Annotated in this window: 50 protein-coding genes, 1 tRNA gene and 2 pseudogenes (1 of these 53 only partly in view); 30 read left to right on the top strand and 23 right to left on the bottom strand. The window is 69.8% G+C overall.

Annotated elements, in window-relative coordinates:
- Together ASG52_RS06655 and ASG52_RS27630 are read left to right on the top strand one after the other, a co-directional pair.
- Positions 1 to 1,416, top strand: partial view of a cation:proton antiporter gene (locus tag ASG52_RS06655; protein ID WP_056240737.1) — the 3' portion only. Its footprint begins 150 nt before the window's first position; only the last 1,416 of its 1,566 coding nucleotides appear in the window; its start codon lies beyond the left edge, outside the window; the stop codon is at positions 1,414 to 1,416.
- 628 nt (positions 1,417 to 2,044) lie between these two features.
- Positions 2,045 to 2,197, top strand: coding sequence for a hypothetical protein (locus ASG52_RS27630; RefSeq protein WP_162249976.1), 153 nt, complete (start codon positions 2,045 to 2,047; stop codon positions 2,195 to 2,197).
- Here ASG52_RS27630 and gshB read toward each other — a convergent pair.
- Together gshB and ASG52_RS06665 are read right to left on the bottom strand one after the other, a co-directional pair.
- On the bottom strand, positions 2,194 to 3,147 hold the full coding sequence (gene gshB / locus ASG52_RS06660) for a glutathione synthase (RefSeq protein WP_056240740.1): 954 nt from the start codon (positions 3,145 to 3,147) through the stop codon (positions 2,194 to 2,196). The genes ASG52_RS27630 and gshB overlap by 4 nt on opposite strands.
- A 68-nt stretch (positions 3,148 to 3,215) precedes the next feature.
- The gene (locus tag ASG52_RS06665) at positions 3,216 to 3,545 is read right to left on the bottom strand and encodes a hypothetical protein (RefSeq protein WP_056240743.1); all 330 of its coding nucleotides are present in this window, start codon (positions 3,543 to 3,545) and stop codon (positions 3,216 to 3,218) included.
- Between the two features lie 558 nt (positions 3,546 to 4,103).
- On the opposite strand from ASG52_RS06665, the gene ASG52_RS06670 reads away from it, so the two are divergent.
- Genes ASG52_RS06670 through ASG52_RS06685 form a run of 4 tightly spaced genes read left to right on the top strand, consistent with a single transcriptional unit; the run spans position 4,104 to position 6,466 of the window.
- Positions 4,104 to 4,337 (top strand): hypothetical protein, encoded by a 234-nt coding sequence (locus tag ASG52_RS06670; protein ID WP_056240746.1) that lies wholly within the window; start codon positions 4,104 to 4,106, stop codon positions 4,335 to 4,337.
- Positions 4,338 to 4,381: 44 nt separating this feature from the next.
- A complete protein-coding gene (locus ASG52_RS06675; protein ID WP_286158964.1) occupies positions 4,382 to 5,131 on the top strand; it encodes a hypothetical protein in 750 nt (249 codons plus the stop codon).
- A gap of 31 nt (positions 5,132 to 5,162) precedes the next feature.
- The gene (gene rnhA, locus ASG52_RS06680) at positions 5,163 to 5,876 is read left to right on the top strand and encodes a ribonuclease HI (RefSeq protein ID WP_056240749.1); all 714 of its coding nucleotides are present in this window, start codon (positions 5,163 to 5,165) and stop codon (positions 5,874 to 5,876) included.
- Positions 5,877 to 5,887: 11 nt separating this feature from the next.
- Positions 5,888 to 6,466 (top strand): DNA-3-methyladenine glycosylase, encoded by a 579-nt coding sequence (locus ASG52_RS06685; protein WP_056240751.1) that lies wholly within the window; start codon positions 5,888 to 5,890, stop codon positions 6,464 to 6,466.
- Positions 6,467 to 6,600: 134 nt separating this feature from the next.
- Here the strand turns inward: ASG52_RS06685 and zapE are convergent, their stop codons facing one another.
- Positions 6,601 to 7,818 (bottom strand): cell division protein ZapE, encoded by a 1,218-nt coding sequence (zapE, locus tag ASG52_RS06690; protein ID WP_056240754.1) that lies wholly within the window; start codon positions 7,816 to 7,818, stop codon positions 6,601 to 6,603.
- A gap of 244 nt (positions 7,819 to 8,062) precedes the next feature.
- On the opposite strand from zapE, the gene ASG52_RS06695 reads away from it, so the two are divergent.
- Positions 8,063 to 8,671 carry a GNAT family N-acetyltransferase gene (locus ASG52_RS06695; protein ID WP_082552399.1) on the top strand — a complete coding sequence of 203 codons (609 nt, stop codon included), beginning with the start codon at positions 8,063 to 8,065 and terminating at the stop codon, positions 8,669 to 8,671.
- Positions 8,672 to 8,677: 6 nt separating this feature from the next.
- Here the strand turns inward: ASG52_RS06695 and ASG52_RS06700 are convergent, their stop codons facing one another.
- Complete coding sequence (locus ASG52_RS06700; protein WP_056240757.1) at positions 8,678 to 9,142, bottom strand: YcgN family cysteine cluster protein; 465 nt, start codon at positions 9,140 to 9,142, stop codon at positions 8,678 to 8,680.
- Between the two features lie 500 nt (positions 9,143 to 9,642).
- On the opposite strand from ASG52_RS06700, the gene ASG52_RS06705 reads away from it, so the two are divergent.
- From ASG52_RS06705 to ASG52_RS06725, 5 genes are all read left to right on the top strand, one after another.
- The gene (locus ASG52_RS06705; RefSeq protein ID WP_056240760.1) at positions 9,643 to 11,907 is read left to right on the top strand and encodes a transglycosylase domain-containing protein; all 2,265 of its coding nucleotides are present in this window, start codon (positions 9,643 to 9,645) and stop codon (positions 11,905 to 11,907) included.
- An 11-nt stretch (positions 11,908 to 11,918) separates the two neighbouring features.
- Positions 11,919 to 12,608 (top strand): DUF1214 domain-containing protein, encoded by a 690-nt coding sequence (locus ASG52_RS06710; RefSeq protein ID WP_082552400.1) that lies wholly within the window; start codon positions 11,919 to 11,921, stop codon positions 12,606 to 12,608.
- Entirely contained in the window at positions 12,605 to 13,201 is a 597-nt protein-coding gene (locus tag ASG52_RS06715; RefSeq protein WP_056240761.1) for a DUF1254 domain-containing protein, read from the top strand. The genes ASG52_RS06710 and ASG52_RS06715 overlap by 4 nt, the downstream gene beginning before the upstream one ends.
- Positions 13,202 to 13,284: 83 nt before the next feature.
- Positions 13,285 to 14,577, top strand: coding sequence for an HlyC/CorC family transporter (locus ASG52_RS06720; protein WP_056240764.1), 1,293 nt, complete (start codon positions 13,285 to 13,287; stop codon positions 14,575 to 14,577).
- A gap of 315 nt (positions 14,578 to 14,892) precedes the next feature.
- Positions 14,893 to 15,363, top strand: a complete 471-nt coding sequence (locus ASG52_RS06725; protein WP_056240767.1) for a MarR family winged helix-turn-helix transcriptional regulator — start codon at positions 14,893 to 14,895, stop codon at positions 15,361 to 15,363.
- Between the two features lie 122 nt (positions 15,364 to 15,485).
- Here ASG52_RS06725 and ASG52_RS06730 read toward each other — a convergent pair whose 3' ends face one another.
- Both ASG52_RS06730 and ASG52_RS06735 read right to left on the bottom strand, forming a co-directional pair.
- Positions 15,486 to 15,848: a c-type cytochrome gene (locus tag ASG52_RS06730; RefSeq protein WP_056240771.1), complete on the bottom strand. Its 363-nt coding sequence runs from the start codon at positions 15,846 to 15,848 to the stop codon at positions 15,486 to 15,488.
- Between the two features lie 180 nt (positions 15,849 to 16,028).
- Positions 16,029 to 16,391, bottom strand: coding sequence for a c-type cytochrome (locus ASG52_RS06735; protein WP_056240773.1), 363 nt, complete (start codon positions 16,389 to 16,391; stop codon positions 16,029 to 16,031).
- 317 nt (positions 16,392 to 16,708) lie between these two features.
- Here ASG52_RS06735 and ASG52_RS06740 point away from each other — a divergent pair, with 317 nt between their 5' ends.
- Positions 16,709 to 18,142 (top strand): FAD-linked oxidase C-terminal domain-containing protein, encoded by a 1,434-nt coding sequence (locus ASG52_RS06740; RefSeq protein WP_056240775.1) that lies wholly within the window; start codon positions 16,709 to 16,711, stop codon positions 18,140 to 18,142.
- Between the two features lie 10 nt (positions 18,143 to 18,152).
- Positions 18,153 to 18,410 (top strand): DUF6894 family protein, encoded by a 258-nt coding sequence (locus tag ASG52_RS06745; protein WP_056240778.1) that lies wholly within the window; start codon positions 18,153 to 18,155, stop codon positions 18,408 to 18,410.
- Between the two features lie 8 nt (positions 18,411 to 18,418).
- Here ASG52_RS06745 and ASG52_RS06750 read toward each other — a convergent pair whose 3' ends face one another.
- The 4 genes from ASG52_RS06750 to ASG52_RS06765 all read right to left on the bottom strand — a co-directional run bounded on the left by ASG52_RS06750 (position 18,419) and on the right by ASG52_RS06765 (position 21,776).
- Entirely contained in the window at positions 18,419 to 19,225 is an 807-nt protein-coding gene (locus tag ASG52_RS06750) for a 23S rRNA (adenine(2030)-N(6))-methyltransferase RlmJ (protein ID WP_082552401.1), read from the bottom strand.
- Positions 19,226 to 19,433: 208 nt separating this feature from the next.
- Positions 19,434 to 20,108: a ribonuclease T2 family protein gene (locus ASG52_RS06755; protein WP_056240872.1), complete on the bottom strand. Its 675-nt coding sequence runs from the start codon at positions 20,106 to 20,108 to the stop codon at positions 19,434 to 19,436.
- Positions 20,109 to 20,201: 93 nt separating this feature from the next.
- Complete coding sequence (locus tag ASG52_RS06760) at positions 20,202 to 20,669, bottom strand: hypothetical protein (RefSeq protein ID WP_056240783.1); 468 nt, start codon at positions 20,667 to 20,669, stop codon at positions 20,202 to 20,204.
- 135 nt (positions 20,670 to 20,804) lie between these two features.
- The gene (locus ASG52_RS06765) at positions 20,805 to 21,776 is read right to left on the bottom strand and encodes an extensin-like domain-containing protein (RefSeq protein ID WP_056240786.1); all 972 of its coding nucleotides are present in this window, start codon (positions 21,774 to 21,776) and stop codon (positions 20,805 to 20,807) included.
- A gap of 133 nt (positions 21,777 to 21,909) precedes the next feature.
- Here ASG52_RS06765 and ASG52_RS06770 point away from each other — a divergent pair, with 133 nt between their 5' ends.
- Complete coding sequence (locus ASG52_RS06770) at positions 21,910 to 23,142, top strand: amidase family protein (RefSeq protein WP_056240789.1); 1,233 nt, start codon at positions 21,910 to 21,912, stop codon at positions 23,140 to 23,142.
- Positions 23,143 to 23,147: 5 nt separating this feature from the next.
- Positions 23,148 to 24,533 (top strand): chromate efflux transporter, encoded by a 1,386-nt coding sequence (gene chrA / locus ASG52_RS06775; RefSeq protein WP_056240791.1) that lies wholly within the window; start codon positions 23,148 to 23,150, stop codon positions 24,531 to 24,533.
- Between the two features lie 26 nt (positions 24,534 to 24,559).
- Here chrA and tsaD read toward each other — a convergent pair whose 3' ends face one another.
- Complete coding sequence (gene tsaD / locus ASG52_RS06780) at positions 24,560 to 25,594, bottom strand: tRNA (adenosine(37)-N6)-threonylcarbamoyltransferase complex transferase subunit TsaD (RefSeq protein WP_056240793.1); 1,035 nt, start codon at positions 25,592 to 25,594, stop codon at positions 24,560 to 24,562.
- A gap of 194 nt (positions 25,595 to 25,788) precedes the next feature.
- Here tsaD and ASG52_RS06785 point away from each other — a divergent pair, with 194 nt between their 5' ends.
- Positions 25,789 to 26,520 carry a uroporphyrinogen-III synthase gene (locus tag ASG52_RS06785; RefSeq protein WP_056240795.1) on the top strand — a complete coding sequence of 244 codons (732 nt, stop codon included), beginning with the start codon at positions 25,789 to 25,791 and terminating at the stop codon, positions 26,518 to 26,520.
- 72 nt (positions 26,521 to 26,592) lie between these two features.
- On the opposite strand, the gene ASG52_RS28225 is transcribed toward ASG52_RS06785, so the two are convergent.
- Positions 26,593 to 27,372 carry a hypothetical protein gene (locus ASG52_RS28225; protein WP_162249977.1) on the bottom strand — a complete coding sequence of 260 codons (780 nt, stop codon included), beginning with the start codon at positions 27,370 to 27,372 and terminating at the stop codon, positions 26,593 to 26,595.
- On the opposite strand from ASG52_RS28225, the gene ASG52_RS06790 reads away from it, so the two are divergent.
- The 5 genes from ASG52_RS06790 to ASG52_RS06810 all read left to right on the top strand — a co-directional run bounded on the left by ASG52_RS06790 (position 27,350) and on the right by ASG52_RS06810 (position 32,367).
- Positions 27,350 to 28,900 (top strand): COG4223 family protein, encoded by a 1,551-nt coding sequence (locus ASG52_RS06790; RefSeq protein ID WP_286158965.1) that lies wholly within the window; start codon positions 27,350 to 27,352, stop codon positions 28,898 to 28,900. The genes ASG52_RS28225 and ASG52_RS06790 overlap by 23 nt on opposite strands.
- 122 nt (positions 28,901 to 29,022) lie before the next feature.
- The gene (locus ASG52_RS06795; protein WP_056240801.1) at positions 29,023 to 30,615 is read left to right on the top strand and encodes a heme biosynthesis protein HemY; all 1,593 of its coding nucleotides are present in this window, start codon (positions 29,023 to 29,025) and stop codon (positions 30,613 to 30,615) included.
- 161 nt (positions 30,616 to 30,776) lie between these two features.
- Positions 30,777 to 30,866, top strand: a tRNA-Ser gene (locus ASG52_RS06800).
- Positions 30,867 to 31,196: 330 nt separating this feature from the next.
- Positions 31,197 to 31,379: a DUF3606 domain-containing protein gene (locus ASG52_RS06805; protein WP_003600567.1), complete on the top strand. Its 183-nt coding sequence runs from the start codon at positions 31,197 to 31,199 to the stop codon at positions 31,377 to 31,379.
- A gap of 112 nt (positions 31,380 to 31,491) precedes the next feature.
- Positions 31,492 to 32,367 (top strand): ImmA/IrrE family metallo-endopeptidase, encoded by an 876-nt coding sequence (locus ASG52_RS06810; protein ID WP_286158966.1) that lies wholly within the window; start codon positions 31,492 to 31,494, stop codon positions 32,365 to 32,367.
- Positions 32,368 to 32,615: 248 nt separating this feature from the next.
- Here ASG52_RS06810 and ASG52_RS06815 read toward each other — a convergent pair whose 3' ends face one another.
- The 5 genes from ASG52_RS06815 to ASG52_RS06835 form a co-directional block, all read right to left on the bottom strand.
- Complete coding sequence (locus tag ASG52_RS06815; RefSeq protein WP_056240806.1) at positions 32,616 to 33,290, bottom strand: calcium-binding protein; 675 nt, start codon at positions 33,288 to 33,290, stop codon at positions 32,616 to 32,618.
- Between the two features lie 63 nt (positions 33,291 to 33,353).
- A complete protein-coding gene (locus ASG52_RS06820) occupies positions 33,354 to 33,632 on the bottom strand; it encodes a hypothetical protein (RefSeq protein WP_156383820.1) in 279 nt (92 codons plus the stop codon).
- 57 nt (positions 33,633 to 33,689) lie between these two features.
- Entirely contained in the window at positions 33,690 to 34,523 is an 834-nt protein-coding gene (locus ASG52_RS06825) for an IS5 family transposase (protein WP_056240811.1), read from the bottom strand.
- 41 nt (positions 34,524 to 34,564) lie between these two features.
- Entirely contained in the window at positions 34,565 to 34,834 is a 270-nt protein-coding gene (locus ASG52_RS06830) for a hypothetical protein (RefSeq protein WP_056240814.1), read from the bottom strand.
- Positions 34,835 to 35,003: 169 nt separating this feature from the next.
- Complete coding sequence (locus ASG52_RS06835) at positions 35,004 to 36,584, bottom strand: GMC oxidoreductase (RefSeq protein ID WP_056240818.1); 1,581 nt, start codon at positions 36,582 to 36,584, stop codon at positions 35,004 to 35,006.
- 145 nt (positions 36,585 to 36,729) lie between these two features.
- On the opposite strand from ASG52_RS06835, the gene ASG52_RS06840 reads away from it, so the two are divergent.
- The 5 genes and pseudogenes from ASG52_RS06840 to ASG52_RS26960 all read left to right on the top strand — a co-directional run.
- A complete protein-coding gene (locus ASG52_RS06840) occupies positions 36,730 to 37,212 on the top strand; it encodes a DoxX family membrane protein (protein WP_056240822.1) in 483 nt (160 codons plus the stop codon).
- Complete coding sequence (locus ASG52_RS06845; protein ID WP_056240823.1) at positions 37,209 to 37,661, top strand: cupin domain-containing protein; 453 nt, start codon at positions 37,209 to 37,211, stop codon at positions 37,659 to 37,661. Before ASG52_RS06840 ends, ASG52_RS06845 begins: the two co-directional genes overlap by 4 nt.
- A 4-nt stretch (positions 37,662 to 37,665) precedes the next feature.
- Positions 37,666 to 38,580, top strand: coding sequence for an SMP-30/gluconolactonase/LRE family protein (locus ASG52_RS06850; protein WP_056240826.1), 915 nt, complete (start codon positions 37,666 to 37,668; stop codon positions 38,578 to 38,580).
- Positions 38,577 to 39,215, top strand: a complete 639-nt coding sequence (locus tag ASG52_RS06855) for a VOC family protein (RefSeq protein ID WP_056240829.1) — start codon at positions 38,577 to 38,579, stop codon at positions 39,213 to 39,215. Before ASG52_RS06850 ends, ASG52_RS06855 begins: the two co-directional genes overlap by 4 nt.
- A 451-nt stretch (positions 39,216 to 39,666) precedes the next feature.
- Positions 39,667 to 39,822 (top strand): annotated as a pseudogene (locus ASG52_RS26960) (IS5-like element ISMpo5 family transposase); the annotation flags it as partial.
- On the opposite strand, the pseudogene ASG52_RS06860 reads toward ASG52_RS26960, so the two are convergent.
- From ASG52_RS06860 to ASG52_RS06880, 5 genes and pseudogenes are all read right to left on the bottom strand, one after another.
- Positions 39,816 to 40,381: pseudogene (locus ASG52_RS06860) on the bottom strand (phosphopyruvate hydratase family protein); the annotation flags it as partial. The pseudogenes ASG52_RS26960 and ASG52_RS06860 overlap by 7 nt on opposite strands.
- A gap of 74 nt (positions 40,382 to 40,455) precedes the next feature.
- Entirely contained in the window at positions 40,456 to 41,868 is a 1,413-nt protein-coding gene (gene pyk, locus ASG52_RS06865; protein WP_056240831.1) for a pyruvate kinase, read from the bottom strand.
- A gap of 60 nt (positions 41,869 to 41,928) precedes the next feature.
- Entirely contained in the window at positions 41,929 to 43,188 is a 1,260-nt protein-coding gene (locus ASG52_RS06870) for a glycerate kinase type-2 family protein (RefSeq protein ID WP_056240834.1), read from the bottom strand.
- A 10-nt stretch (positions 43,189 to 43,198) separates the two neighbouring features.
- Positions 43,199 to 44,275: a tartrate dehydrogenase gene (locus ASG52_RS06875; protein WP_056240837.1), complete on the bottom strand. Its 1,077-nt coding sequence runs from the start codon at positions 44,273 to 44,275 to the stop codon at positions 43,199 to 43,201.
- Between the two features lie 40 nt (positions 44,276 to 44,315).
- Positions 44,316 to 45,614 (bottom strand): MFS transporter, encoded by a 1,299-nt coding sequence (locus ASG52_RS06880; protein ID WP_056240840.1) that lies wholly within the window; start codon positions 45,612 to 45,614, stop codon positions 44,316 to 44,318.
- Between the two features lie 154 nt (positions 45,615 to 45,768).
- Here ASG52_RS06880 and ASG52_RS06885 point away from each other — a divergent pair, with 154 nt between their 5' ends.
- Positions 45,769 to 46,479 (top strand): GntR family transcriptional regulator, encoded by a 711-nt coding sequence (locus ASG52_RS06885; protein ID WP_286158967.1) that lies wholly within the window; start codon positions 45,769 to 45,771, stop codon positions 46,477 to 46,479.
- A 59-nt stretch (positions 46,480 to 46,538) separates the two neighbouring features.
- A complete protein-coding gene (locus ASG52_RS06890; RefSeq protein ID WP_056240845.1) occupies positions 46,539 to 47,318 on the top strand; it encodes a 2-keto-4-pentenoate hydratase in 780 nt (259 codons plus the stop codon).
- Positions 47,319 to 47,673: 355 nt separating this feature from the next.
- Here the strand turns inward: ASG52_RS06890 and ASG52_RS06895 are convergent, their stop codons facing one another.
- A complete protein-coding gene (locus ASG52_RS06895) occupies positions 47,674 to 47,880 on the bottom strand; it encodes a hypothetical protein (protein WP_056240847.1) in 207 nt (68 codons plus the stop codon).
- A 269-nt stretch (positions 47,881 to 48,149) separates the two neighbouring features.
- Here ASG52_RS06895 and ASG52_RS28615 point away from each other — a divergent pair, with 269 nt between their 5' ends.
- A complete protein-coding gene (locus ASG52_RS28615; protein ID WP_082552403.1) occupies positions 48,150 to 48,428 on the top strand; it encodes a YjiS-like domain-containing protein in 279 nt (92 codons plus the stop codon).
- The last annotated feature ends 152 nt before the right edge of the window (positions 48,429 to 48,580 follow it).

Here is a 48,580-nt window from a genome sequence, read left to right on the forward strand (position 1 = left end):
GATCCCGACCTCGCGCTCGCCCTGTTCCTCGCCCCCGTCCTGATGGATGCGGGCTACGACACCTCGCTGCGCGATCTGAGGCGCGACTGGCGCCCCATCGCCGGGCTCGCCGTCGGCGCCGTGCTGGTCACCACGGCGGTGGTCGCCGGCGTGACGAAGTGGCTCGTGCCCGACATGCCGCTCTCGGCGGCGATCGTGCTCGGCGCGGTGGTGGCCCCGCCCGACGCCGTGGCCGCCCTCTCGGTGCTCGCCCACGTGCCGCTGCCGCACCGCCTCGCCACGATCCTGCGCGGCGAGAGCCTGCTCAACGATGCGGGCTCGCTCCTGATCTACCGCCTCGGCGTCGCCGCGGCGATGACCGGGCATTTCTCGGTGACCGAGGTGGCGCCGGCCTTCCTGATCGGCGTCGTCGGCAGCTTGGTCGTCGGGCCGCTCGTGGCGCTCGCCTATCTGCGGCTGCTGCGCCGCTTCGAGGACGTGTCGATCGCCATCGTACTCCAGTTCGTCGTCACCTTCGGCCTCTGGGTCGCCGCCGAGGCGGTCGAGCTGTCGGGGGTGCTCACCGTGGTCAGCTTCGCCATCACCGTGGCGCGGTACGCGGCGGACCAGACCGCACCGCGCCAGCGGGTGATCTCGAACGCGGTGTGGGAGACGGTGATCTTCGTGCTCAACGTGCTGGCCTTCGTGCTGATCGGCAACCAGCTCGGGCCGATCCTGGCGCGGCTGACCGAGGCGCAGGCGATGTCCTACGCGGTCGTCGCCGGTGCGATCGTCGCCACCGTGATCGTGGTGCGCATCGCCTGGGTGCTGCCCGCGAGCGGCATCCGCCGGATGCGGTTCGGCGAGCCGCGCGAGGGCGAGCCGCGGGCCGATCTCGGGGTGGGGGCGGGCTTCGCCGTCTCCTGGGCCGGAATGCGCGGCCTCGTCACCATCGCCGCCGCGCTCGCCCTGCCGGAGGGCGGGCCGGACGGCAGCGGCTTCCCCTATCGCGACCTGATCGTGCTGACCGCCTTCTGCGTCGTGATCGGCACCCTGGTGATCCAGGGATTGAGCCTGCGCCCGCTGCTGGCGCGGCTCGGCCTGGAGGATGCCGACCCGGTCGGGCGCGAGGTCGGCCGGGCGCGCGCCGAGGCCTACGGCGCCGCGGTCGAGACCCTGAAGGGTGACACCTCGGAGGCCGCCGACACCCTGCGCCGGGAGTTCCACGCGGTGCTGGCCCAGGCCGAGGCGCACGAGGAGGGGCTCGCCCCCGAGAGCCTGCCCACCGACGCGCCCCGCCGCCGCGCCTTGCGCGCCGCCCGCGATCGCATCCTGACGCTCCGCCGCACCGGCCGCATCGGCGACGACGCCTTCTTCGTGCTGGAGGAGGAGTTGGATTGGGCCGAGCTCAACGCCACGCCGCGGGCCGAGGCGTGAGAGGTCTTTTTTAGGTCGGTGTCGGCGGGTCGGACGCTCTTCTCCGCCTTATGAGGGAAAGCCCGTCCGACGCTGCGCTGACGGGCAGCCGGCCCACACCGTCATTGCGAAGCGGAGCCGAAGCAATCCAGGGCGCGACCTGTTCGGAGAAGGCGAGGACGTGCCGACGAAACGTTCACTCGCGTGAACGATCCGATGAATGCAGAGCCCTGGATTGCTTCGGCTCCGCCTCGCAATGACGAATTTGGATTTTATGCGACGCGAATAATCGTAGATCTTCTTTAGATTTGGTTCGATCCATCAACATTTGGGCTGGGGCTAGCGGACGAATGCAATTTTGAGCCCCCGTGAGAGCCGAGTTTGATGAAAATTCAATTCGTAAATCGCCGTAACAATCCCAAGTTGCCCCAAATCTCACATCCCCATCATTCGCAATTCGGTCAAAAAGATTTGGTTGATCCGCAAAACCCAATGTCCATAACGGCAAAAATTGCCTGGACGCGCACGCACCCCGATTCGAAACTGTCAAGTTCCGTACAGATGCTTCCCATGATCCTCGCAACTTCGCACCACCGGGCGCGTCCCGTCGGGGCCCGCCCGCATCTCGGGAGCGCGTGACGCGATGGTCGTGGCCTCGCTCACATGCCTCGTCGCTGGCGCCGTGCTGGCGGGCACGGCCCATCAGTTCGAGGAGCGGGTGGCGCTCGCCGAATCCGTCGCGGGCGGGCTGCTGATCCTCGGGCTCGCCCTGATCGGCTCCGGGCTGCCGGTCTTTCGCTAGTTTCGGCGCGTCGCCAGCCGGGCCTCGATCGCGTCCCAGATCGGCCCCGCGAGGTCCGGGCCGCCGAGGCGCTTGATCGTGCGCACGCCGGTCGGCGAGGTCACGTTGATCTCGGTGAGGTGCCCGTCGATCACGTCGATCCCGACGAGGATCAGGCCGCGCCGCCGCAGCTCCGGGCCGATCTTGGCGCAAATCTCAAGCTCGCGCTCGGTCAGGTCGGAGGCGCCGGCGGCACCGCCGCGGACCATGTTGGAGCGGATGTCGCCCTTGGCCGGCACCCGGTTGATGGCGCCCATCGGCTCGCCCTCGACGAGGATGATGCGCTTGTCGCCCTCGGTGATTTTTTCGAGGAAGCGCTGAACCACCCACTGCTCGCGGAAGGTCGCGGCGAAGAGATCGAACATCGAGCCGAAATTCGGATCTTCCTCGGAGACACGGAACACGGCGGCGCCGCCGTGGCCGTGCAGCGGCTTCATCGCGATGGTGCCGTGCTCGGCCCGGAACGCCTCGATCTCGGCGCGATCGCGCGAGATCAGCGTCGGCGGCATCAGGTCGGGGAAGTCGAGGACGAACAGCTTTTCGGGCGCGTTCCGGACTTCCGTCGGGTCGTTCACCACCAGGGTGCGGGAAGCGATTTTCTCCAGCATGTGGGTGGCGGTGACGTAGGCCATGTCGAAGGGTGGGTCCTGGCGCATCAGCACCACGTCGACTTGGCCCAAATCGATCCGCTCCGGGGCCTGGAGCGTGGCGTGCGCCCCCTCCACGTCCTGCACCGTCACGGGCGAAGCGTGGGCGGTGACGCGCCGGCCCTGCAGCGAGAGCCGGTCCGGCGTGTAGGTGTAGAGGGTGTGGCCGCGCCTCTGCGCCTCCAGCATCAGGCCGAAGGTGGTGTCGCCCGCGATGCGGATCGACTGGATCGGGTCCATCTGGACCGCGACGGTCAACGCCATGCTCGTCCTCGCGCCTTCACCCGCCGCGCCGCTGCCGGGACATCTCATCCCGGCAGCGGCGAAAAATATCAGTCGTCCGCCTGCCCGGCGCCGCGGCCGCGGCCGTTCTTCGAGCCGGTGCGCTTGTCGTAGTCGGTGATCGCCGAGCGGCACTCGGGCGAGAGCCGCGAGCGGTTGCGGGTCATGCAGTTCTCGGCATCCGGGCTGTTCGGATCGACACCCGCGCAAAGGCGGAAATAGTCGTTGGCGCAGCCGAGCTGCAGCCCCTGGTCCTCGCGCTGGGCCTGGGCCGGGGTCACGGCCAGAGCGACCACGGCGAAGAGGGCGAGTCTCAGGGCCACGGACAAGCCCCGCGAAATCTGCGGGCGTCTGCCAAGTCGTGAGAAGTCCGGACGCATCCTGCCTTGTCCTTCGCTCGATCCCAGAGGGTCCTTGAGGCCCCGCATATCGGGCATCCCGCCGAGTTAGCAAGCGCAGCATCGGGTGCCCAGCGCATCGTGCCGGATATCGGATCCAGCACGATGCGCTGTGTTCTTGTGCCGCATCGGCTTTTTCCGAGAGCCGGTTCCCACCTTTCGGCCCGATGCTCCAGCCGCACGCCGCCCCGCCCGGGAAAGCGGCGCTTCGCCCAATAAAGAAGGCCCCGCAGCGGAATGCGCGCGGGGCCTCAAGTCGAAGGGAGGATAAGCCCGCCATGGGCGGATGAGTCCGAGCAAGAAGCAGGCCGGTGTCGTCGGATTGCCACCTGCGACGCCTCGCCGCTGCGCCCTACGCGGATGAGGCCCGCGGACGGACCGGTCGAAACACTCCGTTAACCACGTCGTGATGAGCTTGGCCTCGACAGCCCGGCCGGACGGACCAGCCCGTCCACGGCGCTCGTGCCCACCCCGCGTCGCCTCTCCCGAGGCGGCGGGGGGCGGCTGGCGCCGGTTTCCACCGCATGACGGGACAGGCTCATGACGCCTTCAACCAAGACCCCTGCGACCAAAACGCCCTCCGAGCGACCGACCCCCTTCCTGCGCAGCCGCGGCCCCGCCACCGTGGTGCCCTTCCCCAAGGCCCCGGCACGCCGCCTGCGCCGCGAGGACGACGACGCGCCCCGCGGCCAGATCCTGCTGTTCACGGGCGTGCGCTACGAGAGGCTGCCGGACGCGGACGCCCCGGCGGTCCCGCAGCGCCGCCGCTCGTGATCCGCGGGGGCGGGCCCCGCCTTCCACTCCCGCTGGCTTCGCTGGTGCTCGCCGCGCTCCTCGCCTCTTGCGCGCAGGAGGGCGATTTCGGGCGGCCGGCCAAGGGCACGTGGAACAGCCTCGTCGAGACCACGGGCACGATCGCGGCCCGCGAGCGAGGCTTGGCGGCCTCGGCCTCGCCCCTCACCGACGACGAGGAGATTCTGCGCGACCGCGCTTGGCGCTTCCTGATGCCGGCGCAGGGGCGTGCGGCGTTCGAGGATGCGCTTGCCAACCTCACCCGGGTGCGGGCGCTGCCGACCGCGTGGCGGCCCGACGACCTCCCGGCCTATCACGACGACCTGCTCGATCAGGGCTTCCGCTCCCCGTACTCGCGCTATCGCCGCCTCTCCGAGGACGCCACCGCCGACGGGCGGCTGATCCCGTCCTTCGCGGGCGTGGCCTCCCGCGTGTTCGAGGCCGACGCCATGCGCCTGCGGGCGCTGCCGCTCGCGAAAAGCCTCGACGAGTGGGACATGCGGCAGGCCGCCATGCGGGTCGCCGAGAACCGCTGCCTCGTCGCCTGGGTCCGCATCGAGACGGGCCTTCGCGTCGCGCGCTACCGCTACGCCCTGGAGCATTTCCTGGTCGAGATGCCCGGCCGCGAGGCGGTGCCGGCCGAGCAGGCGCTCGCCTTCCTGGAAGGGCGCCGCCGCCTGCTCGATCCGCTGCTGCCGCCGGAGGCCGTCGAGCGCTGCGGGCTGGCCGAGGCCGCCGCGGTGGCCCTGGCACCTCCCGTCATCGCCAAGTATTAGGCTCGCCCGAGCCCGAAGCACCCAGGCAAACATGCGAACCATCGTCTACGCGGATGGCGGCTGCGACCCCAATCCCGGCCCCGGCGGCTGGGGCGCCGTGATCCAAGCGCCGACCGGCACGGTCGAGCTGTGCGGCGGCGAGCGCGCCACCACCAACAACCGCATGGAGCTGACCGCCGCGATCAGCGCGCTGGAGCATTTCCCCGAGGGCGCTCAGATCGAGATGCGCTGCGACAGCCAGTACGTGGTCAAATCCGTCACCGAATGGATGCGCGGCTGGAAGGCCCGCGGCTGGCGCACCGCCACCGGGCCGGTGAAGAACATCGACCTGATGCAGCGCCTCGACGCGCTCGCCTCCGCCCGCGACGTGAAGTGGACCTGGGTGCGCGGCCATGCGGGCGAGGCCGGCAACGAGCGCGCCGACCGCCTCGCTGCGCAAGGCCGCCGCGAGGCGCTGACGGGGGTCAAGAGCGCGTCGGCCTCGGCGGCTGCCGCTTCGTCCTCGTCTTCCGCGACGGCGTCGGCCTCCGCCACGGCCGCCGCCCCGGCGGCGCCGAGCCTCGTCCAGAAAACCACCCCGGTGGCGCTCCCCTCCGACCTCGTCGGGGCGCTCACCCGCGCCGCGGACCGCGCCGGCACCACGCCCCAGGCGCTGCTGGAGGAGGCTTTGCGCCTCGCCCTCGATCTCGGCCCCGCCGGCATCGCCCGCGCGCGGCAAGACTTCTCCACGCGCAAGGCGTCGTGAGGGGAGGGCGGATGGACGCCGCCTTCTTCGACCGCCCCGCCGCGACCGTCGCAGCGGCGCTGATCGGCCACGTCCTTCTCGTCGAGGGCGTCGGCGGCGCCATCGTCGAGACCGAGGCCTACGACCGCACCGATCCGGCCTCGCACAGCTTTTCCGGCCCGACCAAGCGCAACGCCAGCATGTTCGGCCCCCCGGGCCGCGCCTACGTCTACCGAAGCTACGGCCTGCACTGGTGCCTCAACCTCGTCTGCGAGCCCGGCAGCGCCGTGCTGCTGCGCGCGCTCGCCCCGAGCGCCGGCCTCGACACCCTACGCGCCCGCCGCGGCCTGACCGATCCAAGGCGCCTCTGCGCCGGCCCCGGCCGCCTCGCCCAGGCGCTCGGCATCGATTCTTCGTATGATGGCGTACCTGTAGACCGGGCGCCCTTCGCCTGGGAGCCGCCTGCGGGGCCGGTGAGCGTGGCGGCGACCACCCGCATCGGCATCACCAAGGGCGCCGATACGCCCTGGCGCTTCCTGCTGGCGGGCTCGCCGTTCGTCAGTCGGCCGCTGCCGCGGCGCTCGCTTCTCCCACCCTCCCCCTCATCCTGAGGTGCCCGCGCAGCGGGCCTCGAAGGAGGGCTCCAGAAATCTCAGCGATCCCTGGAGCCCTCCTTCGAGGCTTCCGCTTCGCTCCAGCACCTCAGGATGAGGGGGAGGGGTGGGGGAGACGAAGCAAAAAACCGTCAGGTCTCGACCAGCCCCGCACTCGACTCCGACACCCCATGCCCGTGGGCTTCCGCCAGATACGCTTCCGAGCGCATCTCGATCAGCCGCGAGACGGTGCGCTCGAACTCGAAGGCCTCGCGGCCGTCGGGGGCGGTGTAGAGGCCCGGCGGCTCGGCGGCGGCGGCGGCGACGAGCTTCACCTTCGCGTCGTAGAGCGTGTCGATCAGCGTGATGAAGCGCTTGGCCTCGTTGCGCTCGGCCTCGCCCATGACGGGAATCCCTGAGACGATCAGCGTGTGGAAGGTGACGGCGAGTGCCATGTAGTCGGACGCGCCGAGCGGCTTGCGGCAGAGGTCGTCGAAGCTGAAGCGCGCCACGCCCCCGGCCTCCTCCGGCACCGCGACCGCGCGGCCCTTCACCCGCACCGTACTCGGGCTGCCCTTGGCCTTGCCGGTCAGCGCCTTGAAGGCGGCGTCGAGCGCCGCCCCGGCGGCAGCGTCCGCGGGCACGTGGTAGACCGAGGCGCCGCCGAGCTTTTCCAGGCGGAAATCCGTGCGGGAATCGAGCCGCAGCACGGTCACGCGCTGCTTCAGCTCCGCCACGAACGGCAGGAACAGGGCGCGGTTGAGCCCGCCCTCGTAGAGCCGGTCGGGCTCGACGTTCGAGGTCGCCACCACCGTGACGCCGTGGCGGAACAGGGCGGCGAACAGGCGCCCGAGCAGCATCGCGTCGGCGATGTCGGTGACGGTGAACTCGTCGAAACACAGGAGCGTGGCTTCCGCGGCCAGCGCCTCGGCGACCGGCGGGATCGGGTCGTCGCCCTTGGCCGTGCCGTTCTTCACCGCCTGCCGGTGGGCGTGGATGCGCTCGTGCGCGTCGGCCATGAAGCCGTGGAAGTGGACGCGCCGCTTCGGGCCGGGGGCGGCCTCGTGGAAGATGTCCATCAGCATGGTCTTGCCGCGGCCGACCGAGCCCCAGACGTAGAGGCCCTTCGTGGCCTCCGCCGCCTCGTCCTTGCGGCCGAACAGCCAGCCGAGCGCCGAGCCCTTCTTGGCCCGGCGCCGCCGCGACAGCGCCTGCACCAGATCGTCCAAAGCCGCCACGAGGCGCAGTTGCGCCGGGTCGCGCTCGATCGTACCGGCCGCGACCAGCGCGTCGTAGCGGCCGCGCACCGGACCGGGATGGGGCGCGCCGGAGCGGGCGTGGTCGGAGGGAGCGAACTTGTCCGTGGGCATCCGGGGCCGCGTCTTTGGGCGGCCGTTCGGGCCGGGGTTTTTTCTAAGTGCAGCGCGCTCCCGCCGGGATCAAGTCGGTATGGTCGAGCCGGCGGGCGCGGGCCAGCCATGCGGGGGACACCGCCGATCCGGCACTTTGCTGCATTGCAACAAGCGCGGTTCGTCGCCAGTTTCCGCCGCGGGAGGGGGAGCATGCCGGCCGTCGATTCGAGGTCGGCCGGGCCTTGAGGCGAAGGCGCGTATCATGCCCTCACCGGACTTGTCTTCCCGAACCGAGCCTTGCGCGAACGTCGTCTGCCGCCGCCTCTGGCCGGGGGACGCCGCCGCCGTGCGGGCCCATTTCCTGCGCCTCGACCGCGACGCCCGCGCCAGCCGCTTCATGGCCGCCCTCGGTGACGAAGCGGTGGCGGCCCATGCCGAGCGGGCGATGCGGGCGCCGGGGCTGATGTTCGGCGTCTTCGTCGACGGCGCGCTGCGGGCCTTGGGCGAACTGCGTCCGCTCGGCCGCGAGGGGCTGGCCGGCCGGTTCGGAGCCCGCGCCGAGGGCGCGCTCGCGGTCGAGCGGGGTTTTCGCCGCACCGGCAACGGCTTGCTGCTGCTGGAGCGGCTGGCGGAGGCCGCGCGCAACCGCGGCGTCCGCGAACTCCATCTGCGCTGCTTATCCGTGAACGGGGCGATGCGGCGGCTGGCCGCCCGCCTCGGCGCCGAGGTCTCCTTGCGCGACGGCGAGAGCGAGGCGGCGCTCCGCCTCACCCGCCCGACGCCGCTCTCGCTGTGGCGCGAGGGCGTGGAGGGGCTGATCGATCTCGGGCTCGCCGTCGCGGCGCCCGCCGCGCTGCCGCGGGCGGCGTGAGGCCGGTCAGGCGGCCTCGCCCGGCCAAGCGACGATCCGCTCGACGTATTCCTCTTCCTCGAACTCCTCCTCGTTGCCCGAGACGCGCCCGCGCACCGAAATGCCGGCCTCGTGCACGCTGGCCCGGCGCCCCGTGATCAGCGGGTGCCAGCCCGGCAGGTCGCGGCCCTCGCGCAGGAGGCGGTAGGCGCAGGTCGGCGGCAGCCACGGGATCTCGCGCACCGCCTGCGGGGTCAGCCGCACGCAGTCCGGCACGCGCTTGGCCCGGTTGCGATAGTCGCGGCAACGGCAGGCATGGGCGTCGAGCAGGGTGCAGCCGATGTCGGTGTGGTGAATCTCACCCGTATCGTCGTCCTCGAGCTTCAGCAGGCAGCAGCGGCTGCAGCCGTCGCACAGGCTCTCCCACTCCGCCGGGTTCATCTGTTCGAGGGTCTTGACCCGCCAGAACGGCCCTTCGCCGCGCTCCGCCATGATGTCGGCGCCTCGCTTCTCTCGTATCCGTACCATTCCGGGACGGCGCCCCTCCTGCCGCAAGGCGGGGGACGGGGCAAGCGGAGCCGGCATGTGTTGCTCCCCCGCCGTCATTCCGGGGCCGCGCAGCGGAACCCGGAATCCGTCCGTGATGCGACGCCCTGCGACCCGTTGCGGGCAGTCGTGGATTCCGGGTTCGCTTCGCGCCCCGGAATGACGGTGGGCGGTGGAATCCGCTCGTGCTGCGGCAATCCCGTCCCGGCCTTCCGCCACACGCCCGCCCGGATCGGCAGCGAGGCTGGGTCACCGACGCCTCCGTTAAGGTTAAGCGAAACTCAAAGGCCCCGGGCCGGGCCCGCGGCCCCGGCTTCGCGTTCCTTAACGGAGACGAAAGCTCGCCGGCCCGCCGCTGTCCTGTTACAGAACGGCGGGGACACGGTCGGCCGACGTCCGGTGCCCGAACGGCCGGCCCTGAAGGTTTGAGAGAAGCGGATCACCCCGTGCGCCTGCCCAGCCTCAAGACGCTGAAGACACGGCTGTCGCGGGCCTCGCTCGCCTTCGACGCCTGGATGAATTCCAGCCTCTACGAGGGCGGCCACTCCACCACCGAGGCCTACGAGCGCTTCCAGGCGCGCATGCAGGTCTTCTCGTTCCGCGGCTGGAAGCGCGTCGCCCTCGATCTGACGAGCGAGGGCGTCACCGTCGGCGTCGCGGGCGCGATGGTCCTGCTGTTCCTGGCCCAGCCCGCCTTCAACCTGACCAGCGACAACTGGCTGAAGGCGCAGGACCTCGCCGTCACCTTCCTCGACCGCTACGGCACCGAGGTCGGGCGGCGCGGCATCAAGCACGACGACTCGCTCAAGTTCGACGACTTCCCCGAGCTGATGATCAAGGCGCTGCTCTCCACCGAGGACCGGCGCTTCTACGAGCATTACGGCATCGACCCGATCGGCACCGCCCGCGCGCTGGTGTCGAACTCGAGCGGAAAGGGCGGCACGCAGGGCGGCTCGACCCTGACGCAGCAGCTCGCCAAGAACCTGTTCCTGTCGAACGAGCGTTCGCTGGAGCGCAAGGTGAACGAGGCGTTCCTGGCCTTCTGGCTGGAGAGCCACCTCACCAAGAACCAGATCCTCAAGCTCTATCTCGACCGCGCCTACATGGGCGGCGGCACCTTCGGCGCGGTGGCCGCGGCCGACTACTATTTCGGCAAGCGCCTGCAGGACGTGACGCTGGCCGAGGCCGCGATGCTGGCGGGTCTGTTCAAGGCGCCGACCAAGTACTCGCCCAACGTCAACCTGCCCGCCGCCCGCGGCCGGGCGGTGGACGTGCTGCACAACATGGTCGAGGCCGGCTTCGTCACGGAGGGCCAGATCCAGACGGCTTTGCGCAACCCCGCCACCCCGGTGACGCGCACCCGCGACATCACCGCCGACTACTACCTCGACTGGGCCTTCAATGAGGTCCGGCGGATGGCGGATGCCGGCAAGCTCCGCTCCGACCGGGTGCTCACCGTCAAGACGCCGCTCGACCTCTCGATCCAGCGTTCCGCCGACCAGGCGGTCGAGGGCATGCTGCGGCGGCTGGGCGACCAATACGACGTGGACGAGGCCGGCGTCGTCATCCTCGATCCCGATGGCGCGCTCCGGGCGATGGTCGGCGGCGCCGATTACGGCGAGAGCCAGTTCAACCGCGCGACCGATGCGCTGCGCCAGCCGGGCTCCTCGTTCAAGCCCTACGTCTACGCCGCCGCGCTCGCCGCCGGGCTCTACAAGCCGGATTCGCCGGTGGTCGATTCGCCGGTCTGCGTCGGCAACTGGTGCCCGCAGAACTATGGCCGCTCCTATTCGGGCCGCCAGCCGCTGTGGCTCGCGGTGGCGAAATCCGTCAACACCATCCCGATCAAGATCACGACCGCCATCGGCAAGGGGATGGGCATCACCCATGAGTGGAACGCCGCGAAGGCGGGCCGGGCCAAGATCATCCAGCTCGCCAAGGCGATGGGCGTGACGACGCCGCTCACCGACACGCCCTCGCTGCCCATCGGCGCCACCGAGGTGACGGTGATGGATCAGGCGGCGGGCTTTGCCGTATTCGCCAACGGCGGCCGGCTCGCCAAGCCCTACGCGGCGGTCGAGGTGAAGAATTCCAGCGGCGAGACCATCTACCGCCACGCCGACGAGCCGCCGGTGCAGGTGCTCTCGTCCCAGGTGACGGCCGACATGAACTACATGCTCAACAAGGTCGTCGAGGAAGGCACGGCGCGCAAGGCCCAGATCGAGGGCGTGAAGGTGGCGGGCAAGACCGGCACCACCAACGGCTACCGCGACGCGTGGTTCGTCGGCTACACCGGCAACTATGTCGGCGCCGTCTGGTACGGCAACGACGACCACAGCCCGACCAACAAGATGACCGGCGGTTCGCTTCCCGCGATGACGTGGCACGAGATCATGGCGCCGGCCCACCAGGGCATCGAGCTGAAGCCGATGCCGGGCCTCAACGACCGCAAGGGCAGCCCGCAGGTCGCCCAGGCCGAGACGGCGGCCGCCGCCGCGAGCGCGGGCGGGCGACTGTCGCGCCGCTCGTTCGAGGTGCTGTCCGGCCTCAACGGCCTGTTCCGCAGCGTCGAGGCGGAGCGCTCGGCCACGACGCAGGGAACCACCCAGGGCCCGGCCCGCCAGGGCTCGCTCGGCCCCCAGAAGGTCCCCGGCCTCGCCCCGGTGGACGTCGCCGAGGGCGCCCGCGCCGCCGGCTTCGGGACGCCTTGAGCGCTGCCCGCATGGACATGCAGACACCGGCCGGGACCGGCAGAGGCGCCGACCCCTCGGCCGCGCCGCCCGCGCGGCGGACGCCGCGGCTTGGCGCGTTCCTGCGGGGCGCGACCTCGCGAAGCGCGCGGGTCGGGCTCGTCGTCTACGCCCTGGCGCTCGGCGGGCTGCTCGGCCTCGTCACCGCCGACTACGCCACGAGCGGCGGCTATCCCTTCGGCGGTACGCCGATCGGCAGTTGGACGGCGTGGCCCAAGGCCGGCGCGTTCGACGCCGACCCCTATGCCCGCGCGGTCAACGCCCGGGCCGGAGACATCCCGCTCGCGGTCGGCGAGGGCATGCTGCTGACGGCCGCCGCCGACGATTCCGGCCGCACGCTCGACGCCACCTGCACCTACCGGCTCTCCGGCATCACGCCCCCGGCCCGCGCCTGGACTTTGACCGTCACCGGCCGCGGCAAGGCCGAGCAGGCGCCGATGCGCGACAACTTCACCTCGACCGAGATCCTGCGCGACGCCGACGGCCTGTTCGCGATCCTGCTCTCGCCGGAAGTCCAGCCGGGCAACTGGCTGCCGATGCCGCGCCCGCGCGGGCCGGTGCGCCTCGCGCTGCGCCTCTACGACACGCCAGTGGCCGCGAGCGTCAGCTCGCTCGACCGCGACAGCCTGCCGGCCATCGAGCGTGTGGGCTGCGCCCGATGAGCCGCGGCCCGTTCCTCCTCGCCACCGGCGCCGGGTTGGTGCTCGCCGGCCTCGTCCATGTCGCCACCGTCCTGGCGATCCCGCGCTTCGCCGAGGGCGACGCGTTTTCCCGCGCCCAGGCCTCCGAGACGCTGGATCACCCGCTTCGCATCCACGGCCTGACCGGGGATGCCCCGCCGCAGGAATCCTGGCTGCCCAACCCTGATCCGGCGGTGTCGGTCGGCGTTTGCTCCTACGATCTCGACGACGGGCCGATGCGCGTCTCGGCCCAGGCCGGCTCGCTGATGCTCTCGGTCTCGGTCCATGCCCGCCGCGGCGCCTTCTACGCGCTCACCGATCAGGCGGCGGTGCGCGGCGGCCTCGACCTGGTGGTGATGACCCGCACGCAGTTCGACGAGGCGCTGGCCAACGACGTCGCGGGCGAGGTCACCCGCGACGTGCGCATCGTCGCCCCCGCCCGCCGCGGCTTCGCGGTGGTCCGCGTCATCGCCGCCCTGCCGAGCCAGCGCGCGGCGGCCGACGCCGCCGTGCAGGCGGTCGGCTGCACCATCGACAGTCCCGCCGAGCCGACGGCCGAGGACGGGAAGGGCTGAGGCGACGGGCGCCGTCTGCGGCTATACTGCTCCGGCTCCGCGCTCTCGCGCCCACAGACAAAGACGCCGGACCGGTCTTGCCCATGGACGACCACACCGAGTTCTGGTTCGCGGCGGCCATCGTCGGGATCGCGCTGATCCTGTCGGCCTTCTTCGCCGGCGCCGAGACCGCCTACACCGCCGCCTCGCGCGCCCGGATGCTGGCGCTGGAGAATGCCGGCAGCCGGCAGGCGGGGCTCGTCAACCGCATCCTCGCCGGGCGCGAGCGGTTCATCGGCGCGATGCTGATCGGTTACAACGTCGTCGCCATCGGGGCGGCCGCCTTCACCACCGGCGTTCTGGTCCACCTGTTCGGCAAGATCGGCGTGCTCTACGCCACCGCGGCGCTCTCGGTGCTGGTCATCGCCTTCGCGCAGGTGCTGCCCAAGACGCTGGCGATCAACAATCCCGACCGGATCGCTTTGGCCTCCGCCCGCCCCGTCGCCTTCGCGGTCGGCCTCCTCGGGCCGCTGGCGCTCGCGGTCGAGGCGGTCGTGCGGATGCTGCTGCGCCCGCTCGGCCTGTCGATCGATGCCGGCCGCTCGATCCTCACCCCCACCGAGGAGATCCGCGGACAGGTCGCCCTGCTCCACCGCGAGGGCGGCGTCGAGAAGGCGCAGCGCGACATGCTCGGCGGGCTGCTCGATCTCGGCGAGCTGACGGTCGCCGAAGTGATGGTCCACCGCACCAAGATGCGCACCATCGACGCCGGCCTGCCCTCCGAGGAGATCGTTCGGGCGGTGCTGGCCTCGCCCTACACCCGCATGCCGCTGTGGCGCGACAGCCACGAGAACATCGTCGGCGTGCTCCACGCCAAGGACCTGCTGCGGGCGCTCGATGCCGCGGGCGGCGTGGCGGCGGGGCTGAAGGTCGAGGTCTTGGCGCTGGAGACGTGGTTCGTGCCCGGCACCACGACGCTCCGCCACCAGCTCAAGGCGTTCCTGTCGCGAAAGACCCATTTCGCGCTCGTCGTCGACGAGTACGGCGAGGTGATGGGTCTCGTGACGCTGGAAGACATTCTCGAAGAGATCGTCGGCGACATCGCCGACGAGCACGATGTCGCCGTCTCCGGTCTGCGCCCGCAGGCGGACGGCTCGGTGCTGGCCGAGGGCAGCGTGGCGGTGCGCGACCTCAATCGGGCGATGGACTGGACCCTGCCCGACGACGAGGCCACCACGGTGGCCGGCCTCGTCATCCACGAGGCCCGCGCCATCCCCGACGCCGGCACCGCCTTCAACTTCCACGGCTTCCGGTTTCAGGTGCTGCGCAAGGCGCGCAACCGCATCACCTCACTGCGGATCACCCCGGTGGCGCCCGCCCCGCGGCGGGGGGCGTGAGCCCGGAGCCATCCCCTGGACAGGGGGTTGCGCTGCGCACAGTTTGATTGTGCGCCGTAAGATGTTCCTCTAACGTCGATTTCTTAGGGTCTGCTGCACGCCGTCGGCTGCGCGATCGTCCCGGCCCCGCGGTCTCCGCCGCGAACGGGACGTGTGCCGGCCGCATCGTGCTCGCGTGGAAACCGATTCGCCCTCGGCGGGTTGGCGCGTCCGGGGGCCGACCATATCTGAGGCGGCTCGCCGCCAGCGCCCTGCCGCGCCCGGCCCCTGGATCGAGGAGACGGCGCGCGTCGGAGCGCGCATCGAGGATGGACCATGAGTGACCCGGGCCGGGATGACCCGCAACTGCTGGACAACCAGCTCTGTTTCGCCGTCTACGCCGCCGCGCACGCCTTCGGCCGCGCCTACCGCAACCTGCTGGCGCATCACGAGCTGACCTATCCGCAATATCTCGTGCTGCTGGTGCTGTGGGAGGAGGAGGGGATGTCGGTCAAGGAGATCGGCGGCCGGCTCTTCCTCGATTCCGGCACGCTCACGCCGCTGCTGAAGCGGCTGGAGGCCTCGGGCCATGTGCGGCGTGCGCGCGACCGGCCGGACGAGCGGCAGGTCAGCATCTTCCTCACCGACAAGGGCCGCAGCCTGAAGGGTCAGATGGACTGCCTGCCCCTGACGGTCGGCGGCATGACCGGCATGAGCCTGGACGAGCGGCGCGCCCTTCTCGACAGCCTCGAGACCATGCGCGAGGCCCTGCATGCCGGCGCGGCCGGGACCGAGGTCGCGGCCTGAAGGCCGGCACCGGACAGAAGAAAGCCGCCCGAAGGCGGCTTTCCTGCGCGTTAGAGCATCGTCCCGAAAGGTGGTTTCCGGCTTTCGGAAAAAGACGATGCTCTAGAGAGGTCTGACGGCGATCAGGACTTGGTCTTGAGGTAGGCGATGATGTCGTCGACCTTCTTCTCGTCCTTGATGCCGGGGAACACCATCTTGGTGCCCGGAACCTTCTTCTTCGGGTCGGTCAGCCACTCCTTGAGGTTGGCCTCGTCCCAGGTGATGCCGGAGTTCTTCAGCGGCTCGGAGAAGGCGTAGCCGTCGCGGCCCTGGCCGGCCTTCTCGCCGACGATGCCCTTGAGCTGCGGGCCGACGCCGTTCTTCTCGAAGTTGTGGCAGGACTTGCAGGGCGCAAACGCCTTCTCGCCGGCGGCGGCATCGCCCTCGGCCTGGGCGGCGACGGGCAGCAGCAGCGCGAAAGCGGCGCCGAGGATCAGATGACGCATCGTGGGTTTCCTCCATGGGTGCGGCCGGTTCGCGGCGCGCGTGTGCAGAGGTTTCGTTCCTGAGACGGACCCGCACCGCTCTGCGATGATGCGGGATCCTGGACTTCGCTCACCCCCTGCACGGTCCGAGCGAAGCCGGGAAAGCCCGGCCATTCGGCCGGGCCTCCGATTCGAATGAAATCAGGACTTGGACTTGAGGTAGGCGATGACGTCCTCGACCTTCTTCTCGTCCTTGAGGCCCGGATAGGCCATCTTGGTGCCCTTGATCTTGTTGGAGGCCGGGCCGATCAGCCATTCCTTGAGGTTGGCCTCGTCCCAGGTGACCCCGGAATCCTTGACTGCCTGCGAGTAGCTGTAGCCCTCGGCCGAACCGGCCTTGCGGCCGACCACGCCCTTGAGGCTCGGGCCGACGCCGTTCTTCTCGAAGTTGTGACAGGCCTTGCAGGGCGCGAACGCCTTCTCGCCGGCGGCAGCGTCGCCCTCGGCCTGAGCAGCGATCGGCATCAGCACCGCGAGGGCGGCGCCGAGGATGAGGTGACGCATCGTGTTCTTTCCTCCGTGGGAGCGGCGTCGCCGCCCCGCATGCGGCAGCGCTTTCCTGCCTTAGAACAGATATAGACTAAGCTGTGCCACCGTCCAGTCGAGCTGACACCGTCTAACGCGTGTCACGCCGTTTCCGGTTCCGCGCCCTTGCGGCGGTGGAGCGCCGTGCGTCGCGCCGGGTTTCGCGCTAGATTCCCCTCATTCACGGTGCGCCCGATCCTCGCAGGGCGCGGCTGAAGCGGCGCTGAAGATCCGCGCGGCCGGCCCGGCGAGACCCCGATCCGCGACACCGGCCCCAACCCGAGGAGACGCCGCCCATGTCGATCGCCTTTCCCGTCCCCGATGCCGGCGTGGTCGCCCGCCGCGAGGCCATCGTCGAAGGGCTCGCCGCCCTCGTCGCGCCGGAGGCCCTGGTGACGACGGAGGACGAGCGCCGCGCCTTCGAGACCGACGGGCTCACCGCCTACCGCAAGATGCCGCTGGCCGTCGTGCTGCCCTCGACCACCGCGGAGGTCTCGGCGGTGATGGCGTTCTGCCACGCCAACGGCGTGCCCGTGGTGGCGCGCGGCGCCGGCACCTCGCTCGCGGGTGGGGCCATCGCCCAGGAGGACGCGATCATCCTCGGCGTTGGCAAGATGACCCGCATTCTCGATCTCGACTTCCCCAACCGCACCGCGCGGGTCGAGGCCGGCATCACCAACCTCGCGATCTCGGGCGCGGTGGCGCACGAGGGCTTCTTCTACGCCCCCGACCCGTCGAGCCAGCTCGCCTGCACCATCGCGGGCAACATCGCCATGAACTCCGGCGGCGCCCACTGCCTGAAATACGGCGTGACGACGAACAACCTCATGGGCGTCACGCTGGTGACCAACGACGGCACCGTGGTCGAACTCGGCGGCCAGCATCTCGACGCGCCGGGCTACGACCTGCTCGGCCTGATCTGCGGCTCGGAAGGCCAACTCGGCATCGTCACGGAGGCGACCGTCCGCATCCTGCGGGCGGCGGAGGGCGCGCGGCCGGCGCTGGTCGGCTTCTCGTCGGTGGAGGATGCCGGCGCCTGCACCGCGGCGATCATCGGCGAGGGCATCATCCCGGTCGCGATCGAGTACATGGACCGCGAGGCGATCCTGATCACCGACGACTTTTCCGGGGCCGGCTACCCGCGGGATGCGGCCGCGATGCTGATCATCGAGGTCGAGGGTTCGGACGAGGAATGCACCGACATGCTGGCCCGGATCGAGGCCATCGCGGCGCGCTTCGACCCGACCAGCATCCGCGTGTCGAAGTCGGAGGCCGAGTCGGCGGCGATCTGGAAGGGCCGCAAATCCGCCTTCGGCGCCACCGGCCGCATCTCCGACTACATCTGCATGGACGGCACGATCCCGACCGGCCAGCTCGGCCCGGTGCTGGAGCGCATCGGCGCGATCTGCGCCGAACAGGGTCTTCGCGTCGCCAACGTGTTCCACGCGGGCGACGGCAACCTGCACCCGCTGATCCTGTTCGACATCAACAAGCCCGGCGAGTTGCAGAAGGCGGAGGCCGCGGGCGACGCGATCCTCAAGCTCTGCGTCGAGGTCGGCGGCTGCCTCACCGGCGAACACGGCGTCGGCATCGAGAAGCGCGAGCTGATGCGCTTCCAGTACGCGCAGGAAGACCTCGAGCAGCAGATGCGCGTGCGCAACGTGTTCGACCCCGCCTGGCTGATGAACCCGGCCAAGGTGTTTCCGCTGGAGGGCCGGGTGGCGGCGTGAGTTTCGGCCGATGCCCCGCTACTTCTTCCACACCCGCATCGGCGACGCCGTCCTCCCCGACGAGGAGGGCGTCGAGCTGTCCGATCCCGACCATGCGTGGCGGGTCGCTCGCGCGACGATCCGCGAGAGCCTCGCCGAGGAAGCCGACACCGCCCGGTTGATGCGGGCGAGCCTGATCGTCGCGGACGCCTCCGGCGAGACGGTGTTCGAGTTTCCGTTCTCCGAGGTCGTCGCGGCGCCGCCCGAGGATGACGAGACCCGGCACTGAGCCGGAGCTTACCCCTCCGGTCCCAGCCGCTCGCAGCGGAACGCGCCGTAGCCGCTGCGCGCCAGCCGCTCGGCGAGCGCCGGCAGGAAGACCTCCGCCTCGGAGGCGAGCGTCCAGGGCGGGTTGATCACGATCAATCCGGTGCCGGAGAGCCGCGTCGGATCGTCGGGCCGCTCGATCATCAGGTCGAGGCGCAAGGCCGGCCGCTCCAGGCCCGCGTCGAGCGCGGCGGCCATGCGGTCGACTCCCGAAAGATCCTTGATCGGATACCACCCCAAAAAGATGCCGGTCGGCCACTTGCGGGCGGCTTTGAGCAGGCTTTGGCCCAGCCGGTCGATCTCGCCGCGCTCCTCGTAGGGCGGGTCGATCAGCACGAGGCCGCGGCGTTCCGGGGGCGGGATCAGGGCGTTGAGCGCGGTCCAGCCGTCGAGATGCAGCACCTTGGTGCGGGAATCGCTGGCGTAACGCTCGGCCAGCGCTTCGGCATCGACAGGGTGGAGTTCCACGAACACGCCCTTGTCGCCCGCCCGCAGGGCCTCACGGATGATCGCGGGCGAGCCCGGATAGGTGGTGGCGCCGTAGCGCGCCCGGACATCGGCGACCGCCGCGCGATAGGGGGCGAGCAGCGCTTCGATCTCGGGGGCGAAGGGCGCATCGAGCCGGCCGATCCCGTCGTGCCACTCGCCGGTGCGCCCGGCCTCGTCGGCGTCGAGATCGTAGAGGCCGATCCCCGCATGGGTGTCGATGGCGCGGTAGGGCTTGGCCTTGGCGGCGAGATGCGCGAGCACGCGGGTCAGCACGAGGTGCTTGAGCACGTCCGCGAAATTGCCGGCGTGGAAGGCGTGACGGTAGTTCAGGGCGGGCTCTCCGGGCGTCGAGCCCGCCGCTTATCAGGAAAGCACCGTCCGCGTGAGAGCATCGGCGTTGCCCGAAAGCCGATGCCCACCTTTCGGGCCGATGCTCTCGTTCTTGTGCCGCATCGGCTTTGCCCGAAAGCCGGTGCCCACCTTTCGGGCCGATGCTTCAGCGCGCCGCCTCGATCGTCACCTCGCCGGCGCGGCAATTCTGGCGCGCCACCTCGGGGCAGGGGGTGAAGCCGCGCAGGTCCTTCGAGAAGCAGATCCGCACCTCCTGCAACTGCCCGCGGCGGCAGGTCACCGCCATCATGTCCGGGCGCAGGCCCTTGTTGGCGGCGACGAACTGGCGGGCGATGTCGATCGGCGCGGCGCGGATCGTGCCGTCCGGCTTATTGAGCGCGTCGGGGATCGTCACCGCGGTGCGGGCGGTCTTCACGGCCTTGAAGTAGGCGAGCGGATCGAGGCCCGAGCAGGTGCCGTGGGTGCGCCATTCGTGGCGGGCCAGCCCCTCGCTCGGCATCACCTCGCCCGCGGCGTCGATGGCGTTGCGGGTGAGCGGGCGCTCGACCGCGGAGCAGTTCGAGGGGAAGCCGCGGTCGTATTGCGGCCACAGCCCGTGCACGACGAAGCCGAGGCCGCGGCCCGGCGCGCATTGGCCGTCGCGGTCCCGGCGCGCGCCCTCCCCGTCGCAATAGGTCGGCGACCACGACAGCGCCAGCACGTAGAAGTCGAAGGTGCCGGGCTCCCCGCCGCCGCGCCGGAACCCGCCGAAATCCTGCGCACCCGCGGCCGACGAGAGCGTCAGCCCGAGGGCGAGCGCGGCGAGGAGGCGGCGGAGCATGGCGGTCTCGGAGAAAGCGCGGGCGGTTTCCCAGACGATGCCGGGCGTGGGCCGCAAGTCAAGCGTGTGCCCGAAGCCGGCCGCGCTTTTCCGTCAGGGACGGGCCATCCGGCAGGCGGTGGCGTAGGCGTAGGCGAGGTTGCGGTCGAGACCGTGGACGCAGAACTCGACGCCCCAGGTCGCGCCGATGATGCCGAGGCTCTCGCGCACCGAGTAATCGACCTTGCGCCGCACCCCGTCCGAGGTGGTGGCGACCGCCGAGCAGTAGCGGCGCGGGATGAAGTCGACGCCGTAGGGCCGCCACGCCGTGCGCTCGATCCGCTCGTAGGAGAGGATCGTCAGCGACGAGTTCCAGAACTTCGCCTCCTTCTCGGCGAACTGGTTCGACACCTTCTCCAGCACCGACGTGTCCTGGCAGCCGGGGATGTCGGCGTCGTAGGGGAAGGTCTGCTCCTCGGCCGGCGAGATTTCTTCGCGGCCGGAGCGGGCGAAGGCCGGGTGCACGGCCGAGACCGTGACGAGGCCCAGCGCCAGGACGGCGAGGGGAAGGTTCGGGCGCATGCCGCTCAGATCCGCCTGTTGAGGATGGCGAAAGACGATGCCGGGCGGGGGCGCCAAGTCAAGCTTGCGCGAGGCGGGGTCGTCGTTTTGGCGGCCGCTGGGGTTTGGGGGGCACAGTCCTGCGGGGGCAGGGCCTCAGTAGATCGGCTCGTCCGAAGGCCCGTGCGCGGGCATCGGTTCCGCTTCGTCCTCGGCGGCCGGCGCGGCGGCCACCCGTGGGCGGGGCGGCGGGGCGGCGGCGTAGGCCGAGGGGGCCGACGGGCTCGGGCTGCGGGCGTAACGAGACGCACCACTGCGCGAAGAGGTCGGCGACACGCCGTAGGGATCGTCCTCCTCGACGTCGATCGGCGCCTGGGGGGCGGCCGGCTGGCGCGCGGGCGGGCGGGGCGTCGCCATCGGCCGCGGCGTGCCGTCGGCCGCATAGAGTTGCGATTCGAACTTCAGCAGCGGCTTGCACACGCGGCGCAGGCCCCGCGGGTCGTGGCGGGCGAGATCGACGTGGATGTGGTCGTAGTGGAACACGTTCGAGCCCGGCGCCAGCACCGTGGTGAAGCGGGCGCAGGCCCCCACGAACACCTCGCGCAGGAAGCCTTGCTCGGCCTCTGTGCCGCGCCAGCCGCCCTTGACGGTGATGACGTGGCCGTCGGCCAGCGTGAAGGACATGATGTCCACGGCGTTGCCGAAGGAATGCTCGGACAGCTTGGCGCCGACCTGATTGTTGCGTCCGCGGCAGGAATAGGAGCCGGCGTTGATCTCGGCCACCGGCACGCCGAAATAGAGGTTGGCGGCGGGCTGGATCGTGTCGGCGAGCCACGCCTCGGCCTCGGCGAGCGCCGGGCAGGCCAGCGTCATCCGCTGCTTGAGCGCGACCGTGCCGTTGCCGAGCCGGGTGACCCGGTAGGGCTGCTGCATGCCGCAGGGACCCGGCCCGTCGATCTCGCGCGCCAGCGAGACCCACGAGGTCGGTTGAACCAGCTTCCGGGCGATGCAAGCCTGCTCCGCCTGGTCGCGCCACGCCTCACGGCGCTCGAAACGGTTGATCGCGCAACCGGTGAGGCCCGCGCCGAACAGCGCCAGGGCCGAGAACGCAAACACTTTACGCCACATGAGGCTTTGATGCGGGCGAGTCCGTAAACGCGACGCTAACGATGCGGGCGGATGCGCCGCCACCGTGTCTCCTTTGCATCGGGCCTGTGGAGCGGTGTTGACAGCGGCGGCGCCCAAGCGTCACGCGGGAGGCATGATCTCGCTTCTCGATCTCCGCGCCCGCATCGAGGCGGGCCGCCTCGCGCCGGACGCCGCCATCGCCGAGGCGCGCGAAGGCATGACCCAGCGCGATCGAAACCTCGGTGCGATCCTGCGCATGGCGCCGGAGGGGCCGGTGCCGGCGGAAGGCCCGCTCGCCGGCATCGCGGTCGGCATCAAGGACATCATCGACACCGCCGACATGGCGACCGAGCACGGCTCATCGATCTACACCGGCTGGCGCCCGCGGGCCGACGCGGCGGTGGTGGCGCGGCTGCGGGCCCTCGGCGCCGTGCCGCTCGCCAAGACCGCGACCACGGCCTTCGCCGGGCTCGACCCGTGCGCGACGGTGAACCCGCACGATTCGGCGCACACGCCGGGCGGCTCGTCCTCGGGCTCGGCCGCCGCGGTCGCGGCCGGGCTGCTGCCGCTGGCGCTCGGCACCCAGACCGGCGGCTCGGTGATCCGCCCGGCCGCCTTCTGCGGGATCGCGGCGATCAAGCCCTCGTTCCGGCTGATCCCGACGGTGGGGGTCAAAACCTTCTCCTGGGCGCTCGACACGGTCGGACTCTTTGCCCGCGGCGTGCCCGACCTCGCCCGGGCGCTCGCGCTGATCGTCGAGCGGCCGGCCATCGAGACCGCGGAAGCCGGCACGCCGCGCATCGCCCTCTGCCGCCAGGAGTTCGCAGGCGAGGCCGACGCGGACGCGCTCGACGCGCTGACCCGCGCCGCGCGCGCCGCCGAGCGGGCCGGCGCAACCGTGTTCGATCTCGCGCTGCCCGAGCCCTTCGCCCGCGCCTGGGCCGCGCATCCGACCGTGCAGGATTTCGAGGCGCGCCAGGCGCTTGCCTGGGAATACGCGACGCACCGCGCCGCGCTGCCGCCGGTGCTGGGGCCGCAGCTCGACCGGGCGCAGGAGCTGACCGCCGCGCAGTACGACGCGGCCCGCCGCGACGCCCACCGGGCGCGGCGCCAGCTGAAGGAAATGTTTTCCGGCTTCGACGCGATCCTGACGGTGTCCGCGGTCGGCCGGGCGCCGGCCATCGCCACCACCGGGGATGCCCGCTTCAACCGGCTCTGGACCCTGATGGGCGTGCCCTGCGTCACCGTCCCGGTGCCGGGCGACGGGCTGCCGCTCGGCGTGCAGGTCATCGCCCGCTTCGGCGACGACGGGCGGGCGCTGGCGATGGCCGGGACGATCGAGGCGGCGCTGCGGGCGGAAGGCTGACCCGGATGGACCGCGACGGCGTTGCCGCGCCCGGCCACGGCGTGACGCTCGCCGAGGCGGCCCGCGTCTGGGCCCGGATCGCGCTTCTCAGCTTCGGCGGCCCGGCCGGGCAGATCGCGGTGATGCACCGCATCCTCGTCGATGAGAAGCGCTGGATCGGCGAGGCGCGCTTCCTCCACGCCCTCTCGTTCTGCACCCTGCTCCCCGGCCCCGAGGCGCAGCAACTCGCCACCTATATCGGTTGGCTGATGCACCGCACCGCGGGCGGGCTGATCGCGGGCGGGTTGTTCGTGCTGCCCGGCCTCGTCTCGATCATGGGCCTGAGCCTGATCTATGCCGCTTACGGCGGCGTCGGGATCGTCGGCGGCCTGTTCTTCGGCCTCAAATGCGCGGTGCTCGCCATCGTGCTTCAGGCGGTGGTGCGGGTCGGCGCCCGGGCGCTGCGGAACAACGCGATGCGAATGATCGCGGCGGGCGCTTTCGGGGCCATCTTCCTGTTCGACGTGCCGTTCCCGCTGATCGTGCTGGCCGCCGGGCTGATCGGCTACGTGGGCACGCGTGCCGGCGCTAAAAGCTTCCGCGCCGGCGGCCATGGCGGCGGGGCGGAGAACGGCCTCGCCGACGCCGACAGCCTGCTCGGGCTGGGTGTGCCGGCCCATGCCCGGCCGAACCTGCGCCACACGCTGGCGCTCTCCGGCCTGTTCCTGGCGCTCTGGCTCGGGCCGGTTCTGGCGCTCGTGGTCGGGCTCGGGCCGGACCACGTCTTTAGTGCCATCGCGGTGTTCTTTTCCAAGATGGCGGTCGTCACCTTCGGGGGCGCCTACGCGGTGCTGGCCTATGTCGCGCAGGCCGCGGTCGACACCTATGGCTGGCTCAGGCCCGGCGAGATGCTCGACGGGCTGGGGCTGGCCGAGACGACGCCGGGCCCGCTCATCATGGTGACCCAGTTCGTCGGCTTCCTCGGCGCCTTCCGAGGCCAAAGCGGGCTCGATCCGTACGTCGCGGGTGTGCTCGGCGGGCTGCTCACCACCTGGGTGACGTTCCTGCCCTGCTTCCTCTGGATTTTTGCGGGGGCCCCCTACGTCGAGGCCCTGCGGGAGAACCGGGCGCTGTCGGGGGCGCTCGCCGCCATCACCGCCGCGGTGGTGGGGGTGATCCTCAACCTCGCGGTCTGGTTCGCGCTGCACCTGCTGTTTTCGGAAGTCAGCAGCCTGTATCCGGGGCTCGGGCTGCGGCTCGATCTGCCGGTCTGGTCGAGCCTGAATGGGCCGGCGCTGCTGCTCTCGGGCGCCGCGATCCTCGCCGTGTTCCGCTTCCGCGCGGGCGTGATCCCTACGCTGCTCGCGTCCTCCGCCGCGGGCGTGGGACTGCACCTCGCCGGGTTGGCCTGACGCGAACCTTTAGCCTGGATCGGCCCCTACGACGCCTTGGCGAACGGCCAGCGCGCCCGCGCCGGCGCCGTGAGATCGTCCACGAGGCCGAGGCGCAGCCGCTCCAGCCCGGCCCAGGCGATCATCGCGCCGTTGTCGCCGCACAGCGGCAGCGGCGGGGCGACGAAGCTGAGGCCCACCTCGCCGGCCTGGGCGGCGAGCGCCCGGCGGATCGCGCCGTTGGCGGCGACGCCCCCGGCCGCGACCAGCGCCGTCGGATGGCCCGCGACCGCACCGAAGCCGCGCAACGCCACCCGGACGCGGTCCACCACCACGTCCACCACCGCGGCCTGGAAGCTCGCGCAGAGGTCGGCCACGTCGCGGCTCGCGAGCGGCGCGAGGCGCTCGGCCTCGATGCGGAGCGCCGTCTTGAGGCCGGAGAGCGAGAAATCGGCCTCGCGCCGCCCCAGCATCGGCCGGGGCAGGGCGAAGCGCTCGGGATCACCCGTTTGCGCCAGCCGCTCCACCTCCGGCCCGCCGGGATAGGCCAGGCCCAGGAGCTTCGCGACCTTGTCGAAGGCCTCGCCGATGGCGTCGTCGATGGTGGTGCCGAGGCGGACGTAGTCGCCCACGCCCTTCACGGCGACGAGCTGGGTGTGGCCGCCCGAGGCCAGCAGCAGCAGGTAGGGGAAGGCGAGCCCGTCGGTGAGGCGCGGCGTCAGCGCGTGCGCCTCCAGATGGTTGACGGCGAGAAGCGGCTTGCGCGCCACCAGCGACAGGGTCTTGGCGGTGACGAGCCCGACCAGCACGCCGCCGATCAGGCCGGGCCCGGCGGCGACCGCGATGCCGTCGAGCCCCGACAGGTCGGTGCCGGCCCGCTCCAGGGCGCGGGCGATCAATCGGTCGAGCACCTCGACATGGGCGCGCGCCGCGATCTCGGGCACCACCCCGCCATAGGCCGCGTGCTCGGCGATCTGGCTCAGGATTTCATTGGACAGGATGTGTCCGCGTTCGCCCTCGTCGAGGGCGACGACGGCGGCGGCGGTCTCGTCGCAGGTCGTCTCGATGCCAAGGATTTTCATCGGGTCTCTGGGGACTCCACCCGGTACGCTGGCGTTCCGCACGTTGCGCGCTCGATCTCCGCGCGCATATTTCGACCACTCCAGACGCCGGACGCGTTCCGCCTACTGGGTGGTGACACGTCTACGCAGAAACTTCGCTTTTCGACAGGGCAAATAGGCAGTTTGTGCGCATCGGGCAGGAATGGGGGAGGTCGATGCGGATCTGGGTGTCACGGCCCGAGCCCGGCGCCGCGCGCACGGCCAAGCGCCTCGAAGGGCTGGGCCACGCCGTCCTCGTCGCGCCGGTGCTGCGGATCGCCCCGACCGGGATGCCGGTGCCGGAGGGCCCCTTCGACGGGCTGATCCTGACCAGCGGCAACGCGGTCGCCGCGACCGACGGCCTGCCGCGCGACTTGTCGGTGTTCGCCGTCGGCACCCGCACCGCCGAGCGCGCCCGGCGGGCGGGGTTTTCGCGGGTTCACTGCGCGGAAGGGCATGCGGGCGATCTCGCGGCCCTGGTCGCGGTGACGCTGCAACCGGGAAGCCGCCTGCTCCACGCCGCGGGCGAGGACCGCAAGGCGGAGCCGGCAGTGAGCCTCGCGGCGGCGGGGTTTTCCGTGACGATCTGGAGCGCCTACGCGGCGCGCGCCGCGGCGACGCTGCCGGAGGCCGCGGCGCGCGCGCTGCGGGCCGGCACGGAACTGGGGGGCGCGCTGCACTTCTCCCGCCGCAGCGCCCGCGTGGCCGCCGAATTGTGCCGGGAGGCCGGCTTGGCCGGAGCGTTTCGCGCGTTGAAGCATTACTGCCTGTCGCCCGATGTGGAAGCGGGACTGGCCGAGTTCGGAGTCGCGGCCCATTTTGTGGCGATGCGACCGAGCGAGGACGCCCTCCTCGCCGGACTTCCGCCCCCGGACCGACCGGCTCCTCCCCTCGGGGAAGAGGCGTGAGGCCCGAGGACGGTCAGCGAAACGACGGGATGGATGGCGCCGCCCGACCGCTCTATGGGAGCGCGGTGCCTCTCAAAGGTGGCGAAGGGAGCGAACGCCGGTGACTTCACCCAAGGATGGTCCGAAGCCTGCGGACAAGGGCGCGTCCCCCGCCTCTTCTTCCACGCCCAAGCCCGGCACGCCCGCTCCCGCGGGTACGCCCCAGGCCGGCAAGCCCGTCTTGACGAAATCCGAGCCGGTGAAGCCCGGCCCGACCGGCAGCAGCGCGCTGCCCGGCGGCGCCCCGTCCTCGCCCGGCACCGGCCGCCCCCAGGACGCCAAGACCGGCGAGCCGCTCAAGTCCGGCGCCACCGGCAGCAGCGCCGTGCCGCCGGTGGGCGCCAAGCCGTCCGATCCCATCAAGCCCATGGGGGCCACGTCGTCGGTTTCGTCCACCGGATCGACCCCGAGTGCCCCGTCGAGCGCGTCCGCCGCGCCCTCGAAGCCCGGCAGCGTGGGCAGCCCCGTGCCGCCGGTCGGCGGTGCGCCCAAGCCCTCCGATCCAAAGCCCTCCGAGCCGGCCAAGTCTTCGGTCGCCGCCTCCCCGACGCCGGGCACCGCCACGGCCAACACCTCCGGCGGCGCCGTGCCGCTGAAGCCCGGCGCCACCGGCAGCAGCGCCGTGCCGCCCGCGACCGCCGCCGCCAAGCCCGGAGACCTGAAGCCCGACAGCCCGGCCAAGCCCGGCCCGACCGGCAGCAGCGCCGTGCCGCCCATCGGTGCCAAGCCGTCCGATGGAAAGCCCTCCGGTACCACCACCGGCAGCCCGTCCGCGTCGGGCCCGACCCGCGTGACCGAGTCCGCCTCGCTCACCGATGGGCCGATCCTCGACATGAAGGCCAAGCGCGTCCCCGATCCGGCCGAGGCCGGCAAGGCGGGTGCCAAGGACGCGGCAAAGGACGCGGCGAAGGGCCAGACCCGTCCCGATGCCAAACCTGCGGCCGAGACGGCCAAGTCGCGGGCGGGCCTCGGTGCCGTGGCGGTCTCCGGGCTGCTCGGCGGCCTCGTCGGCGCGGGCCTCCTCTACGGCGTCACCTCGTTCCAGCGCACGGGCGATTCCCGCCTGGACAACCTCGACAAGGCGGTGGCGGGGCTGGCCACCAAGGATGCCGTGGCCGCCCTCGACAAGCGCATCGCCGCCGACGAGCAGGCGCTCAAGCCCCTGCCCGAGGCGATCAAGCGCGCGGAGGCCGCCGCCAAGACGGCCGGCGACAAGGCGCAGGAAGCCCTGCAGAAGGCCGGCTCCGCGCCTGCCGCCGCGCCCACGGGTGACGGCGCCGCCCCGGCGCCGGCCGTCCCCGCCGACCTCGCCGCCCGCCTCGACGCCCTCGACCAGCGCGTCTCGGCTCTCCAGGAGGAGCCGGCCCGCGACGGCAACGCCGAGCCGAAGGCAGTGCAGGCGCAGCCGAGCGACGGCACCGCGCTCGCCGCCCTCGACGAGCGGATCAAGACGCTCGAAGCCGTGGGCAAGGATGGAGCCCCCGCGCCCGACCTGACCCAAAAGCTCACCGCGCTCCAGGGCGAGATCGACAGCCGCACCAAGGCCAACGAGACGGCGGATGCCGGCCTCGCCAAGCGCCTCGACGAGTTGCAGAAGTCGCTGGATTCGAAGATCGTCGCGGCGACGCAGGCGGTGCAGGAGGCGACCCAGGCCGGCAAGCAGGCCGCGGAAGCCTCTCAGGCGCGCTCCGACGAGACCGTGAAGGGTCTCGACCGCAAGCTGCAAGAACAGGCCGACAAGCTCGCCACCCTCGACAAGGCGCTCGACCAGACCGCCAAGGCGGCGACGGTGCAATCGGCCCTGCGGATCGTCGCCGCCGACCGCATCGCCACGGCGCTCGATGCCGGCCAGCCCTATCCGGAGGCGCTGGCCAGCCTGCGCAGCCAGGAGCCGGCGGATTCCAAGCGCGTCGCGGCGCTCACGCCCTTCGCCGACAAGGGCGCGCCGACCCCGGCCAAGCTTTCTGCCGAGTTCCGCACCATCTCGGCCAAGATCGCGGAGGCCAAGCGCGCCGCCCAGGCCAAGGCGGTGGCCGAGAGCGGCAGCGTCGGCGACCGGCTGATGAACATGGCGAGTTCGCTGGTGCAGGTGAAGCGCGCCGACGCCCCAGCTCAGGGCCAGGGCACCGCGGGCGGCGCCGAGGGCTCGACCGCGCCGGTCCAGGCCGCCCTCGACAACAGCGACCTGTCCGCTGCGACTTCGGCCTTCGCGGCTTTGCCCGAGGAGGCGAAGGCCCAGGCCGGCGACTTCGGTGCCCGGCTGACGGCCAGGGCCGAAGCCGGCAAGGCGGCGCAGTCGCTGCTCACCGATGCCTTCACCGGCCTCCCCCCGGCGCGCTAGGACCCGCGCGCCCGATGACGGTGTTTCCGACGATGGGCCCGCGTTTCGCGTGCCCTCATTCCCTTCCTGCTTGTCCGGGCCGCGAGCGCCCGCTCGCCGTGCTTCCAAGGAGGCCCTGACCCATGTGGCGCGCCCTCGTTTTCCTGGCCCTCCTGGCCCTCGCGGCCTACGGGGCCGTGTGGATCGCCGACCATCCGGGCACCGTGAACGTCGTCTGGAACGGCTACGACGTCCAGATGAGCCTCGCCATCGCGCTGACCGGCGTGCTGGTGGCGGCGATCGTGGTCGCCGTGATCTGGGCGATCGTCACCGGCGTCATCGGCCTGCCGGCGAGCATCAGCCGCTCGACGCGTGAGCGGCGCCGCAACAAGGGCCTCGCCTCGCTTTCCCGCGGCATGATCGCGGTGGGCTCGGGCGATCCGCTCGCCGCCCGCCGCCACGCCAGCGACGCCGAGCGGCTGCTGGGCTCGCAGCCGCTGACGCTGCTGCTCAAGGCGCAGGCCGCCCAGATCTCGGGCGACCGCGACGCCGCCGAGCGCGCCTTCCGCAGCATGGCCGACGATCCCGAGACGCGGGTTCTGGGTCTGCGCGGCCTGTTCGTCGAAGCGCGCCGCCGCGAGGACGAGCCGACCGCCCGCGCGTACGCCGTCGAGGCTGCGCGGCTTGCCCCCAGCGTCACCTGGGCCAACGAGGCGGTGATGGAGGCCCATTGCGCCGATGGCGACTGGTCGGCCGCGACTGAGACGGTGGAGCGCCGCGCGCAACTCGGCCTGATGGACAAGCACGCGGCGCGGCGCCAGCGCGCGGTCCTGCTCACCGCCGCCGCGCAGAGCAACGAGGCGGGTGCTCCCGACACCGCCACCGATCAGGCGCTCAAGGCCGTCAAGCTCGCCCCCGATCTCGTGCCCGCCGCCGTCATCGCCGGGCGCCTACTGGCGCGTCGCAACGACCTGCGCAAGGCCGCCAAGATCGTTGAGGGCGCGTGGAAGTCCACGCCGCATCCCGAACTCGGGCGTGTCTATCTCAACCTGCGCACGGGCGATTCCGCCCGCGACCGCGTCGCCCGCGCCGAGACGCTGGCCAAGCTCTCGTCCTGGGACCCGGAGGCCCGGCTGGTGCTGGCCCAGGCCGCGGCCGAGGCCAAGGAGTTCGGCCGCGCCCGCGAGACGCTGGCGCCGCTCCTCGACGACCGCCCGAGCGTGCGGGTCTGCCGGATGATGGCGCGGATCGAGGCCGCCGAGCACGGCGGCGACAGCGGGCGCTCGCGCGAATGGCTGGCCCGCGCCGCCCGCGCCCCGCGCGATCCGGCCTGGGTCGCCGACGGCGTCATCTCCGAGCGCTGGGCCCCGATCTCGCCGACGACCGGGCGCCTCGACGCCTTCGTCTGGAAGACCCCGCCGGAAATCCTGGCGGCGCCTGAGGATGACGACGCCCCCGTGGCGCCGGAGCACGCCGCCCCCCGGATCGAGGCGGTCGCCCCCGCGTCCGCCGCCGCGCCGCCCCCGGCCGTGCCGGTCCCGCCGCCGACCACCGTCGAGGCCGTGCCGGCCGCAAAGCCCGGCTTCCTCGAGACCGGCGCCGGCTCCTCCGCCCCCGCGACGCCATCGGCGCCCGCTTCGACGACGGCGCCTGCGGCAACGCCTGCGCCGCAGGCCATCCCCCGCGCCCCGGTCCCACCGGGCACGCCCGTGGAGCGCCCGCGCCACATCGCCTGACAGCCCAGGGCGCCGGCAAGCGGCATCGCAGCCGTCCGGCGGCGATCGATCGGGAGCGTCACGCTCCCGCTTGCCAGAAGCCGGCGCCCCGGTTACAGCACGGCTCCCGCCGCGCGGGACCGCACCGAGCCTCGGCTCACGGCGGTTCCCGGTGGGACTCCGGAGGGGTGGCCGAGTGGTTGAAGGCGCACGCCTGGAAAGTGTGTATACCGGAAACGGTATCGCGGGTTCGAATCCCGCTCCCTCCGCCACTCTATCAGCCTAAGTGTCTTTATTAGTTCGATTTTTCGGATCGATTCGATCCGTAACCCCTCGGTTTAGCCCACATTCTGCATCGGCTTGCAGCGCACGCTACCGCACCGCGTCGGACGGGTGCCTGAGCGGACGAGATTAACGACAACGGCTCGCTTTCGTAGGATAGGGCGCCCAGCCAAGCGTTGGCGGCTTCGCCCACACGCATTCTGCAACCGTCATGCTGGACGAGTTGCTGTATCAGAACGGTTCCCTGCATCCTTTCATCATCGTCAAGGGCCGCAAGGCCCTTCCCAGCCCGCAAATCATCTAGCCATCAGGATTCCCCCATGGCCGGCCTCAAGGACAAGCGTGGCTTCATCGATAAGGACCGCCTCGATCTGTCTGAACGCAAGGCTGTCGAGTTTTGGATGAAGCGATGGGGCGTCACGCAGGACCAGCTTACGGCAGCGCATCGGAAGGTCGGCCGGATGACGAAGGATATCGCCGCCGAGTTGGGCAAGAAGCGGTAGGCGCATGCTGGCCGCAGCGGGATAGCTCGTTGGGAGATGTCGTCGCGTTTTCGGAGCAGCCTGATAATTGGTCCGGGGACGAGAAGGGGCTGCGCGTATGCCGATCAGCAGGATGGAACTCGCGGGCGCGGGCGCGCCGGAGGCGCTCGTCAAACGCATCCTACAGGCCGAGCCGAACCTTCCCGTACCTGTGCCGATCCAGGAGCTGTGCGCACGCCTCGGCATTCTCAAGATCGAGGACCTCGATACCGACGCGTTCGAGGGCGGTCTCGCGACCGACGCGAAGCGGTCCGAAGGCACGATCCTGGCCAAGCCCGGGGGCGAACCGCGTCGCCGCTTCACCATCGCGCACGAACTCGGTCACTTTCTGATGGCGCACCACGTTCCGGATCAGCCCGGTCGGTTCCTGTGCAAGAGTTCTGACCTCCTTCGCCTCACGGCGAAGGCGAGCGACCCGCGGCAGCGCAGGGAGGTCGAGGCCAACCGCTTCGCCACCCTCATGCTGATGCCCCCGCATCGGTTGCGGGCGGCCATGGCGGATTGTCGCGAGCCCGACCTGCAGCACGTTCTCGGGCTCGCGCGCGAATTCGCGGTCGGCAAGGAGGTGGCGGCTCGGGTCTACGTGCAGTACCACCCAGAGAGAATTGCCATCGTCGTGGCGGGCAAAGGCCGGGTGCAGCGGTGCTATCGCAGCCTCTCCTTCCCGGACGTCACCTGCGGGGTCGGCAGCCCGATCCCGACGGGCTCGCTCTATCACAGCACTCCGCATCGGCCGAACACCGCGAGTGGCATCGCCGCACGCAGTCCCGATCTCTGGATCGATGTGAAGCGCGACCTCCGCGTGCCGTCCCTCACCGAGCAGGTGTACCTTCAGCAGAATGGCTTCGCGATGATCCTGCTGCGTCTGGAACCCGTCCCTGAGGAGAGCGCGGCGGAGCGCAGGCTGGATGAGGGCTGGCGTTACCGCTTCCACTCGGGGCGACGGTAGGCAAGATTCCGTTCTGTCGGAGCAGCCCTGACGGCCCTCGAGCATCGTGCTGGATACCGTATCCGGCACGATGCTCTAAACTCTTGTGCCACATCGGTTTTTCCGAAAGCCGGTTCTTACCTTCCGGGCTGACGCTCCAGCCTGACCCATCGTCCGAACAGGCTTCACCGCCTCGCATGGCCGATTCGACGCGTCCCTGAGGGCGGCAGAAGACACCGCAGGGCGCGAAGCCCCGGCCGGAGGTCGGATCAGACCACGAAAAAGTCGTCGTGGGTCAGCTTGGCGTGGTTGTCGAGCACGGCGAACTTCACCGCCGTGCCCTTGCCCGAGCCGTCGGCGTCGTAGAACAGTTCGCCGGTCGTCTGCCGGTAGAGGATGCGGTCGTCGGCATCGACGCTGCCCGCGCTGATGTTCTTGAACGCGTGGGCCGCGAGCGGGCCGGCATCGAGCGCGGTGAACACGTCCTCCAACAGGCGGATCGTGTCGTCCACCGGCGCGAAGTCGGTGATGCGGTCGACGTTGTCGGCTCCGAGCTTGGTCGAGAAAAGGAAGGCGTCCTGCCCGCGTCCGCCGGTCAGGACGTCGGCGCCGCCGCGTCCGTCCAACACGTTGGCGCCGTCGTTGCCGACGAGCGCTTGTCCGAACGCGTTGCCGGACAGATCGGGGTTGCGCGCGGCCGACCCACCGGACAGACGAAGCGCCTCGATTTCCTGGCCCGCGGCCAGTCCATAGGAGACGCTCGTCACCACCGTGTCGCGGCCCTCGCCCGCGGCCTCGATCACCACGTCGCGGGCGTTGTCGACGATGTAGGTGTCGTCCCCGGCCTTGCCGACCAGGGTGTCCGCGCCGCCCTTGCCGTCGAGGGCGTTGGCGCCCGCATTGCCGCGCAGCGTCTGCCCGAACTCGTTGCCGGTCAGGTTCAACTTGGTCGTATTGGTCGACTTGGCGAGCTGGATCGTCTCGACCTCCTGGCCAGCGGCGAGCGTCTAGGACGTGACCGCGGTCACCGTGTCGTTGCCGCCGCCCTTGCCCTCGAACACCTGGTCGCCGGCATGATCGATCGCGTAGGTGTCGTTGCCGCCGCCGCCCTCCAGGGTGTCGGCGCCGCCCTTGCCGTCGAGCGTGTTGTTGCCGGCGTTGCCGCGCAGCGTCTGCCCGAACTCGTTGCCGAGCAGGTTGAGGTTCTGCATGCCGGTGGCGGGGGAAAGGCGCAGGATCTCGATCTCCTGCCGGGCGGTCAGCTGATAGCCGATCGTCGTGACCACGGTACCCTGTCCGCCGCCCACGGCCTCCACGACCCGTTCTCGACCGCGTAGAGCGTGTTATGTACTCGTCATAAGCTTTCCTGCTTGACTAAGCATGCGGCAGACGAAGGCGACCCTATGTAGGCCTGCCAACGTGCTGGCGTATCGTTCGTAATCCTTGACCAGTCGCCGACAGCGGGTGGCCCAGGCGAAGGATCCCTCATCCTGAGCTTGTCGAAGGATCGACGACCCACACCGGCGTGGCAACAGCACAAACCCGCGCTTGGCCTCGGGCGCCTTCACCACCTCCAACGCGATGCCGTGTACGCTCGCGGCCGCTGCGGGTTTTGGCCCGGAATAGCCCTGGTCGACAAAGGCCAACTCGACGCTGTCTTGCGTCTCTGCCTGAACCTCCGCGGCCAGCTGGCCGACCTCGGCCCGGTCATCGACATCGGCCGGACCGACATGCAGCGCCACGACATGACCCGGCGTGTCCACCGCCAGATGCCCCTTCGAGCCCCGCTTCCGCTTGCCCCCGTCGGAGCCGGCCCGCTCGCCGCTCTCGGGCGAGGACCGCAGCGTCCGGCTGTCGAGGATCACCGCGGACGGCTCCGGCTCCCGCGCGGCCGCCATCCGCAGCACCGCACGCAGGTCGCCGACGACATCGGTGAAACTGTCGGCAGCAAGCCAACGCTGCGCCTGCTGGTAGACCGCCGCCCACGGCGGCAGGTCGTGCGGCATGAACCGCCACGGCGCGCCCGTCTTCACGATGTAGCGCAGCCCGTTGAATACCGCGCGCAGGTCGTGGTCGCGCTGGGCCGAGTCCTCCCGCAGCAGCGCGAGATAGGGCGCCACCAGCGCCCATTCTTCATCGGAAACATCGGACGGGTAGGCGGGACGATCGAGCGGCATCGCCCTCAACGCACAACCAGACCGTTATTTCATAACACGCTCTAGATCCAGTAATCCGCTCCAACGCCGGGCTGGAAAGCCTTACCGGTATAGGGCGGGTAGCCCGACCAACCGCCGGTCGAGAACGCGCCGACCGCGAGCGAGATCATCACGAGCCCGGCCCCGCCCGCCGTCAGCATCATCGGGGCGGCGACGAGAACCACGATCGCGCAGAAGAGCAGGAACAGGCTGCGCGTCTGATCGGCGACCGAGCCGGCAGCCCCGAGCATGCCGTGATCGAGGACGCCGCACCCGCCGAGCGGCAGCAGCACCAGGGCACACAGGCATGACGTGAGGTGCCGGAGCGACCGGCCCCGGCGGACCGTTCCACCGGGAAGCGCATGCACGGGAGTAGACTCAAGCATCGCGGCCCCGTCCGTTCCGGTTCATGGGCAGAGAGTTCGCCTCCGTGATCGGGCAGGCCGAAAGGCTCAATGAGCCCTAAAGCCGCGCCGCGATCCCATCGGCCACCCGCAGGGCGTTGGCGACGATGGTGAGGGTCGGGTTCACGGCGCCGATCGATGGGAAGAAGCTCGCGTCGGTGACGTAGAGGTTGTCGATCTCGTGCGCCCGGCAATCGAGGTCGAGCACGGACATCGCCGGATCGGGGCCGAAGCGCAGGGTGCCGGCTTGGTGCGCCGTGCCGCCGATCGGCGTGTCCTTGCCGAGATAGAGCGTGCGGTCGAACAGGTGGGGATGGATGTCGAGGCTGTCGCAGAGGCTGCGCAGCTTTTCGCGCAGCCGGGCCTGGGCTTCCGCGTTGGTCGCCGTCAGGTCGAGATGCACCCGGCCGTCGCGGTAGTGGATGCGGTTCTCGGGGCGTGGCAGATCCTCGGAGGTCAGCCAGAAATCGATCGAGTGCCGGGCGATGAAGTCGAACGGCCGCGTCGGCAGCCATTGCAGGAAACCCGGCAGCCCCTCCGCCTCGATCTGCATCCCGTCCGACTTGCCGACCATCTGGATGTGACCGAGAGGAAATTCCCACTCGTTCAGCGGGCTGCGGTCGCGGCCGTAATAATAGTCGTTGAGGCCGAGCGTCTTCTGGAACTGCGTCGGGTTCGGCTCCTTCGAGATCGCCAGCACGGTGGTGTTGTTGTGGCGCATGTAGTTGCGCCCGACCTGGCCCGAGCGGTTGGCGAGCCCGTCCGGATGCGCGTCGTTCCCCGAGCGCAGGAACAGCAGCGCCGAGGACAGCGCGCCGCAGGCCACCACGAACAGATCGGCGGTGAGCGTGTGGCTTCTGCCCTCGATCATGACCTCGACGCCCGTGATCCGGCCGCCGCCCGCATCGGTCAGCAGGCGCTCGGCATAGGCGTTGCGCAAGAGCGTTACGCTGGGGTGGGCGGCCAGCGTCGGATCGATGCAGACGATCTGCGCGTCCGCCTTCCCGTTGGTCAGGCTCGGATAGCCGTCGAACGGGTCGCAGCGCAGCAGCGGCGAATGCGGCAGGGTCCCGCCCTTGCCGTCCTCCTCCATCAACGCACCCATCGGCAGATGGAACGGATGGTGGCCGGTTCGGGCAAGGTCGTCGGCGAGCTTCTGGATGCGCGGCTCGTGGCTGATCGCGGGCTTCGGGTAAGGCAGCGGCGCGGGCGGCTCGGTCGGGTCCTCGCCGCGGGCGCCGTGAACCTGAAACAGATCCTCCGCCGCCTGATAATGGGGCGCGAAGCTGTCGTACTTCAGCGGCCATTCCGGCGAGATGCCATCGGCGTGGCGCTGGGCTTCGAAGTCGCTCTCGCGAAGCCGAAACAGCACCCCGCCGTAGACCTTCGAATTGCCGCCGACGAAGTAGTGCAGGCCAGGCTTGAACGTGTCGCCGTTCGACGAGGTCCAGGTCTCGTCTGCTTGGTAGCGGGCCTTGCGGAAGACCGCGTCGGTGTCCCAATTCTCGCGCTCGCGGGGCAGGTAGTCGCCGCGCTCGATCACGAGGACGCGCTTGCCGGTACGGGCGAGGCGCCACGCCGCCGAGCCGCCGCCCGGCCCCGAGCCAACGATGATCACATCGTAACGGTCGTCGCTCATCCGCCTCGCTCCGCGTTCCGACGCGTGAACGGACGGCGCCGCCCCCCGTTCCAGGCAGGTGCCCCCGCCGAACTTCTGCGAGACATGCGCGAACCGCATCGACCCCGTGACGTTGGCAGCCGGAAGACGAAACCGGGAGACCCGGATGACCCTTGAGGTGTTCGCCGCCTTCGCGGCACGTGCCTGTCTGGTGCTGCTGTTCCTGCCGTTCAGCGCCCTCGACAAGGTTCTGAATTTCTCCGCTGCCGTCGGGCAAGCCGGGCAGGCCGCGCGTTCGCGACCGCTCGCGATGGCGCTGATCCTGGCCGGGCTGTTCGTCGAGGTCGTGATGTCGCTGGGCGTCCTCACCGGCATCGCCGACCGCTTCGCGGCTTTCGTGCTCGCGGGCTATTGCGCGGTCACGGCGCTGCTGTGGAAACCGTTCTGGCGCAAACCCGATTTTCGCCTCCGGGGCCCGAGCGAGGGCCGCGAGACGTTCTGGGATTTCCTCAAGAACTTCGCCGTGGCGGGCGGCTTCCTTGCGCTCGCCTGGGGCGGGCCGAGTGCGCAGGGCGTCGCAGCCTTCCTGCACGATCCGTTCGGGTCGACGCATCCCTACGCGCAAGCCATTCCGGAGACAGGTCGATGAGCGAGCAGGGCGACAAGCCGAGCGTGCCCTACTGGCACCTCTACACCGACGAGGGCGGCATCAGCCGTCAGGTCCGCTGCGCGATGACCGAGTTCCACCTCGCCTCGATGAAGCCGCCGGCCTCGCCGCAATGGCAGGGCGTGAAGCACCATGACGGCATGACGACGATGGTTACCGTCCAGCCGGTGGGCTGGGAGGGGACGTGGCACGAGAACCCGGCGCCGCAATGGATCATCCCCCTGAGCGGGCGCTGGTACGTCGAGGCGATGGACGGCACCCGGATCGAGATGGGCCCCGGCGAAATCTCGTTCGGCGAGGATCAGGGCTGCCGTACGATCGACGGCAAGACCGGCCACAAGTCCGGCACAGTCGGCGACGCGCCCGCCGTCCTGATGGTGGTGCAGTTCGACACGAAGCGCGAACGCACCACGCCCTGCCGGTTCGGGTGAGCCGATGGACGGATTCGAGATCCACGATCCCCGGTTCCGGCGCTACGTGCTCGACAATGCCGGGCTGGAGGAGATCGCGGCCGGCTTCCGCTGGGTCGAAGGTCCGGTCTGGATGGGCGACTGGAACTGTCTGCTGTTCCAGGACCTGCCGCGTAACCGCACCCTACGCTGGAGCGAGACAGAGGGCCTCTCGATCTACCGCGCGCCCTCCGATCACGGCAACGGGCAGGCCCGCGACCGCGAGGGGCGGCTGATCACCTGCTCGCATCACGGCCGCTGCCTCTACCGCACCGAGCACGACGGGCGCGTGACACGGCTGGTCGATCGCCACGCGGGCAAGCGGCTGAATGCGCCCAACGACGTCGTGGTGAAGTCCGACGGCACGATCTGGTTCACCGACCCGCTCTACGGCATCGCCAACGACTACGAGGGCGGCCGGCAGGATTCCGAGCAGCCGCCGGCCCTCTACCGCTTCGATCCGGCAACGGGCGGAATCCGCATCGCCGAGGGCGATTTCGACGGGCCGAACGGCCTCGCCTTCTCGCCGGACGAGCGGCGCCTCTACGTCTCCGAGACCGGCGACCAGAGCCATCCCGAACCGCGCCAGTACATCCGCGTGTTCGCGGTCGGCGCGGACGGCACGCTGACGGGCGGCGACCTCTTCCACACGATCGAGCCGGGCTATTGCGACGGCATGAAGGTCGATGAGGACGGCAACGTCTGGTCGAGCGCCGCCGACGGCGTTCACTGCCTCTCGCCGGAGGGGCAACTCCTCGGCAAGGTGCGAGTACCCTACCGCGTCTCCAACCTGACCTGGGGCGGGGTGCACCGGAACCGCCTGTTCATCGCCGCCTCGCAGCGCGTGTTCTCGATCTTCCTCGACCGCCGCGGCGCGAAGCTGCCGGGAGCCGGGCAATGAAGTCCCCTCGGACGGCCCTTCGCATTGCCGCGATCCGGCTCCTCTGCCCCCACCCGGCTGCGACCGCCGCCTTCTACGCGGCAGCCTTCAGTGCAAGCGTTGCTCCCGACGGCTCGCATGTTACGATCGGTACGCAGAAGATCGAACTCGCGCCCGCTTCGGAGCGGGGACCCGAGTTCGCGCCCTCCAACGCCACGGAGTTCCAGCACTGCGCCCTCGTCGTCTCCGATATGGAGGCGGCCTACGCGCATCTGCGCGGGGTGCCCGACTGGACGCCGATCTCGCGGGCAGGGCCGGAGCGACTGCCGGCGTCCTCGGGCGGCGTGAGCGCGTTCAAGTTCCGCGATCCCGACGGGCACCCGCTCGAACTGCTCGCCTTCCCGCCCAATGCCGTGCCGCCGGTCTGGCGGGACCGGCCGGGGCTGTTCCTCGGGATCGATCATACTGCGATCACGGTCGCCGACACGGAGCGCGCGGTCGCCTTCTATGCCGGTCTCGGCTTCTCCGTCGCGAGCCGGGGGCTGAACCGCGGCCCGGAGCAGGCTCGCTTGGATGCGCTCGACGATCCGGTGGTCGAGGTAACGGGCCTGACGCCGCCGGGCGGGGTGCCGCCGCATCTAGAGCTTCTTTGCTAACGCGCGCCGGGCACGGTCCCGAGCCCCTGCGCCGACGGCTCGCCTCTGGCCACCCGCATCGTCCTGGCCGGAGGGAGCAACCTCCGTGACCCCGATGGCCATAGGCTGATCGACATTAGCGATGCTGCGCTATCTTGATCACTTTCGGTGCAATAGAGCTTCTTAATTTCGTCTTTTTCATTCCAAGGCAATACAAATTTTATAATAAATCGAAATTGGATATTTATTCGGCGCCAGGTGAACCATCAATCGAAAATTCAAGCCATTGCACAAGAAGGTCCGGAAACGGTGTAGTCCTGACACTCAGCTTGTTCGTTTCGAATCACGGCTTTCCACCCCGAGCGGTCATTCCACCTTTTCGAGATCAATGCGCGAAAAACGACCGTTTTTCAGCCGCTTAGAGCCTGCTTGACCGGTCGGCACAGTCGCGTGTTGGCTTCGTGAGAAGCCGATGGGGACGGACGCGGATCGTAAGACGTATCGGGATCGAGGCGGTCGCTACCCGAGCGACCGGACGGATGCTCGATGGGCGACGGTCGCGCCGCTGTCGAGCGGTTACGATCCGCTGACGGCAGACCTGCGGGAGATGGTGAACGGCTGCCCGTGGCTGAGGGTGTGGAAGATCTCCGCGCCCATCCGCACCGCCTCGGACAGCGAGGAGGCGCCGACCGGCATCACCGTGAATTCCTGGAAGTCGATCGGTTTATCGGCGTGCGCACCGCCGTTGGCGAGATTCATCATCGGCACCGGCAGGACACGGCCCTGGACGCCGCCGACCTAGCGGTAGAGCGGCAGCCCGGCGGTCTCCGCGGCGGCCTTCGCGACGGCGAGCGAGACGCCGAGGATGGCGTTGGCGCCGAGCCGGCCTTGTTGGGGGTGCCGTCGAGCGCGATCATCGCCTCGTCGACCGCGACCCGATCCTCGGCGTCCATGCCGCCGATGGCATCGAGAATCTCGGTCTGCACCGCCTCGATCACGCCCTTGCCGTTGTAGCGACCCTTGTCGCCGTCGCGCAGCTCCACCGCTTCGTACGCGCCGGTCGAGGCGCCCGAGGGCACGGCCGCGCGGCCGAAGGAGCCGTCCTCCAAGAGGACATCGACCTCGACGGTGAGGTTGCCACGGCTGTCGAGAATCCCGCGGGCGGCGATGTTGGTGATCGCGGTCATGGGACCGTCTCTTCAGGCCGTCGGGATCGGGCGATCGACGGCGCGGGGGCCGTGACCGGTCCCCGCGATCACGCTCAGATCTGGATGAGCCGGATGTTGTTGGTGTTGCCTGGAGCATGGAAGGGAATGCCGGCGGCGGCCACCACGATGTCGTTCGGCTTTGCAAACCCTTCCGCCTGCGCGTAGTGCGCCGCCTTGGCGGTCATCTCCTCGTAGGAGTCGACGTCCTCGGTGTGAACACTGTGCGCCCCCCAGAGCAGGCTCAGCCGCCGCGAGGTCGCAAGGTTCGGCGTCAGCGCAAGAATCGGCGGTTGAGGCCGCTTGCGGGCAACCCTTGCAGCGGTCGTGCCGCTCTCCGTGTAGGTGATGATCGCACTGGCGTGGACGGCCTCGGCGAGCGTTGCCGTTGCCGTGGCAACGGCGTGCGGGGCCGTTTCTTCGGTCTCCGGTTCGGAAGCTGCCACGATCGAATAGTAGAGCTTGTGCCCCTCGACCGAGCGGATGATGCGGTCCATCATCGAGACCGCTTCGACCGGATACTTGCCTGCTGCCGACTCGGCCGAGAGCATGACGGCGTCGGCACCGTCATAGACGGCCGTCGCCACGTCCGAAGCCTCGGCGCGAGTGGGGGCCGGCGCAGTGACCATCGAGTCGAGCATCTGGGTTGCCACGATCACCGGCTTCACGAGATGCCGGCACAGGCGGATCAGCTCTTTCTGCCGGCCCGGCACGTCCTCGTGCGGAATCTCGACACCAAGATCACCGCGAGCGACCATCACGGCATCGGAGAGGCGGACGATGTCCTCGATCCGCTCCAGTGCCTGCGGCTTCTCGATCTTCGACATCAGGCCGGCCCGATCACCGATCAGCGCGCGGGCCTCGATGATGTCGGAGGGCTTCTGCACGAAGGAGAGCGCCACCCAGTCAACGCCGAGTTCGAGCCCGAAGGCGAGGTCGGCCCGGTCCTTCTCGGTCAGCGGCGATAGGTCGAGCAGGGTGCCGGGCAGGTTGACGCCCTTGCGGTTGGAGATCGGGCCGCCGGTGACGACGAGCGCCTCGATGGCTCCCGCGCCCAGACCGCTGACCCGGACACGCACGCGGCCGTCGTCGATCAGCAGCTCCTGGCCCGGCACCACGGCTGCGAAGATCTCGGGGTGATGCAGCGGAATGGCGTCCTTTCCGCCGTCGGAGCCTTCGCGCACGAAGCGCACGGTTTCGCCGGTCACCAGTTCCAGGCGCCCGCCCGCAACGGTGCCGATGCGGATCTTGGGTCCCTGCAGGTCCTGCAGGATGCCGATCGGCCTGCCGACCTCCTGCTCCAGCGCGCGGATCGCGGCGTGCACCTTGGCGTGGTCGTCATGCGTGCCGTGGCTGAAATTGAGGCGGAAGGTGTCGACGCCGGCCAGGAACAGCGTGCGCAGCATCTCGGGCGTGTTCGATGCCGGGCCGACCGTGGCGACGATCTTGGCGTGGCGGTGACGACGCATGGGCTGGTTCGGCCGTAATCGACCGCCTCTGAAAGGGTTGGATCGGGTGATCGGGATCGCTCAGACGATCAGGATCGCGCGGAAGTCGTTGACGTTGGTGAGGGTTGGGCCGGTGACGACGCCATCCCCGAGTGTCTCGAAGAAGCCGTGGCCGTCGTTGCGGTCGAGGCTGGTCGTCAGGGACAGACCGACCGCTGCGGCCCGTATCGGGGTGTCGGGAGTCAGCACCGCGCCGGCGATCTCCTCGATGCCGTCGACTCCATCCGTGTCGCCGGCGATGGCATAGATGCCGGCTTGGCCGGCCAGCGCGACCCCCAGCGCCAGCAGGAACTCGACGTTGCGGCCACCGCGTCCGCTGCCACGCACCGTGACGGTGGTTTCGCCGCCGGACAGCAGCACGCAGGGTTTTGCGAGGGGGAGTCCGTGGGCGGCGACGCTTCTGGCGATGCCGGCCATGACCTGGCCGACCTCACGGGCCTCACCCTCGATCGCGTCGCCCAGGATCAGCGCCGGCACACCTTCCTGTTGAGCGAGATCGGCTGCGGCACGGAGTGCCATCAAAGGCGTCGCCACCATCCGCAGGTCCGGCGTGCCGAGGCGCGGATCGCCGGGTTTGACCGACTCGCCCCGTCCGCTCAGCAAATGCGCACGCACCGCGTCCGGGATTTCGACCTTGTAGCGGTCGAGGACCGTCAGGGCATCGGCACAGGTGGTCGGATCGGCGACCGTTGGACCCGAGGCGATATCGAGCGGATCGTCGCCGGGGGTGTCGGAAATCAGCAGCGTCACGACCCTCGCCGGATGGCAGGCGGCGGCGAGGCGTCCACCCTTGATCGCGGAGAGATGCCGGCGGACGCAGTTCATCTCACCGATCGACGCGCCCGACTTGAGCAGGCCGCGATTGACGGCCTGCTTGTCGGCCAGCGTCAGTCCCTCCGCTGGAAGGGACAGCAGCGACGAGCCACCGCCCGAGATCAGGCAGAGGACGAGGTCGTCGGCGGTGAGGCCGGCGACCCGGTCAAGCATGCGCCGGGCGGCGGCCTCGCCGGCCGCGTCCGGCACGGGATGGGCGGCTTCGACGACCTCGATCCGCGACGTCGGTGCGCCGTGTCCGTAGCGGGTCACGACGAGCCCGGAGAGTTCTCCCGACCAAGCTGCTTCGACGGCCCGAGCCATCGAGGCCGCTGCCTTGCCGGCGCCGACGACGATGGTGCGTCCCGGCGGCGGGCTCGGCAGATGCTGCGCAAGGCTGACGGCCGGGTCGGCCGCCGCCACGGCGGCTGCGAACAGCCGCCGCAGGAGATCTCCGGGCTCGGTCACCCTCGCCCCCTTACTCGTTGTCGCCCTGGATCGCGGCGATCACCGCGTCTGTGACCTGGCGGGTCGTCGCCTTGCCGCCGAGGTCGGGCGTGTGCAGGCTCGGGTCGGCGGTGACACGCTCGACCGCGCGCATCAGACGGTCGGCAGCCGGCTTCTCACCCAGGTGCTCCAGCATCTGGCAGGCGGTCCAGAAGGTCGCGACCGGGTTGGCGATGCCCTTGCCGGTGATGTCGAAGGCCGAGCCGTGGATCGGCTCGAACATCGACGGGTAGGTGCGCTCCGGGTTGATGTTGGCGGTCGGCGCGATGCCGAGCGAGCCGGCCAGCGCCGCCGCGAGGTCCGAGAGGATGTCGGCGTGCAGGTTGGTGGCGACGATGGTGTCCAGGGTCTCCGGCTTCATCGTCATGCGCATGGTCATGGCGTCGACCAGCATCTTGTCCCAGGTCACGTCGGGGAAGTCCTTCGCCACCTCGGCGGCGATCTCGTCCCACATCACCATGGCGTGGCGTTGCGCGTTCGACTTGGTGACGACGGTCAGGAGCTTGCGCGGACGGGACTGGGCCAGCTTGAAGGCGTAGCGGATGATGCGGTCGACGCCCGAGCGGGTCATCATCGAGACGTCGGTGGCGACCTCGTTGGGATGGCCCTGGTGGACCCGGCCGCCGACGCCGGCATACTCGCCCTCCGAGTTCTCGCGCACGATCACCCAATTCAGCTCCGGACCGCTGACGTGGCGGAGCGGGCTGGTGATGCCCGGCAGGATGCGGGTGGGGCGGACGTTGGCGTACTGGTCGAACGGCTGGCAGATCGCGAGCCGCAGGCCCCACAGGGTGATGTGGTCCGGCACGTCCGGCGCGCCGACGGCACCGAAGAAGATCGCGTCGTGATCCTTGATCTTGTCGCGACCGTCCGCCGGCATCATCACGCCATGCTTCTTGTAGTAGTCCGAGCCCCAATCGAAGTGATCGAACTTGAAATTGAAGCTGCCGGTCTTCTCGGCGAGGGCGTCGAGCACCTCGATGCCGGCGGCGATGACCTCGATGCCGATGCCGTCGGCGGGGATGGCGGCGATGTTGTAGGTCTTCATGGCGGTAGCCTTTCTTGGTGCTGGAAGGGTGGGGGAAGGATCAGCGCGCAACGGCGCTGGTGGACTCGGTGCGGCTCCCGGATCGGGCGACGATGAGCGTGACGACGGCCGACAGGACCAGCAGCCCGGCGACGAAGACCAGACCGCCGGTGAAGCTCCCGGTCTGATCCTTGATCCAGCCGATCGCCCAGGGACCGACGAAGCCGCCGAGATTGCCGATCGAGTTGATGGTGGCGATGCCGACCGCCGCCGCCTGACCCGAGAGGAACATCGTCGGCATGGCCCAGAGCGGGGGCTTGGCCGCGCTGATGCCGACGTTGACGAGGCTCAGCGCGGCGATGACCGCGAGGGCCGAGGTTGCGCCACCGGCCAGCATCAGGCCGACCGAGGCGACGAGGCAGGCGATGACGACGTGCCAGGTGCGCTCGCCGGTCTTGTCGGAATGGCGCGCCCACAGGATCATGGCGACGATCGCGATGGTCGGCGGTACGCCGTTGAGGAAGCCGACCGCCATGGTCGACAGGCCGAAGCTCTTGATGATCTGCGGCGCCCAGATGCCCAGCGTGTAGAGGCCGGCCGAGGTGCCGAAGTAGACCAGCGCGAGTGCCAACACGCGGGGATCGGCCATTCCGGCCAGGATACCGTGCTTGGCGGCCACCTGCTTGCGGGCGTGTTCCGCGTTCATCTCCGCCACGAGCCAGTTCCGCTGGTCTTCGGGCAGCCACTTCGCCTTCTCGGGCCGGTCCGTCATGTAGAACAGGACCACGACACCGAGGATGACGGCCGGGATGGCTTCGATGATGAACATCCATTGCCAGCCGTGCAGGCCCCAGATCCCATCCATCGCCAGCAGCGCGCTGGAGAGCGGCGAACCGATCACCACAGAGATCGGTGCGGCGGCCATGAACAGCGAGACGACGCCTGCGCGGTAGCGGGTTGGGAACCAGTAGCTCAGGTACAGAATGATGCCGGGAAAGAAGCCAGCTTCCGCTGCGCCGAGCAGGAAGCGCAGAGTGTAGAAGCTGTATTCACCTTCCACGAAGGCGAAGGCACCTGAGATGATCCCCCAGGTGATCATCACCCGTGCGATCCAGAGCCGAGCCCCGACCTTGTCGAGGATGATGTTCGACGGCACCTCGAACAGAAAATAACCAAAGAAAAATACGCCCGCCCCGAAGCCGAATACGGCTGAGGAGAAGCCAAGATCCTTGTTCATCGTCAGCGCGGCGAAGCCGATATTCACGCGATCGATGAAGGCGATGAAGTAAAGCAGGCAGATGAAGGGTACCAAGCGCCACGAGACCCGGCGCATGGTCGCTCGCTCGAGCGAGTCAGCCATCGTTTCCTCCTGTTGCCGGAGCGCTCCATTGATTCTTGAGCGCCATCTTCCATGCAAGCATGAATATCGTTAAGAGGCTGCAAAAGCGATGTCAACCCTCGCTCCCCAACTGGTATGGAAGGTGATAGGCGTGCCGTATCGGAGGAGGCGTAGAGTGAAGCGGGTCGGGCCTGTGAGAAACAGCGTCGAGGAGGGCGAGCGGAAAAAATCACTCGTCGACGACGCCTACGAGGCGATGCGAACGGCCATCCGCGACTCGACCTTCGCGCCGGGCTATCAGGCTTCCGAGCAGGAGATCGCCAACCGGCTCGGCATGAGTCGCACCCCGGTTCACGAGGCTGTGATTCGCCTACAGGGGGACGGCCTTGTGGAGGTCCTGCCGCGCAAGGGGATCCTCATCGTCGCGCTGTCGCCGGATGACCTCCGGGAAATCTACGATGTCGTCATCGCGATCGAGGGGCGGGCAGCTGAACTCATCGCAGCGCTCCCCCAAGCCGAGCGTACCAATACCGCAAAGGTTCTCGATGACTGGACCGATGAGATGGTCGCCGCCGAGAAGCGCAACGATCTGCCGGCATGGGGCAATGCCGACAGTGCCTTTCACACGGCCCTGATCGAGCGCGCGCGCAACAGCCGGATGTCCCGGATCATCCAGACCGTCAACGATCAGTCGCATCGCCTGCGCATGTTGACGCTCAACCTGCGCCGAGGGCTGGATGCCTCGGTTGAGGAGCACCGGCGCATCGCTCAGTCCATCCGGTTCGGCCATTCGGCTGAAGCCTCGGACGCTGCAAGGCAACACCGCATCCGGGCACGCGATGAGCTGCTGCCGCTGCTCACCAGTTATGGCCTGAAGCATCTATAGCTGAGGCGTTATGTGGCCGGTCCTTCCGGTGTACCGGCACATCGTCCTGACGGTTCGATATGGCACTCTCCACCTTTGCCCCCGACGACGCAGCGGACGTTCTGTTGAACGCGTACCGCGCCCACCGCCTGCTCGAGGAACTTCCGGAAGAGATCCGCCCGGTCACGCTCGCCGAGGGCTACGACGTGCAGGATCGCCTCGTCGCGAAGCTTGGACAGGTTGTCGGCTGGAAGCTCGGTGCCGGAAGTCCGCGCGCTAGGCGCGAGACAGGTCTCGGTCTGCCGATCGCCGGACGCATCCTGGCCGACCGGATGTTCGACGCGGGCCAGCCGGTCGAGCTGGCGCCAGTCGGCCCGGTGATCGTGGAGTTCGAGATCGCCTACGTGCTGGGCCGCGCGATCGGTCCCAATGACCAGATCGAAGATCCGCTCTCAGCCGTTGCGACGGTGCATACGGCGTTTGAGCTGGTGCGCTCGCGGTTCCGCGACCGTCAGCGTGCCGGGTGGCCGAGCTTTGCTGCGGACAATGCGGCGTTCGAGGCGTTCGTGCTCGGACCGCAGATCCCGGTCGCCGATCAGGCGCCGCTCGAACCGACGTTGGAGGTGCGGGTGGACGGCGTGTCCGTTGCGGCGGCTTCGACGGGTGCCGACAGGATTTCAGCGGAGACGGCGTTCGCTGATTTCATCACCCTGGCGCAGAGCAGAGGAATGCCCCTCCCCGCCGGCAGCATCATCTCCACGGGCACGCAGTCGGTGCCGTTCCAGATCGACCAGTCAGCGCAGATCGTGGCATCCTGGCTCGACGCCAGCCTCACGCTATCCCTGCGTTTTCGCGCATAGAATCATGAGTGTGGTTTTCACACCCTTTCAAGACGGAAGAGCATAATCCGCCGAGTGGCCGAGGCCTTTGTGGATTGTCAGATTTTAAATGGGCTCCGCCTCTGTATGACAGCGCCCAAGCCGATGCTCAGCGGAACGTCAGAACGCGCTGATAGTGCTCAACCCACGGACCGAGCATCTTCGCAAGCCTGAGCTTGAAAGACTGCGACTTCGCCGGCTTCGAAAACGCCACATCGGCCATTGCTGGTCTCCTTGAACACGGACGGATGCGTGTGCTCCACCGTCCAATTTCGACCAATCATGCTCCCCCATGTTGCGATGCAGCAATTGACATGGCAGACCTTCTGCTATGCGCTCAGATCATGAAGCGGTGAGGGTCCTCGTTAACGCACTCTGGTTTCGCGGGGCTGATCCGAGCGCTCAGGCTGCCAACGTCGAAGCCGCCGGTGGTCGTACCGACGAGGCACAGGTTCGCAGTCGGGGCGGCGGCGGCATCCGATCCCATGCCATGGAAAACCTCGACGAGTCGCTTCTGCAACGCCTTCCACACCGGCAGGGCCACGCTGGGAACGCCCTCCGTGAGCCAGACGAGGTGAGGTCGCTCGCGTAGGCCGCGTCGATCGGCGCGCGGACCGCGCCGTGAGGAGCGAGCGGGGGTGGGGCGCAAGGTGCGTGGCGACATGCGGCCACACGGTTCAGGAGGAACGACCCAACGACGTCACTTCGGCGTCGCTGCAATTCCTCGCCCGCACCCGTTCGATGGAACGGTTGCCCGGCTGCCCCGATCCGATGCGGCCACGATCGGTTACTTGATGAGAGCTTAAGCGTTGCATGATGAGCGTGCATGCCAGCCGCACGGGCACGGGCCTACGGCGATCGGCGCATTCGATTATATTGCACCGCAACAAAAACTGGCGTGAACGCATCCGCGCCTGCGACATTCGAGTGCCCCTCATGAGCGTCTCTCGCTTCATTACCCAGGTCCGCCGGCAGCGCCGCGAACGCAAGATCTATCGCGAGACGATCGGGCGGCTCTCCAAGCTCAGCAATGCGCAACTCGAGGATATCGGCATCGCCCGCTGGGAGATTGCGGAGCGGGCGCGCGGTTGAAACCCGGCGGCAGACGTGCCGATCGAGCGAGTGCCTGCTTTCCTTCGCGGAGGCGAGGTCGTGTCCCGTGACGTGGTGTAGGAGCCCCGGTCCTCGGGAGGGTCCGAGGATGATCAGGCGGCCACGGCGGACAGCCTGAGGATGGGATCCTA

The sequence above is a fragment of the Methylobacterium sp. Leaf456 genome, assembly GCF_001425465.1.
GTDB lineage: Bacteria > Pseudomonadota > Alphaproteobacteria > Rhizobiales > Beijerinckiaceae > Methylobacterium.

Excerpts from the sequence above, each read along its gene's own strand:
- ASG52_RS06665 (WP_056240743.1), bottom strand. The coding sequence starts at position 3,545 with ATGCGTCCGGACTTCTCACGACTTGGCAGACGCCCGCAGATTTCGCGG.
- ASG52_RS06745 (WP_056240778.1), top strand. The coding sequence starts at position 18,153 with ATGCCCCGCTACTTCTTCCACACCCGCATCGGCGACGCCGTCCTCCCC.
- ASG52_RS06695 (WP_082552399.1), top strand. The coding sequence starts at position 8,063 with ATGCCCTCACCGGACTTGTCTTCCCGAACCGAGCCTTGCGCGAACGTC.
- ASG52_RS06770 (WP_056240789.1), top strand. The coding sequence starts at position 21,910 with ATGATCTCGCTTCTCGATCTCCGCGCCCGCATCGAGGCGGGCCGCCTC.
- ASG52_RS06890 (WP_056240845.1), top strand. The coding sequence starts at position 46,539 with ATGGCACTCTCCACCTTTGCCCCCGACGACGCAGCGGACGTTCTGTTG.
- ASG52_RS06735 (WP_056240773.1), bottom strand. The coding sequence starts at position 16,391 with ATGCGTCACCTCATCCTCGGCGCCGCCCTCGCGGTGCTGATGCCGATC.
- chrA (WP_056240791.1), top strand. The coding sequence starts at position 23,148 with ATGGACCGCGACGGCGTTGCCGCGCCCGGCCACGGCGTGACGCTCGCC.
- ASG52_RS06755 (WP_056240872.1), bottom strand. The coding sequence starts at position 20,108 with ATGCTCCGCCGCCTCCTCGCCGCGCTCGCCCTCGGGCTGACGCTCTCG.
- ASG52_RS06845 (WP_056240823.1), top strand. The coding sequence starts at position 37,209 with ATGAGCGAGCAGGGCGACAAGCCGAGCGTGCCCTACTGGCACCTCTAC.
- ASG52_RS06875 (WP_056240837.1), bottom strand. The coding sequence starts at position 44,275 with ATGAAGACCTACAACATCGCCGCCATCCCCGCCGACGGCATCGGCATC.
- pyk (WP_056240831.1), bottom strand. The coding sequence starts at position 41,868 with ATGCGTCGTCACCGCCACGCCAAGATCGTCGCCACGGTCGGCCCGGCA.
- ASG52_RS06855 (WP_056240829.1), top strand. The coding sequence starts at position 38,577 with ATGAAGTCCCCTCGGACGGCCCTTCGCATTGCCGCGATCCGGCTCCTC.
- ASG52_RS06840 (WP_056240822.1), top strand. The coding sequence starts at position 36,730 with ATGACCCTTGAGGTGTTCGCCGCCTTCGCGGCACGTGCCTGTCTGGTG.
- ASG52_RS06710 (WP_082552400.1), top strand. The coding sequence starts at position 11,919 with ATGGACATGCAGACACCGGCCGGGACCGGCAGAGGCGCCGACCCCTCG.
- ASG52_RS06720 (WP_056240764.1), top strand. The coding sequence starts at position 13,285 with ATGGACGACCACACCGAGTTCTGGTTCGCGGCGGCCATCGTCGGGATC.
- ASG52_RS06880 (WP_056240840.1), bottom strand. The coding sequence starts at position 45,614 with ATGGCTGACTCGCTCGAGCGAGCGACCATGCGCCGGGTCTCGTGGCGC.
- zapE (WP_056240754.1), bottom strand. The coding sequence starts at position 7,818 with ATGCCCACGGACAAGTTCGCTCCCTCCGACCACGCCCGCTCCGGCGCG.
- ASG52_RS06765 (WP_056240786.1), bottom strand. The coding sequence starts at position 21,776 with ATGTGGCGTAAAGTGTTTGCGTTCTCGGCCCTGGCGCTGTTCGGCGCG.
- ASG52_RS06725 (WP_056240767.1), top strand. The coding sequence starts at position 14,893 with ATGAGTGACCCGGGCCGGGATGACCCGCAACTGCTGGACAACCAGCTC.
- ASG52_RS06805 (WP_003600567.1), top strand. The coding sequence starts at position 31,197 with ATGGCCGGCCTCAAGGACAAGCGTGGCTTCATCGATAAGGACCGCCTC.
- ASG52_RS06740 (WP_056240775.1), top strand. The coding sequence starts at position 16,709 with ATGTCGATCGCCTTTCCCGTCCCCGATGCCGGCGTGGTCGCCCGCCGC.
- gshB (WP_056240740.1), bottom strand. The coding sequence starts at position 3,147 with ATGGCGTTGACCGTCGCGGTCCAGATGGACCCGATCCAGTCGATCCGC.
- ASG52_RS06760 (WP_056240783.1), bottom strand. The coding sequence starts at position 20,669 with ATGCGCCCGAACCTTCCCCTCGCCGTCCTGGCGCTGGGCCTCGTCACG.
- ASG52_RS06670 (WP_056240746.1), top strand. The coding sequence starts at position 4,104 with ATGACGCCTTCAACCAAGACCCCTGCGACCAAAACGCCCTCCGAGCGA.
- ASG52_RS28615 (WP_082552403.1), top strand. The coding sequence starts at position 48,150 with ATGATGAGCGTGCATGCCAGCCGCACGGGCACGGGCCTACGGCGATCG.
- ASG52_RS06685 (WP_056240751.1), top strand. The coding sequence starts at position 5,888 with ATGGACGCCGCCTTCTTCGACCGCCCCGCCGCGACCGTCGCAGCGGCG.
- ASG52_RS06810 (WP_286158966.1), top strand. The coding sequence starts at position 31,492 with ATGGAACTCGCGGGCGCGGGCGCGCCGGAGGCGCTCGTCAAACGCATC.
- ASG52_RS06700 (WP_056240757.1), bottom strand. The coding sequence starts at position 9,142 with ATGGCGGAGCGCGGCGAAGGGCCGTTCTGGCGGGTCAAGACCCTCGAA.
- ASG52_RS06730 (WP_056240771.1), bottom strand. The coding sequence starts at position 15,848 with ATGCGTCATCTGATCCTCGGCGCCGCTTTCGCGCTGCTGCTGCCCGTC.
- ASG52_RS06835 (WP_056240818.1), bottom strand. The coding sequence starts at position 36,584 with ATGAGCGACGACCGTTACGATGTGATCATCGTTGGCTCGGGGCCGGGC.
- ASG52_RS06785 (WP_056240795.1), top strand. The coding sequence starts at position 25,789 with ATGCGGATCTGGGTGTCACGGCCCGAGCCCGGCGCCGCGCGCACGGCC.
- rnhA (WP_056240749.1), top strand. The coding sequence starts at position 5,163 with ATGCGAACCATCGTCTACGCGGATGGCGGCTGCGACCCCAATCCCGGC.
- ASG52_RS06795 (WP_056240801.1), top strand. The coding sequence starts at position 29,023 with ATGTGGCGCGCCCTCGTTTTCCTGGCCCTCCTGGCCCTCGCGGCCTAC.
- tsaD (WP_056240793.1), bottom strand. The coding sequence starts at position 25,594 with ATGAAAATCCTTGGCATCGAGACGACCTGCGACGAGACCGCCGCCGCC.
- ASG52_RS06715 (WP_056240761.1), top strand. The coding sequence starts at position 12,605 with ATGAGCCGCGGCCCGTTCCTCCTCGCCACCGGCGCCGGGTTGGTGCTC.
- ASG52_RS06825 (WP_056240811.1), bottom strand. The coding sequence starts at position 34,523 with ATGCCGCTCGATCGTCCCGCCTACCCGTCCGATGTTTCCGATGAAGAA.
- ASG52_RS06850 (WP_056240826.1), top strand. The coding sequence starts at position 37,666 with ATGGACGGATTCGAGATCCACGATCCCCGGTTCCGGCGCTACGTGCTC.